At 65.7% G+C, this 57,286-nt stretch carries 50 protein-coding genes, 1 pseudogene and 2 riboswitches (2 of these 53 running past the window's edge); of the genes and pseudogenes, 13 read left to right on the forward strand and 38 right to left on the reverse strand.

Annotated features, from left to right (window positions below; genetic code table 11):
• Nucleotides 1-1,612, forward strand: partial view of a winged helix-turn-helix domain-containing protein gene (locus XH90_RS23050; protein ID WP_194476615.1) — the 3' portion only. The gene continues 1,232 nt to the left of window position 1, outside the view; the window shows 1,612 of its 2,844 coding nt (coding positions 1,233-2,844); its start codon lies off the left edge, out of view; its stop codon occupies nt 1,610-1,612.
• Between the two features lie 62 nt (nt 1,613-1,674).
• On the opposite strand, the gene XH90_RS23055 is transcribed toward XH90_RS23050, so the two are convergent.
• From XH90_RS23055 to XH90_RS23065, 3 genes and pseudogenes are all read right to left on the reverse strand, one after another.
• The gene (locus XH90_RS23055; protein WP_194482780.1) at nt 1,675-2,613 is read right to left on the reverse strand and encodes an aldo/keto reductase; all 939 of its coding nucleotides are present in this window, start codon (nt 2,611-2,613) and stop codon (nt 1,675-1,677) included.
• Between the two features lie 363 nt (nt 2,614-2,976).
• Nucleotides 2,977-4,203, reverse strand: a pseudogene (locus tag XH90_RS23060) (MFS transporter); the annotation flags it as partial.
• Complete coding sequence (locus tag XH90_RS23065; protein ID WP_246755567.1) at nt 4,200-5,225, reverse strand: HlyD family secretion protein; 1,026 nt, start codon at nt 5,223-5,225, stop codon at nt 4,200-4,202. The gene XH90_RS23065 and the pseudogene XH90_RS23060, both read right to left, overlap by 4 nt.
• 258 nt (nt 5,226-5,483) lie before the next feature.
• On the opposite strand from XH90_RS23065, the gene XH90_RS23070 reads away from it, so the two are divergent.
• The gene (locus XH90_RS23070) at nt 5,484-6,143 is read left to right on the forward strand and encodes a TetR/AcrR family transcriptional regulator (RefSeq protein ID WP_194476617.1); all 660 of its coding nucleotides are present in this window, start codon (nt 5,484-5,486) and stop codon (nt 6,141-6,143) included.
• 143 nt (nt 6,144-6,286) lie between these two features.
• On the opposite strand, the gene XH90_RS23075 is transcribed toward XH90_RS23070, so the two are convergent.
• The 6 genes from XH90_RS23075 to XH90_RS23100 form a co-directional block, all read right to left on the reverse strand.
• On the reverse strand, nt 6,287-6,580 hold the full coding sequence (locus XH90_RS23075) for a DUF1330 domain-containing protein (protein ID WP_194476618.1): 294 nt from the start codon (nt 6,578-6,580) through the stop codon (nt 6,287-6,289).
• 2 nt (nt 6,581-6,582) lie between these two features.
• On the reverse strand, nt 6,583-7,098 hold the full coding sequence (gene msrA, locus XH90_RS23080; protein ID WP_194476619.1) for a peptide-methionine (S)-S-oxide reductase MsrA: 516 nt from the start codon (nt 7,096-7,098) through the stop codon (nt 6,583-6,585).
• Nucleotides 7,099-7,203: 105 nt separating this feature from the next.
• On the reverse strand, nt 7,204-7,626 hold the full coding sequence (locus XH90_RS23085) for an OsmC family protein (protein WP_194476620.1): 423 nt from the start codon (nt 7,624-7,626) through the stop codon (nt 7,204-7,206).
• Between the two features lie 147 nt (nt 7,627-7,773).
• The gene (locus tag XH90_RS23090; RefSeq protein WP_194476621.1) at nt 7,774-9,087 is read right to left on the reverse strand and encodes an epoxide hydrolase family protein; all 1,314 of its coding nucleotides are present in this window, start codon (nt 9,085-9,087) and stop codon (nt 7,774-7,776) included.
• Nucleotides 9,088-9,342: 255 nt separating this feature from the next.
• Nucleotides 9,343-10,032 (reverse strand): VOC family protein, encoded by a 690-nt coding sequence (locus XH90_RS23095; RefSeq protein WP_194476622.1) that lies wholly within the window; start codon nt 10,030-10,032, stop codon nt 9,343-9,345.
• 47 nt (nt 10,033-10,079) lie between these two features.
• Nucleotides 10,080-10,751 (reverse strand): sensor histidine kinase, encoded by a 672-nt coding sequence (locus XH90_RS23100; RefSeq protein WP_194476623.1) that lies wholly within the window; start codon nt 10,749-10,751, stop codon nt 10,080-10,082.
• A 341-nt stretch (nt 10,752-11,092) separates the two neighbouring features.
• Between XH90_RS23100 and XH90_RS23105 the strand changes: the two genes are divergently transcribed.
• The 3 genes from XH90_RS23105 (at nt 11,093) to XH90_RS23115 (ending at nt 15,943) form a co-directional block, all read left to right on the forward strand.
• A complete protein-coding gene (locus XH90_RS23105) occupies nt 11,093-13,930 on the forward strand; it encodes a winged helix-turn-helix domain-containing protein (RefSeq protein ID WP_194476624.1) in 2,838 nt (945 codons plus the stop codon).
• A 118-nt stretch (nt 13,931-14,048) separates the two neighbouring features.
• On the forward strand, nt 14,049-14,756 hold the full coding sequence (locus XH90_RS23110) for a hypothetical protein (protein WP_194476625.1): 708 nt from the start codon (nt 14,049-14,051) through the stop codon (nt 14,754-14,756).
• 200 nt (nt 14,757-14,956) lie between these two features.
• Nucleotides 14,957-15,943, forward strand: a complete 987-nt coding sequence (locus XH90_RS23115; RefSeq protein WP_194476626.1) for a helix-turn-helix domain-containing protein — start codon at nt 14,957-14,959, stop codon at nt 15,941-15,943.
• Between the two features lie 212 nt (nt 15,944-16,155).
• Here XH90_RS23115 and XH90_RS23120 read toward each other — a convergent pair whose 3' ends face one another.
• The 7 genes from XH90_RS23120 to XH90_RS23150 all read right to left on the reverse strand — a co-directional run bounded on the left by XH90_RS23120 (nt 16,156) and on the right by XH90_RS23150 (nt 24,303).
• Nucleotides 16,156-17,139: an ABC transporter ATP-binding protein gene (locus XH90_RS23120; protein WP_194476627.1), complete on the reverse strand. Its 984-nt coding sequence runs from the start codon at nt 17,137-17,139 to the stop codon at nt 16,156-16,158.
• Nucleotides 17,136-18,125, reverse strand: a complete 990-nt coding sequence (locus XH90_RS23125; protein WP_194476628.1) for an ABC transporter ATP-binding protein — start codon at nt 18,123-18,125, stop codon at nt 17,136-17,138. Before XH90_RS23125 ends, XH90_RS23120 begins: the two co-directional genes overlap by 4 nt.
• Nucleotides 18,126-18,144: 19 nt before the next feature.
• Nucleotides 18,145-19,068, reverse strand: a complete 924-nt coding sequence (locus XH90_RS23130) for an ABC transporter permease (protein WP_194476629.1) — start codon at nt 19,066-19,068, stop codon at nt 18,145-18,147.
• Nucleotides 19,065-20,006 (reverse strand): ABC transporter permease, encoded by a 942-nt coding sequence (locus XH90_RS23135; RefSeq protein WP_194476630.1) that lies wholly within the window; start codon nt 20,004-20,006, stop codon nt 19,065-19,067. Before XH90_RS23135 ends, XH90_RS23130 begins: the two co-directional genes overlap by 4 nt.
• A gap of 17 nt (nt 20,007-20,023) precedes the next feature.
• On the reverse strand, nt 20,024-21,628 hold the full coding sequence (locus XH90_RS23140) for an ABC transporter substrate-binding protein (RefSeq protein WP_194476631.1): 1,605 nt from the start codon (nt 21,626-21,628) through the stop codon (nt 20,024-20,026).
• Nucleotides 21,629-21,861: 233 nt separating this feature from the next.
• Nucleotides 21,862-23,331 (reverse strand): dihydropyrimidinase, encoded by a 1,470-nt coding sequence (gene hydA / locus XH90_RS23145; protein WP_194476632.1) that lies wholly within the window; start codon nt 23,329-23,331, stop codon nt 21,862-21,864.
• Nucleotides 23,332-23,370: 39 nt separating this feature from the next.
• Nucleotides 23,371-24,303, reverse strand: coding sequence for an N-carbamoyl-D-amino-acid hydrolase (locus tag XH90_RS23150; protein WP_194476633.1), 933 nt, complete (start codon nt 24,301-24,303; stop codon nt 23,371-23,373).
• 1,258 nt (nt 24,304-25,561) lie between these two features.
• On the opposite strand from XH90_RS23150, the gene XH90_RS23155 reads away from it, so the two are divergent.
• A complete protein-coding gene (locus XH90_RS23155; protein WP_194476634.1) occupies nt 25,562-26,695 on the forward strand; it encodes an MFS transporter in 1,134 nt (377 codons plus the stop codon).
• A gap of 53 nt (nt 26,696-26,748) precedes the next feature.
• Here XH90_RS23155 and XH90_RS23160 read toward each other — a convergent pair whose 3' ends face one another.
• The 5 genes from XH90_RS23160 to XH90_RS23180 form a co-directional block, all read right to left on the reverse strand.
• The gene (locus XH90_RS23160; RefSeq protein ID WP_194476635.1) at nt 26,749-28,182 is read right to left on the reverse strand and encodes an NAD-dependent succinate-semialdehyde dehydrogenase; all 1,434 of its coding nucleotides are present in this window, start codon (nt 28,180-28,182) and stop codon (nt 26,749-26,751) included.
• Nucleotides 28,183-28,352: 170 nt separating this feature from the next.
• The gene (hydA, locus tag XH90_RS23165; RefSeq protein ID WP_194476636.1) at nt 28,353-29,762 is read right to left on the reverse strand and encodes a dihydropyrimidinase; all 1,410 of its coding nucleotides are present in this window, start codon (nt 29,760-29,762) and stop codon (nt 28,353-28,355) included.
• Between the two features lie 11 nt (nt 29,763-29,773).
• Nucleotides 29,774-30,514, reverse strand: a complete 741-nt coding sequence (locus XH90_RS23170; protein ID WP_194476637.1) for an aspartate/glutamate racemase family protein — start codon at nt 30,512-30,514, stop codon at nt 29,774-29,776.
• A 118-nt stretch (nt 30,515-30,632) separates the two neighbouring features.
• Entirely contained in the window at nt 30,633-32,054 is a 1,422-nt protein-coding gene (locus tag XH90_RS23175; RefSeq protein ID WP_194476638.1) for a PepSY domain-containing protein, read from the reverse strand.
• A 12-nt stretch (nt 32,055-32,066) separates the two neighbouring features.
• Nucleotides 32,067-34,415, reverse strand: a complete 2,349-nt coding sequence (locus XH90_RS23180) for a TonB-dependent siderophore receptor (RefSeq protein WP_194476639.1) — start codon at nt 34,413-34,415, stop codon at nt 32,067-32,069.
• Between the two features lie 115 nt (nt 34,416-34,530).
• A riboswitch (cobalamin riboswitch) is annotated at nt 34,531-34,733 on the reverse strand.
• A gap of 72 nt (nt 34,734-34,805) precedes the next feature.
• On the opposite strand from XH90_RS23180, the gene XH90_RS23185 reads away from it, so the two are divergent.
• The gene (locus XH90_RS23185; protein WP_194476640.1) at nt 34,806-35,378 is read left to right on the forward strand and encodes a histidine phosphatase family protein; all 573 of its coding nucleotides are present in this window, start codon (nt 34,806-34,808) and stop codon (nt 35,376-35,378) included.
• Here XH90_RS23185 and cobT read toward each other — a convergent pair whose 3' ends face one another.
• From cobT to cbiT, 7 genes are read right to left on the reverse strand one after another with little or no spacing between them, the layout of a single operon-like run.
• A complete protein-coding gene (gene cobT / locus XH90_RS23190) occupies nt 35,379-36,431 on the reverse strand; it encodes a nicotinate-nucleotide--dimethylbenzimidazole phosphoribosyltransferase (RefSeq protein ID WP_194476641.1) in 1,053 nt (350 codons plus the stop codon).
• Between the two features lie 10 nt (nt 36,432-36,441).
• Entirely contained in the window at nt 36,442-37,191 is a 750-nt protein-coding gene (cobF, locus tag XH90_RS23195; protein WP_194476642.1) for a precorrin-6A synthase (deacetylating), read from the reverse strand.
• Nucleotides 37,188-37,919, reverse strand: coding sequence for a uroporphyrinogen-III C-methyltransferase (gene cobA, locus XH90_RS23200; RefSeq protein ID WP_194476643.1), 732 nt, complete (start codon nt 37,917-37,919; stop codon nt 37,188-37,190). Before cobA ends, cobF begins: the two co-directional genes overlap by 4 nt.
• Nucleotides 37,916-39,226 (reverse strand): cobyrinate a,c-diamide synthase, encoded by a 1,311-nt coding sequence (locus tag XH90_RS23205; protein ID WP_194476644.1) that lies wholly within the window; start codon nt 39,224-39,226, stop codon nt 37,916-37,918. The genes cobA and XH90_RS23205 overlap by 4 nt, the downstream gene beginning before the upstream one ends.
• Entirely contained in the window at nt 39,226-40,008 is a 783-nt protein-coding gene (gene cobM / locus XH90_RS23210) for a precorrin-4 C(11)-methyltransferase (protein ID WP_194476645.1), read from the reverse strand. The genes XH90_RS23205 and cobM overlap by 1 nt, the downstream gene beginning before the upstream one ends.
• Nucleotides 40,005-40,373, reverse strand: coding sequence for a cobalamin biosynthesis protein (locus XH90_RS23215; protein WP_194476646.1), 369 nt, complete (start codon nt 40,371-40,373; stop codon nt 40,005-40,007). Before XH90_RS23215 ends, cobM begins: the two co-directional genes overlap by 4 nt.
• A complete protein-coding gene (cbiT, locus tag XH90_RS23220) occupies nt 40,370-41,551 on the reverse strand; it encodes a precorrin-6Y C5,15-methyltransferase (decarboxylating) subunit CbiT (RefSeq protein ID WP_194476647.1) in 1,182 nt (393 codons plus the stop codon). The genes XH90_RS23215 and cbiT overlap by 4 nt, the downstream gene beginning before the upstream one ends.
• On the opposite strand from cbiT, the gene XH90_RS23225 reads away from it, so the two are divergent.
• Complete coding sequence (locus XH90_RS23225; protein ID WP_194476648.1) at nt 41,550-42,296, forward strand: cobalt-precorrin-6A reductase; 747 nt, start codon at nt 41,550-41,552, stop codon at nt 42,294-42,296. The two genes, cbiT and XH90_RS23225, sit on opposite strands and share 2 nt — an antisense overlap.
• Here XH90_RS23225 and cobJ read toward each other — a convergent pair.
• The 7 genes from cobJ to XH90_RS23260 are packed head-to-tail and all read right to left on the reverse strand — an operon-like array spanning nt 42,272 to nt 50,176.
• Nucleotides 42,272-43,006 (reverse strand): precorrin-3B C(17)-methyltransferase, encoded by a 735-nt coding sequence (cobJ, locus tag XH90_RS23230; RefSeq protein WP_194476649.1) that lies wholly within the window; start codon nt 43,004-43,006, stop codon nt 42,272-42,274. The genes XH90_RS23225 and cobJ overlap by 25 nt on opposite strands.
• Nucleotides 43,003-43,734 (reverse strand): precorrin-2 C(20)-methyltransferase, encoded by a 732-nt coding sequence (locus XH90_RS23235; RefSeq protein WP_194476650.1) that lies wholly within the window; start codon nt 43,732-43,734, stop codon nt 43,003-43,005. Before XH90_RS23235 ends, cobJ begins: the two co-directional genes overlap by 4 nt.
• Before the next feature lie 2 nt (nt 43,735-43,736).
• A complete protein-coding gene (locus tag XH90_RS23240) occupies nt 43,737-44,366 on the reverse strand; it encodes a precorrin-8X methylmutase (RefSeq protein ID WP_194476651.1) in 630 nt (209 codons plus the stop codon).
• Entirely contained in the window at nt 44,366-45,526 is a 1,161-nt protein-coding gene (cobG, locus tag XH90_RS23245) for a precorrin-3B synthase (protein WP_194476652.1), read from the reverse strand. The genes XH90_RS23240 and cobG overlap by 1 nt, the downstream gene beginning before the upstream one ends.
• Nucleotides 45,523-48,771: a cobaltochelatase subunit CobN gene (cobN, locus tag XH90_RS23250; RefSeq protein WP_194476653.1), complete on the reverse strand. Its 3,249-nt coding sequence runs from the start codon at nt 48,769-48,771 to the stop codon at nt 45,523-45,525. Before cobN ends, cobG begins: the two co-directional genes overlap by 4 nt.
• Complete coding sequence (gene cobW / locus XH90_RS23255) at nt 48,771-49,805, reverse strand: cobalamin biosynthesis protein CobW (RefSeq protein WP_194476654.1); 1,035 nt, start codon at nt 49,803-49,805, stop codon at nt 48,771-48,773. The genes cobN and cobW overlap by 1 nt, the downstream gene beginning before the upstream one ends.
• The gene (locus XH90_RS23260) at nt 49,802-50,176 is read right to left on the reverse strand and encodes a DUF1636 domain-containing protein (RefSeq protein ID WP_194476655.1); all 375 of its coding nucleotides are present in this window, start codon (nt 50,174-50,176) and stop codon (nt 49,802-49,804) included. Before XH90_RS23260 ends, cobW begins: the two co-directional genes overlap by 4 nt.
• Before the next feature lie 95 nt (nt 50,177-50,271).
• A riboswitch (cobalamin riboswitch) is annotated at nt 50,272-50,495 on the reverse strand.
• A gap of 40 nt (nt 50,496-50,535) precedes the next feature.
• Here XH90_RS23260 and cobO point away from each other — a divergent pair.
• Nucleotides 50,536-51,183 carry a cob(I)yrinic acid a,c-diamide adenosyltransferase gene (gene cobO, locus XH90_RS23265; protein ID WP_194476656.1) on the forward strand — a complete coding sequence of 216 codons (648 nt, stop codon included), beginning with the start codon at nt 50,536-50,538 and terminating at the stop codon, nt 51,181-51,183.
• A 5-nt stretch (nt 51,184-51,188) separates the two neighbouring features.
• On the forward strand, nt 51,189-52,637 hold the full coding sequence (locus XH90_RS23270; protein ID WP_194476657.1) for a cobyric acid synthase: 1,449 nt from the start codon (nt 51,189-51,191) through the stop codon (nt 52,635-52,637).
• Here the strand turns inward: XH90_RS23270 and cobD are convergent.
• Entirely contained in the window at nt 52,626-53,591 is a 966-nt protein-coding gene (cobD, locus tag XH90_RS23275; protein ID WP_194476658.1) for a threonine-phosphate decarboxylase CobD, read from the reverse strand. The two genes, XH90_RS23270 and cobD, sit on opposite strands and share 12 nt — an antisense overlap.
• An 11-nt stretch (nt 53,592-53,602) precedes the next feature.
• Nucleotides 53,603-54,544 carry an adenosylcobinamide-phosphate synthase CbiB gene (gene cbiB / locus XH90_RS23280; protein WP_194476659.1) on the reverse strand — a complete coding sequence of 314 codons (942 nt, stop codon included), beginning with the start codon at nt 54,542-54,544 and terminating at the stop codon, nt 53,603-53,605.
• Nucleotides 54,545-54,665: 121 nt separating this feature from the next.
• Here cbiB and cobU point away from each other — a divergent pair, with 121 nt between their 5' ends.
• From cobU to bluB, 3 genes are read left to right on the forward strand one after another with little or no spacing between them, the layout of a single operon-like run.
• Complete coding sequence (gene cobU, locus XH90_RS23285; protein ID WP_194476660.1) at nt 54,666-55,169, forward strand: bifunctional adenosylcobinamide kinase/adenosylcobinamide-phosphate guanylyltransferase; 504 nt, start codon at nt 54,666-54,668, stop codon at nt 55,167-55,169.
• Nucleotides 55,166-55,951 carry an adenosylcobinamide-GDP ribazoletransferase gene (gene cobS / locus XH90_RS23290; protein WP_194476661.1) on the forward strand — a complete coding sequence of 262 codons (786 nt, stop codon included), beginning with the start codon at nt 55,166-55,168 and terminating at the stop codon, nt 55,949-55,951. The genes cobU and cobS overlap by 4 nt, the downstream gene beginning before the upstream one ends.
• A 4-nt stretch (nt 55,952-55,955) precedes the next feature.
• Nucleotides 55,956-56,588 carry a 5,6-dimethylbenzimidazole synthase gene (gene bluB, locus XH90_RS23295; protein WP_194476662.1) on the forward strand — a complete coding sequence of 211 codons (633 nt, stop codon included), beginning with the start codon at nt 55,956-55,958 and terminating at the stop codon, nt 56,586-56,588.
• Nucleotides 56,589-56,644: 56 nt separating this feature from the next.
• Here bluB and XH90_RS23300 read toward each other — a convergent pair whose 3' ends face one another.
• Nucleotides 56,645-57,286, reverse strand: the end of a protein-coding gene (locus tag XH90_RS23300) for a ShlB/FhaC/HecB family hemolysin secretion/activation protein (protein ID WP_194476663.1). Its footprint extends 1,053 nt past the window's final position; the window shows 642 of its 1,695 coding nt (coding positions 1,054-1,695); the start codon falls outside the window, past its right edge; it ends in the stop codon at nt 56,645-56,647.

Below are 57,286 nucleotides of genomic sequence, written 5' to 3' on the forward strand. Positions count from 1 at the left end.
CGCTGCCGCCGTCGCCTCGGGCGACGGGCTCAGCGCCGCAGCGACAATGGAGGCGATCGACAATCTCGTCACGAAGTCGCTGATCGCACCATCAGGCGCACGAACACTGCGCTATCGCCTGCTGGATACCACACGGACCTACGCGCTGGGCAAGCTGAACGAAGCCGGTGAAGGCAAGCGGATCGCGCGGCGGCATGCCGAATATTTCCGCGGCCTGTTCGAGCGCGCCGAGGCCGAGACCTCCTCTCCCTTGTCGGACTGGCTCGGCACCTACGGCGCTGAACTGGACAATCTGCGTGCCGCGCTGGACTGGGCCTTTTCGCCCGATGGCGATGCCCAGCTCGGCATCGCGCTGACCGCCGTGGCAGTCACGCTCTGGGTCCGTCTTTCGTTGTTCTCCGAATGTCGCGAGCGCGCCAGGACGGCGCTTGCCGCGCTCGGCGACCAAGGCGACGACCGGGTGCGCATGCAGCTCCTGGCGGCGCTCGGCTGGTCGCTGATGTATGGCGAAGGACGGGCGCGCGAAGCTCGCCCGATCCTCGAGGCCACGCTCGAGCTGGCCGACAGGTTCGATGACAAGGATTTCCGGTTGCGGGCCCTCTGGGGCTTGTCCATCGATCAGTTCAACAATGGAGCGTTCGGCAAGGCACGCGCGCTTGCCGACCGTTTCGCCGAAGCCGCGGCGAATTCACCTGACAAGACGGACCTCATGCTGGCCGACCGCCTCACCGCCGTCGTGCTGCATTATCTCGGAGACCAGCGCGAGGCGCGCCTTCGGATCGACCGGGTGAATGCGTCGCTGCATGTGCTGGCCGAGAAGCCGAAGATCTTCCCGCTCGATTTGCGGATTTCGACGCAGTATTTCCGCGCTCGCATCCTGTGGCTGCAGGGTCAGGCGGATCAGGCCCTCGCACTCGCCGAGCAGAACATTCACGAAGGCCGCGCCAACGGCCACGCGCTGACTTTCTGTAGCGTGCTCGGACAAGCCGCCTGCCCGATCGCTTTCCTGGCCGGTGACTACGATGCCGCCGAGCGCCATGGCACCGAGTTGCTGGAGCATACCGATCGCCATGCCATCAGGCTCTGGGGGCTGTGGGCCCGCGCGTTCAACGCGCTGGTCGCTGCGAAGCGCACGGACGTCGAGACGGGCCTGCCGCTGCTCCGCGACGAGCTCAATCGCGCCGGCGATGCGCGCTTCCTGCCGCGTTTCCTTCCCCTGCTCGGCGAACTCGCGGCGTGTTTCGGACAGGCCAACCAGGTCCACCAAGGCTTCGACACGATCGAGAGCGCCTTGGCGCGTTGCAACGACAGGCAGGAACGTTGGTATCTGCCCGAGCTGCTGCGCATCAAGGGTGAGCTCATGCTGCGAGACTCCCCGGAATCGGAAACCGCCGATGCCTGCTTTCGCGAGGCCATGGATCTGGCCACACAGCAAGGCGCGGACTTCTGGCAGCTGCGATGCGCCATCAGCATCGCGCAGCTCGGGATCGGACAAGGTCGGCGCGCAGACGCACTCGCCGTTCTGGAGAAGGTCTGCGGCACGCTGACCGAAGGATTCGACATCGCCGATATGCGGATCGCGCGGGGCCTGATCGCAGACCTGCGGACGTGACCCTCGCGCATCTTGCTGCGGTGGCTCTGACCCGAATGAAGCCGGCACTCACGTCCTTCAGTTCATACGGCTCTCGGAATAAAGCCGGGCACGCCGGTCTCGACCACCGAGTTGAACCTGATGTTCGTCGTGATCCGCTGCTGTATCTCCTGCATGGCCTCCTCAGGCAGGGCTGAGATATCGAGGTTTTCCCGGATGCGCCGCGGATTCGTCGAGGTGGTCAGGAATGCGGAGCCGCGTTGGACGGCCCATGCCAGTGCAATCTGAGCCGGCGTCTTGTGCAGGCGCTCAGCGATAGCTGTGATCACAGGATCGGCCAGGACGTTCGGCTTCATGGCGTGTCCAAGTGCCGCAAACGCTTGCAGCACAATTCCGTGCTCGCGGCAGAAGTCGAGTAATTCCCATTCCGGCAGATAGGGATGGGCTTCGACCTGCACCATGGCGGGCCTGATCCGCGCGACCGCAACGATCTCGCGCAGCTTCTCCAAAGTGATATCCGAAAGGCCGATCGACCTGCAGTGGCCCTCGTCGACGAGCCGCTCCAGTGCCTGCCATGTCTCTGCCAACGTCACTCCTGAATCATAGATGACCCGCCCACGCTCGTCCCTCGGGTCCTGCTCGTCGCCGGGTTGAAAGGCAAAGGGCGTATGGATGATGTAGCAGTCGATGTCGTCGAGTTTCAGCCGCCTGCGGCTCGCGTCGAAGGCGGGTTTCACCCTCTCCGGCCGATGGTTGGTGTTCCATAACTTCGTTGTAACGAACAGGTCCCGACGCTGAAGCGTCCCCGCCCCGAACGCCTCGTGAATCGCATCACCGACCGCCTCTTCGTTGCGGTAACGCTCTGCGCAATCGAGATGGCGAAATCCCGCCTCCAAGGCAGCCTTTGTGGCCTGCCTGGTCACGACCGAATCCGGAATGAGCGTGCCAAAGCCCACGGCGGGGATCGATCCGGAGCCATAGGTGGGAACTCTCGTGTAACGAAGGGAATCGGATGCAATCATGTCGAGACTCCTTTGCTTGTCCTTGGCTCCCGCACGATCGCAGGACCAAATGATCGAAACTGAAGATGCGATGTGATCTGCCCGCCGCCGCGATTTACCGGAGGGCCGTGGCCTGCGCAGAAAGAAGACGAGCGGCATCACGACGAGCATGGCGAACATCAGGATCTCGAACTGATCGATGACGGCAATGGTGGCCGCCTGGCGCGTGACCATGCCATTGAGGGCGGCAAGGCCCGGCTTGCCGATCGAACCCACCGTATTCGCCGCCACACGCAGCGGCGTAAGGTGCTTGGCGAGCGCGATGTGCATCGCCTGTGTGTTGGCATAGAAGAACAGCTGGACCACGGCGATTCCGATGGTGCTGCCATAGAGCCGCGACAGGCTGATCAGAGCGCTGCCTTCCGGGCGAAGCTTCGTATCCAGAGTTCCGAACGCGGCCCTGGCGAGCGTCGGCAGCAACATGCCGAGACCTGCACCCTGAAGGAAGCCAGCTTCGACGACCGGCCGCCAATCCATCGCCGGCGAATAGCCAAGCATCAGCCAATTGGCATAGACCACCAGCGCCATTCCCCCCAGGAGAAACGGCCGGTAATCGACCTGCGCCGGAACGAGACTCGTCAGCACCAGCGCTCCGACCAGCGCCATGCCGCGCGGGATCGTCATGTAACCGGTGGTGTCGACCGGGTAGTTGAGCAACTCCTCCAGCATTGGGGACGTCAGGGCCAACGTCGGCAGCAGGACGAAACCCAGCGCGAAGGAGATCACCGTCGAAAGGATGAGGTTGCGATCCCTGAACAGGACCGTGCGCAGGAAATGCTCTCTTGTCGTCATCACGTGCACGATGAAGAGATAGAATCCCAGGACAGAGGCGCCTGCTTCGACCCAACTCTCCGTAGAGGCGAACCATTCGAGGCGCTCTCCGCGATCCAGCAGCATCTGCAGTCCGATCATCCCGACGGAGAAAGTCACAAGGCCGAAGAAGTCGAAGGGCTTGCTTCGCTCTGCGCGCTTCTCGCTCAGCAGTGACCTCATCGTCGGAAAGATGAATGCCACCATCGGCAGGCTGAAATAGAAGATCGACGGCCAGCCATAATATTCGGCGAACCACCCGCCGATGGCGGGACCAGTGCTGATGCCAAGCAGGGAGCAAACGGTCCACGCCAGGCTCATGCGCGCATGCCGGGCGGCGGGTGTCACCTCGAGCAGGATCGCCAGCGACAGCGGTGCGAGCGGTCCGCTCGCTGCGCCCTGAACAATCCTGGCCAGCACTAACTGGATCGACGTTGTTGCCAGCGTGTCGAGCACGAGGCCGAGCGCGAAGATGGCGAGAGCAGTCTGATAGATGGTCCTTCTGCCATAGCGCGCCGCGAGCCATTGTGTGATCGACATGCTGACGGCGCTTGCCGCGATATAGGAGGAGAACACCCAGCCAACCTCGTCGTTCGCCATCGAGAGCGTCGCCTGGATGTGCGGCAGCGCGGCGTTCGGCACGGAAATGTTGACCGCTTGCATGTATGTCGCCAAAAGCGCCGCCGCGGTGATTGTGGGGTGACCGCCGACCGCAGCGCGCGATGGATGGAGCGTGCTCATTTGACCTCCATTGCGCGCGCGGGCTGGAGCAGATGCAGCGAGCTTTGGCGATGGCCCGTGTCGACACGCGCGGTCACGCTGATGCCCGAGAACAGTGGCCGGGTCGGATCGGGATCATCGAGTTCGAGGCGGACCGGCACCCTCTGGACGACCTTGACCCAATTGCCGGTCGCGTTCTCGGGCGGCAGCACCGAGAAGTCCGACCCAGTGCCGGGACTCATACTGACGATGTGAGCCTTGAACTTGCGGTCCGGATAAGCGTCGACGTCGATCACCGCTTCCTGGCCCGGACGCATGTGGGTCAGGCCTGTCTCACGGAAATTTGCTTCGATCCAGATGTCCCTGCTCGACATCAGCGAGAACGTGGGCGCCCCCGCGGCGACGAACGCGCCGACCTGCAGGTCATCGACCTTCGTTACCACGCCATCGTCGGGTGCCCTCACGGTGGCATAGGAGAGATCGAGGCGCGCGCGGTCGAATTGTGCCTTCGCCGCACGGACCGTCGGGTGACGATCGATGTCAATATCAGGATCGCCGTTGAGCGCGACGACCGTGTTGGCAATCTGCTGTTCGATCGAAGCCGTGCGCTGACGCGCGACCTTGAGATCGGTCTCAGCCCGCTCATAGACCGCGCGCGGCGTGAAGTCGGAGGCAACCAGCATTTTCTTGCGGTCGAACTCGCGCTCGTCGAAAGCAGCTGTATCCCTCGCCGATTGCAATTCGGCCTGCTGCTGGCGGTAAGTTGCCTTGAGGGATTCGATCTGGAGCCGCGCGCTGCCGAGCCGGGCTTCGGCCTGATCGACGGCAATCTGATAAGGCTCCGGATCTATTCGGAACAAAATCTGTCCTTGGCGAACGCGTTGATTGTCGCGCACGGCGATCTCAACCGCCTGGCCGGACACCCGTGCGTTGATGGTCACTTTCGCGGCTCGGACGAATGCGTCGTCGGTCGAAATATAGCGTCCCTGCGCAAGATACATGAAGGCGCCGAACAGGGCAGCCGCGGCCGGCAGGACCAACATCAAGGGGCGGCGCAGCCGCCTGGAAAGATCAGTCCCGGGAAACGTTGCGGAAACTTCGCGTCCGCGGAAGCTCCCGAGATCGCACAACCAGCCGGCGATTGGCGCAATGTTCAGACCCATCGTCCTCGTCCTTATATCTTTTAATAACGCTCGTTACAAATATTTCACCGTCACGCAGCGATCAAGACCGCCCTATTGATTTTTATAACGATCCATACAAATATATGTGTAGAGCGCTGGAACCAGGATCTTGGCGACATGGCACGGAAGAAGAACGAGACGGGCCCGGCGCGCCGCGGACGGCCGCCGGCCTACGACGCGGAGACGGCCCTCAAACGGGCCACGGAAACGTTCTGGAGGGCTGGCTATTCCGGCACATCTCTCGACAGGATCGCCGTCGCGACCGGCATGAGCCCACCAAGCCTGTACGCGGTGTTCGGCAACAAGCACGCGCTCTATCTCGAAGCGCTCGCGCGCTATTGGGAGACGAGTCTGGCCGCCACGCGGGAGGCCCTTGCAGGGAACCATCCCCTGGATGAAGCCTTGATGTTGGCCTATGAGGCAGCCCTTTCGATCTATTTTTCCGGGAAAGGAACCGCTCGTGGCTGCTTCGTGGTCGGAACTGCAGTGACCGAAGTCGCGGAAGATGCGGAGATCCGCAGCAGCGTAGCGGCCGGACTGCGCGCGATCGATGCCGATTTCGAAGCCCGCTTTCGCCGCGCACGGGACGAGGGAGAACTGAAATCGAACGCCGACCCCGCTGCGCTTGCGATCCTTGCCGCCGCCACAATGCAGACGATTGCCATTCGCGCACGTGCCGGCGCTCGTCGCGCCGAGTTGCGAGAGCTCGCCCGGAAGGCGGTTGACGTGATCTGCGGATGCCGGCCGGAAGCGCACCGGGACGCGACTCCCGTCTGAGATCGAAGGCTTCATCAGGCGAACCAGTTGGCAGCCAGCGCTGCCGGCAAAGCGACAAGGATGGCTTGCACATTTCCGCCCGCTCTCGTTAGAGTCTAGCGATCGCCTTCAAACCCGGGACCAGCGCATTTCGCCGCCGGCCCTCATTCCAATCCTTCGATGATCCGAACGTCACGCTCGCACGCATTGCCGAGCGCCCGAAGCGCCTCCGCATAGGCCGGGCTGTCGTGCGCGCCCACGGCGAGTGCGAGGTTGTCGAACTCGGTCACCGTCGCGCGCTGGTCAATGCCCTGCTCGTAGGTCTTCGCGGCAATGCCGCGAGCGAGGAAACGACCACCATGGGCGGTGATCGCCGGCCCCGCGAGCTTTGCGTATGCCGCGAGCGCCTCTGAATCTGAAATCGAGCGATAGAACGTGATCCAGTATCCTCTCGCCATCGCTAGCCTCCCGCAACAGTCGCACGTCGTGGCAGCTTCCAGTCCGGTCGAATGAAATGACAGGTGTAGCCGGCAGGATAGCGCTCGAGATAATCCTGATGCTCCAGCTCGGCCTCCCAGAACTCGCCGACTGGCGTGACTTCGGTCACCACCTTGCCGGGCCACAGACCCGATGCCTCGACATCGGCAACGGTGTCCTCGGCGATGCGCTTCTGCTCGTCCGACGTGTAGAAGATCGCCGAGCGATAGCTCGTCCCCAGATCATTGCCCTGGCGATTGAGCGTGGTGGGATCGTGGATCTGGAAGAAGAACTCCAGCATGGTCCGGAAGCTGGTCTTGGCGGGATCGAACATGATCTCGATTGCTTCGGCGTGACCTTCGTGATTGCGATAGGTCGCGTTCTTCACCCGGCCACCGGTATAGCCGACCCGCGTGGCGATCACGCCTGGCTGCTTGCGGATGAGATCCTGCATGCCCCAGAAGCACCCTCCAGCCAAAACCGCGCGCTCTGTCGTCATGTGATGTATCCCTTCTGCTCCGCCGTCTCGCCCAGGACTTTGCCTTCATCGGACTGATGCTGGCAAGTCCCGGGAATGAGCCTTGCAACAGCTCCCGGCGCCGGCTCAGATCAACTTGGCGTCGAGTGTGATCGTCGCGTTCAGCACCTTCGACACCGGGCAATTCTTCTCGGCTTCGCCCGCGATACGGGCAAAGCCGGCATCGTCGAGGTTCGGCACCTTGGCGCGCAAGGTCAGTGCGGACTTGCTGATCTTGAATCCCTTGCCTTCTGGATCGAGGCTCACTGCGGCCTCGGTGGTCAGCTCCGTCGGCGTGAAGCCCGCGAGTTGAAGACCGAAGGCCAGCGCCATCGTAAAGCAGCCCGCGTGGGCCGCTGCGATCAATTCCTCGGGATTGGTGCCCTTCTCATTCTCGAAGCGGGTCTTGAAGGAGTATGGCGTGTCGGAGAGCACGCCGGACTCACTCGATAGATGGCCTGTGCCGTCGCGGCCGGTGCCCTGCCAAACTGCTTTCGCCTTGCGGATCATGTTGTTTCTCCTTGCCTTGATTTGGAGTCGTCCAGCGGCGCTCCTGCCCACGATGGGAAGCGGCCCCGCTGGCGCTACCAGGGACGATCCAAGATTTGCGCCATTGAAGTGTCTTTTGAAGGGCGGGATGCGTCTGCCCCACCTGCCTCAGATCGACTGACGCAGCGGTCGGAACGCGGTGCGCATTTCCGCGCAGAACAATGCCGGCTGCTCCCAGGCCGCGAAGTGGCCGCCCTTTTCGAGTCGGTTGTAGTGAATCAGCTTGGGATAGGCCTTCTCGGCCCAACTGCGCGGCGCGGCATAGATCTCATCCGGGAAGACGCTGACAGCGACTGGGATATTCACGTGCTTGGGTGCAAAGAACACCAGCTTGTTCTCCCAGTACAGCCGCGCCGACGACACCGCCGTGTTGGTGAGCCAGTAGAGCGTGATGTTGTCGATGACGTCATCGCGCGACAGGCCTTCGGTCCTTCCGTCGAAAACCCGCGCCATCATCGCGGCGCTACGGGCGTCGTGATCGAGCATCCAGGACGCCAGGCCCGCCGGCGAATCCACCAGGCCATAAAGCGTCTGTGGCCGGTTCGACATTTCGATCGCGTAGCCGAGGCCGTGCTTGTAGAAATCGTCGAGCTGGTCGTAAGCGTAGTTCTCGTCGGCGGAGAGGCCTGAAGGCTTCGATCCGCCGGGCTGGAGCGCGTTGGCGATATCATCAGGGACGGTTGCAGGCATGTTGGTGTGGATGCCGAGCAGTTCCGGCGGCGCCAGCAGCGCCATCTGCTCCGTGACTGCATTGCCCCAATCCCCGCCCTGGGCGACGTAACGGGCGTAGCCGAGCCGTTTCATGAGCACGACCCAGGCCCGCGCGACACGCTGCGGATCCCAGCCGAGTTCCGTCGGCTTGCCGGAGAAGCCGTGGCCCGGAAGCGAGGGGATCACGAGGTCGAATGCATCCGCCGCCGTCGCGCCGTGCGCAGTCGGATCCGTCAGCGGACCCACGATCTTCATCTGCTCGATGATCGAGCCGGGCCAACCATGTGTGACGATCATCGGCAGCGCGTTGTCGTGTCCGGAACGCACGTGAATGAAGTGAATGTCGACACCGTCGATCTCGGTGACGAATTGCGGCAGCGCGTTCAGCCGCGCCTCCATCCTGCGCCAGTCGTAGTCGGACTGCCAATAGCGAACCAGCTGCTGGACCGTCGTGAGCTGCACGCCCTGCGACTGGTCGGCGACGGTCTCGCGATCCGGCCACCGCGTTGCCGCAAGTCGGCGGCGCAGATCGAGCAGATCTTCCTCTGCGACATTGACATGGAACGGGCGGATCGCGCCACTCGCGGCAGCTTTCACCTGATGCAGCGGCAACAGGCTCGCGACACCAGCGGCAACGGCGCCCATCGCGGCCTGATTCAACAATTGGCGGCGATCCGGGTTCAGGATGTCGGCTCGTGCTTGCATCGTCATCTGGATCTCCATCGTTCTGATTGGTGACCTCGACCGAATTCGAAATCGCCAGGATCGGTTCGTCCTGTGACGACCTTGGCCCAAGCATCCGCAATTTGCTCGTTATGGATTGTTAGACCGCGTTAGGCGTTGCGAGTCGCAGCCGCATTCAAGGCCAATGAGTGCCGAGGCACACGAGGTACGCAAATGCATCACGGCGCGCGATGAGTGCTCGCGCGCCGTGCGACTATCGGGCCTGGTAGATATTGCTGCGCATCAGGTCGGCAGCGGCTGGCCTAGCTGCTCGCGCACGATGTAGTCGGCATACCAATCCTGCCAGTTCTCATCGTGCGCGCCGGTCCGCTTCTCATGCTCACCATGCGCCACTGCCGCGCGCCGCAACGCGCGTGCAAGCTCGCTCGACGAGGAGAACGTGGCGTCCAGCGCGTCGATGCGGCCGGGCAGTCGCATGGTCACTTCCTGAAAGAACCATCCGTTGCCGTCGGGATCCCTGAAGGAGGCAAACGAACTGTAGCTGCCGCGTTCTGGATCAGCACCGCCGAGCCTGATGCGGCCGAACAGATACGGCTCGTCCGTTCCGGCGTGAACATCGCCGCCGCCGTGGAAAGGTTCGCTGACCTTGACGCCGCGCGTGAGCAGATCCTGTCGCGCAGCTTCAAGATCGGAGACGATCAGATACAGGCCCTGGGCAGACCCGGGCGCCGCCGATGTAACGTTCGTGCCGAAAATCACCGAACAGGTCGACCCCGGCGGTGTGAACTGGATGACACGCCAGCCATCGGCGGAAGCGAAATCGGCGTCCAGTCTCCAGCCGAGTTTTGCATAAAATGCCTTGGCTCGGTCGACATCCGATACGGAGATCACGACGACCTCGAGCTTGAGATCGGTTCGACGCGATTTCGACACTTCCGTTTCGACGTCGCGCTTTGTCTCAATGATGGTCATGTCGAACTCCCTGATTTGGCGTGCGGGTTCGAGAGTGAAGCGGGTGTCTAGGCTGGTTCAATCGGCATCGTGATGGATATGCGCGTGCCGCCCTGCCCCGCATCGCCGAACAAGCGAGCACCGAGGCTGCGCGCCAATCCTTCCAGAATCCGGCTGCCGGCCCCCTGAAGGGGTCTGGTCGCACCGACGCCGTTGTCGGCGACCGTGCAAAACCAACAGCCCTCGTGGTTCGCCATTTCGATGCGGATCACCGCGCCATTCTTGTTCGGAAAGGCATGCTTGGCAGCATTCGTGACCAGCTCCGTCAGCATCAGAGCGAGGCGGTGGCACTGCCATGCCGGCAGCGTGCCACTTTCGATCGCGGCCTCGCACCGGACGCACGCCGGCTCCAGCACCGCCGCGGAGAGCGCACTACACAGGTTCTCGAAAAAGGCCTCGACGGAGATCTCCGCAAGATCATCATTGTCGGACAGCAGCTGATAGAGCCTACCGAAGGCGACGATCCGCCGCTCCAGCCGGTCCACCGCAACCGACATGTCTCGGCCTCCGGCCCGCGTGAAGTCGCGACGGACTGACGCGCCCAGCAGCGTCAGCGTGTTCTTCATGCGATGGTGCGACTCCCGCAGCACGAGTTCCCAATCCCGCGAGACGTCATCCAGATTGGCGACGAGGTGAGCTCGAACGTCCCCGTCGTTCGACCGAGAGCTGATATCGGGCATCATAGTCTCCCCCGTTGGAAATAGGCCTAACTCGAGCGCTATACTGATGCAGACCCGCGCCGCGCGCTCGTTAGACGTTGCAAGATTTTGTTATGATCGAATGGGCGTGATGCTTGCGCGACGCGGCCGATGCATCCGTTCCGAGGCGCACTGCCGAACTTTCGCGCTTTCCGCACAAGCCATTCGGGTTTAAACAAAATTCGTCGCGTTTCGACCGTGCCCTTTGGACCCAATCGCATGCCCGCTGCGCGATTCCGCCGCTTTCGGCAGGTTTACTCACGGTCTCGTTCTGGTAGATCAAACAAGACAGCAGCACTTTCCTTTCGCTGGAATCATGGCGCGTGCCAGACAATAACGACCAGGACTCAGCCATTTCCTTCGGGGCCTTCCGGCTGTTTCCTCGGTCGCGGCTGCTTGAGAAGGACGGCGTGCCCCTTCACCTCGGCGGCCGCGCGCTCGATATCCTGATCTTTCTCGCGGAGCGAGCAGGCGAGGTCGTCGACAAGCGAGAGTTGGTCAAGCGGGTCTGGGCCGACGTGAACGTCGACGAGGGCAGCCTGCGCTTTCACATCACCTCGCTGCGCAAGGCCTTGGGCGATGCCGGCGAAGGCGCCCGCTATGTCGTCAACGTTCCTGGCCGCGGCTATTGCTTCACGGCACCGCTGCTCCGCGCCGCACCCGCGGAAGTCAGGACAAGCGCTGTTGCTCCCTCGCTTCAGTCGCTTCCCGCTCCGCTCGCCAGGATGATCGGACGAGATGACGCCGTCGAGAAGATCGCGGCCGAACTTTCCCTGCATAGGTTCGTCACGATCGTCGGGCCCGGCGGCATCGGCAAGACATCGGTCGCACTGGCCGTGGCGCATGGCCAGCAAGCGGGCTTCGAGGGCCAGGTCTGCTTCGTCGATTTTGGCGCGTTGACCGACCCGCGGCTCGTTTCCGGCACGATCGCGGCGGCTCTCGGCCTGACGATCAGTTCCGGCGATCCGATACCGGGACTGCTGCAGTCGCTGCGCAGCCGTCGGATGCTGCTGCTGTTCGACAGCTGCGAGCATATCATCGACGATCTCGCTCCGCTGGCAGAGCGCATGGTGCGGGAAGCCCCTGCGCTGCACGTTCTCGCCACCAGCCGCGAGTCTTTCCGCACCGAGGGCGAACGAGTGTACCGGCTGTTTCCGCTGGATTGTCCGCCGCAACGCGACGGACTGAGCATGGCCGACGTCCTCGCCTATCCGGCAAGCCAGCTTTTCGTCGAGCGGATCACGGAAAGCCTGAGCGAATTCGAACTCAGCGAGGAGGACGCACCTCTCGTCGCCGATATCTGCCGGCGCCTCGACGGGATTGCGCTCGCAATCGAGCTTGCCGCCGGACGAGTCAACGCTTATGGGATCGCCGGCACGGCCTCGCTACTCGACAGCCGTTTCTCGCTCTTGTGGCGGGGACGCCGTACCGCGATTCCCAGGCACCAGACACTCAGCGCGGCGCTGAGCTGGAGCTACGACCTCCTGCCCGCGGCCGAGAGTGCGACCTTGCGCGGCCTGTCGGTCTTCGTCGGGCCGTTCACGCTGGAAGCTGCGCTCGCCGTCGCCGCAAGTCAGGGCATCGACGAGGCGGAAGCGGTCGAAGCGATCTCGAACCTGCTGTCGAAATCCCTGATTGCGACGTCGCCTGCGGAACGAAGGCTGCGATACCGCCTGCTCGATACGACCCGCGCCTTTGTCGGCGACAAGCTCGTCGAGAGCGGCGAATCGGCCCGCGTCGCGCGCGCCCACGCTGATTATTTCCGCGACTTCCTGCACGACATCTCCGTCAAATCGACCGGCATGCAGAGCACGGGCGGCTTCCTGCCCTATGCCGATCATCTGCCGAATGTGCGGGCCGCGCTGACCTGGAGCTTTTCCGAGGCCGGCGACCGCGCGGTCGGCGTAGACCTTGCGGCGGCGGCCGCGCAGTTCTTCCTCGAGCTCACCTTGCTGACGGAATGCCATAGCTGGACCCAGCAGGCGCTTGCCTCCGCCGATGGGATCGACAGCCGAAAGGAAATGACCTTGCAGGCGGCTCTCGGCGTCTCCGTGATGTTCACGCAAGGCAATACGGAAGGGGTACGGTCGGCGTTCACGCGAAGCCTGCATCTGGCCGAGGGCCTCGACGACCTGCACTGGCAACTCTGGCTGTTGCGCGGGCTGCACATCTACCTCACCCGGGTCGGAGATTTTCACGGCGCGCTCGGCACCGGCGTACAGGGCGAAAGCGTCGCCAGGAAACTGAACGACCCGACCAGCACGCTGAACGTCGAGTGGATGCTCGGCGTCGCGCATCATCTGATCGGCAACCAGGACAAGGCCGTCCAGTTCTGCGAGAGCGCGATGGTGCACAATCCGGGCTCACAACGGCTCAATATCGGCCATCTCGGCTATGACGACCGCATCGTCGCGCTGGTCGCCCTGGCGCGCGGGCTCTGGCTCAGCGGCCGGCCCGATCGTGCCATCGAGGCGGCGAGATACACCGTGAGAGAGGCCGAGCAGCTCGAGCAACCTTTGACGCTCGGGATCGCCCTGATCTGGACGATCTACGTGTTTCTATGGGTCGGCGACTGGACCAGCGCAGAAAGCCTGATCGAGCGGCTGATCGACCACGCCGCACGGCACTTCCTCGGCCCCTATCACGCGGTCGGTATCGGCCAGAAGGGCGAGCTCCTGCTCCGCCGCGGGGACATCGCCGGCGGCATCGAGCATCTGCGCCGCAGCCAGGCGACCTTGTACGCCACTCGGCACAGAATCATGACGACCGTGTTTGCGACGGCGCTCGCGGAGGGGTTGGCGGCCCAGAACCAGGCCGGCGAGGCCTTGCGCACGATCGATGAAGCGATCGCCCAGATCGGCGACCACGGCGAATCCTTCGACATGCCGGAAATGCTGCGGGTCAAGGCCGACATCCTGGTCCAGTCCGCCAGGACGACCGAGGCAGAGACCTGGCTCCAGCAATCGCTGGCCTTGTCGCGCCGGCAAGGCGCGCGCGGCTGGGAGTTGCGGGGGGCGATGAGCCTCGTTCGCATCTGGCAGCAGGCCGGACGAAAGCGCGACGCGCAGGCCCTGCTCGCGCCACTGGTTGCGCAGTATCACGAAGGCCTGTCGAGCCGTGACCTGATCGCCGCGAAGGCACTGCTGAGCGTCCTGAATTAGGAGCATCTTCAACAGGATACCGCCCGATTGCGCTCTTGCAACTCCTAACAACTTCTAACACGCCAAGCCGCACCCGTCCCGCCATGGTGCAGACAATTCATGGTGGAAGCAGTGAGACATGGCACTTCTTGACGATGCGATCGACGCCTGCGGAGGCCTGGTCCGCTGGAACAGCTTGAGCCGGTTCACGCTGCATCTTTCCGTTGGGGGGGCCCTGTTTTCCGACGCGGGACATGCCAGGGAATTCAAGGACGTGACCGCGGAGGGATCGACGCGCACACAATCGGTCCGCTTCACCGGGATCACCGGCGGCGAGCAGTCCGGCGCGTTCGCGCCCGACGCGATCACGATCGAAAGCCTGGACGGACAGGTGCTTCGGACCTGGCGCAACCCGAGCCTCGCCTTTCCGACCAACGGCACGCACGCGCTCGCGGACGAACTGCATCTGGTGTTCTTCTGCGGCGTCCAGATCTGGAACTATCTCACCACCCCGTTCCTCCTCGCCCGTCCTGACGTCGTGGTGGAGGAGCTGCCGCCCTGGCAGGAGAACAATGAGACATGGCGCCGCCTTCGCGCGCAATTCCCGTCGAGCCTGATCAACCTTGCGTCCGAGCAAGTGTTCTACTTCGATGCTAGTGCTTTGCAGCGACGCACCGATCACGATCTCCTGGGCGCACGGGTCGCGCATTATTCGTGGGCCCACGATTTCTTCGGTGGCATCGTCGTTCCAACGCTTCGGCGCACCCTGACATTGCAGCCCGACGGCACCGTGATGGCCAAGCCCGTGCTGATCGACGTCGAGATCTTCGACGCCGTCTTCGAATAGCGGCATGTCCTTGAAATATTGGCTAAAGCCAAACCCGATGCGACCGGCCGCCGCACCCTGCGCACTCGCACAGAATCTAACAGATCCTAATCACCCCTAACGAGCTTCCAGACCTGCTTAGGCCTAACCTTTCAACATACCAAGATCGCGGGTTCGCAGCTCGCCAAAAGCACGACCGCGAAGCTGAGAGAGGATAAGCAATGTTGACCGAAGCGCAGACGGCCTACACTTGGATTGATTGTCCGGCCGGTTCGCGGGATCGGGAAATCCCTCACACGAGTCTGACGGTCGCCCGAGAAGTCGAATGGCGCCAGATTGCGTCGAGCTCGACGATTGAGGACATCACGATCTCGCGCTGGGAAGCTTCGCGGGACGCCAAGCGGCACGAAGCAACGACTCCCGATGGCCGGTATTTCGTCGGCATCGCACTGAAGACCACGCGGGCCAAACTGACCAGGGAACGCCAGATCATTTTCGACGGCACGATGCCGTCAGGCACGCTCTATGTCAGTGCGCCGTCGCGACGACTGAGCGCGCAATTCGAGGGACCGTGTGACTTCCTGCACTTCCATATATCCGCCGACCATTTCCCTGCGCGATGGTCGCCGGATGCAGCCGAGGAGCTCGACGACCTCGTTTTGCTGCGCGATCCGCTCGCTGCCGGACTGACCAGGGCTCTCGCCGAGCAGGGCGATGCCGCAGGCCACCAATTTGCCCGTTGCATCGGCGAGATTCTCGCGATGCATCTGGCCCGCCCCGAATTGCCGCGCGCCAAGGTCAATGCCCTGCCGAAATGGCGGCTGCGGCGCGTCGAGCACCATATTGCGGCCCATTTCGAACGCGGCATCAGCCTGTCCGAACTCGCCAATGTCGCCGGCCTCTCGAGAATGCATTTCGCCGCGCAATTCCGTGCAGCGACGGGCTATCGCCCCCGTGAATATCTGCTCAATCATCGCATCGAGCAGGCGAAGTCGATGCTGACGACGACCGAGAGACCATTGGCCGAAATCGCCCTTGCAGTCGGCTTCAGCACGCAGGCGCATTTTTCGACCGTGTTCAAGCGCATCAGCGGCGAGACCCCGGCGCGCTGGCGCGCGGCCTCCAAGGGCCACCGGCCTGACGTTGAAGTGCTCTCACGACGACGTCCATCATGGGATCGGGATCACATCGTGAGCACCGCCGCATGACAAGGCTGGCGACAACCTTCTTGGCGTAAGTGCCCTGCGGCTTGCGCCGGCTCGCGCCCTTCTCTTCCCTGGGGCTACGAGCCTCTCGGGGCCGCCCTGCTCCCCACAAGGCGGCCCCTTTTTCGGCCGCCTATTCTGTCCATCCGTTCGCCTACGCGCCCGGTTCTGCCGCGATCCGGCGGCCATTGAGCAACATCAGCTGACGCCGCCCTCTACCCCGCCGGCAGCGCATCGAGGTGGCAGGCCACCCATTGCTCGCCGTCCACCGAACGAAGCTGCGGCTCTTCCGTCCGGCAACGGTCGAACGCATACGGGCAGCGGGTGTGGAAGCGGCAGCCCTTCGGCGGATTGATTGGGCTCGGCACGTCGCCACTCAGGACGACCGGATTGCGCTTGGCCCCGGGCTCCGGCAGCGGCACCGCCGAGAGCAGCGCCTTGGTGTAGGGATGTCTTGGCGCGGCAAAGATCTGCCGCCGCGGCGCCACCTCGACGATCTTGCCGAGATACATCACCGCGACGCGATGGGTCATGTGCTCGACGATCGCAAGATCATGGCTGATGAACAGCAGCGCCAGTCCATACTCGCGCTGGAGATCCTGCAGCAAATTGACGATCTGCGCCTTGACGGAGACGTCGAGCGCGGAGACCGCCTCGTCGCAGACGATCAGCTCGGGCTCGGCCGCGAGCGCCCGCGCGATGCCGATGCGCTGGCGCTGGCCGCCGGAGAATTCGTGCGGCCGGCGGTTCAGCGCCTCGCGCGGCAGGCGCACCGTATCCATCAGCTCCGTCACGCGCGTCTCGAGATCGGCCGCGGACTTGGCGAGGCCGAAATTGCGGATCGGCTCGGCCAGGATGTCGCGCACGCGCATGCGCGGATTGAGGCTCGAGAACGGATCCTGAAACACCACCTGCACACGTCGCCGCATCTGGCGCATCGTGCTCGGATGCGCGTCATCGATGCGCTGGCCGTCGAGGATCACCTGGCCCGACGTCACGTCGAACAGCCGCAGGATCGCGCGGCCGACCGTGGACTTACCGCAGCCGGACTCGCCGACCAGCGACAGCGTCTCGCCGCGCGCGATCTCGAACGACACGCCGTCCACCGCATAGACGAATTCGGTCTTCCGTCCGAATAGGCCCTTGTTGACCGGAAAATGCTTCTTGAGGTCGTTGACCTGGAGCAGCGGGGTACTCATGCCGCGATGGCTCCCTTGGCGGCGTAGTGGCAGGCGGCGATGTGGCGGGGGCCCTTCTCTTCGAGCCCCGGCGCGTACTGCCGGCACAGATCGGTCGCCTGCGCGCAACGGCTGGCAAAAACGCAGCCGGTGATCGGCTTGCGCAGGTCCGGAACCTGTCCCGGAATTTCGGCAAGCCGCGTCGCGGTGCCGGCGAGCGACGAGCCCAGCCTCGGCACCGCGCCGAGCAATCCTTGCGTATAGGGATGGCGCGGCGAGCGGAACAGCTCGGCCACTGGCGCCTCCTCGACCTTGCGGCCCGCATACATCACCATGACGCGCTCGGCGATCTCGGCGACGACGCCGAGATCGTGAGTGATCAGGATGATCGCCGCGCCGACGCGGCGCTTCAGGTCCAGCATCAGCTTCAGGATCTGCGCCTGGATGGTGACGTCGAGCGCCGTGGTCGGCTCGTCCGCGATCAGGAGCTTCGGGTTGCACGCGAGCGCAATCGCGATCATCACGCGCTGGCGCATGCCGCCCGAGAGCTGGTGCGGAAATTCACGCACGCGCCGCTTCGGCTCGGGAATGCCGACCAGTGTCAGCATCTCGATGGCGTGGGTCTCGGCTGCCTGCTTGTCGAGCCCCTGATGAATCATCAGCGTCTCGCGGATCTGGCGGCCGACGGTCAGGACCGGATTGAGGCTCGTCATCGGCTCCTGAAAGATCATCGAAATGTCGTTGCCGCGGATGGCGCGCATCTCCCGGTCTGACAGCTGCAAGAGGTCCCTGCCTGCGAAGCGGATGGCGCCCGCAATCCTGCCCGGCGGCTCCGGGATAAGCCGCATCAGGGACATCGAGGTCACCGACTTGCCGCAGCCGGACTCGCCGACGATGGCGAGTGTCTCGCCTTCGTTGACGTGGAAGGACACGCCGTCCACCGCGCGGTTGATGCCGCTGGGGGTGCGGAAGTGGGCTTGGAGATTTTCGACTTCGAGCAATGCCATCGCGATCAGCCTCTGGACACTAGAGACGCTTGGCCATGCGCGGATCGAGCGCATCGCGAAGGCCGTCGCCGAGCAGGTTCACGGCAAGCACGGTGACCGAGAGGAAAGCCGCTGGAAAGAAGACAATGTAGGGCTTGACCTGCCACAGCGCGCGGCCTTCGGCCATGATGTTGCCCCAGGACGGAATGGTCGGCGGCGTGCCGGCGCCGATGAAGGACAGGATCGCTTCCGTGATCATGGCGCTGGCGCAGATATAGGTCGCCTGCACCAGCATCGGCGCCAGCGTGTTCGGCAGGATATGGCGCAGGATGATCATCGGCGTCCGCGTGCCGCAGGCCACCGCGGCATCGACATAGGGCTGCTCGCGCAGCGACAGCACCACGCTGCGAACGAGCCGCGAGACGCGCGGGATTTCGGCGATGGTGATGGCAAGGATGACGTTGCCGACACTGCCGCGCGTCAGGGCCATCAGCGCGATCGCGAGCAAAATCGGCGGGATCGACATCAACCCGTCCATGAAACGCATCAGGATGCCGTCGGCCCAGCGGATGAAGCCGGAGACGACACCGATGGCGAGCCCGGCGGCGGAGGCCAGCGCGGCGACCGAGAGGCCGACCGTCAGCGAGACCCGCGCGCCAAAGAGCACGCGCGAATAGATGTCGCGGCCGAGCACGTCGGAACCGAACCAGAAATCGGCCGAGGGCGCACGCGTGCGTTTTGCCGGTGCGAGCGCCGTCGGATCGACCGTTCCGAGATAGGGCGCAAAGACCGCGATCAGAACCAGCGCCAGCAGCAGCGCACCGCCGATCGCGACCGTGGGATGGCCGCGCAACAGCCCGATGAAACCGCGCCGGATCGCGACCGGCCGGAGGATGTCGGGCAGTTGCGGCGCAAGGACGAGGCCGGCCGGAAGCGACTGCGGGTTGACGGTGGCATCGGTCAATAGCGGATCCTCGGGTCAACGAGCGTGTAGGTGACGTCGATCATCAGGTTGACGAGGACGTAGACGAAGCTGAACAGCAGCACGATGCCCTGGATGACGGGATAGTCGCGGCGCAGGATCGCATCGATCGTGAGACGGCCGAGGCCTGGAATCGCGAACACACTTTCGGTCACGACCGCGCCGCCGATCAGGAGCGCGATGCCGATCCCGATCACGGTCACGATCGGCACCGCCGCGTTCTTCAGCGCGTGAATGAACAGGATGCCGCCCTGCCCGAGACCCTTGGCCTTCGCGGTGCGGATGTAGTCCTGCTGCAATACCTCGAGCATGGCAGCGCGCGTGATGCGCGCGACCAGCGCGATGTAGACGCAGCCGAGCGCAACGGCCGGCAGGATCAGGTTCTCCAGCCAGGGCCAGAAGCCTTCGGTGAGCGGCGTATAGCCCTGCACCGGAAGCCATTCGAGCCGGAGCGCGAAGATGTAGGCCAGCATGTAACCGACCACGAAGACCGGCAGCGAGAAGCCGAACACCGCGAAGCCCATGATGGCCCGATCGATGAAGCTGCCGGCCTTCCATGCCGCAATCACGCCGAGCGGCACCGCGACGACGATCGTGAGCAGGAGCGTCACGATCATCAGCGACAGCGTCGGCCCGAGACGCTGTCCGATCATGGTCGACACCGGAAGATTGGTGAAGATCGAGGTGCCGAGATCGCCGTGCAGGATGCGCCAGACCCAGCTTCCGAACTGGATCAGGAACGGCCGGTCGAGGCCGAGGCTCTGGCGGATGCGCTCCACATCCTCCGGGCTCGCCTGGTCGCCCGCGATCACCACGGCGGGATCGCCCGGCGCGATGTAGAGCAGGCTGAACACGAACAGCGCGACGATCGCCATCACTGGCAGGGTCGCGACCAGGCGACGGAGGATGTAGGAGAGCATCTGGCTTCAGCGCGCGATCATGCGGACTTCGACACGCCCCAGAACAAGGGCACGGGTCCCTTGGCAACGCCGGAGACGTTCTTGCGCCACGCCGTGTAGCTCAGGAAGAAGCCGGTCGGTGCGTAGACGACGTCGTCCATCGCAGCCTTGTTGAGGCGGCCGATGGCGGCCTTCTCCTCATCGAGATTCTTGGCCTCGAACCAGGACGTGACCTCCTTTTCAGTGGCCTCGCTGGTGGGCCAGCCGAACCAGGCCTTGTCGCCGTTGGCGCGAATGGCGGTGTAGGGAGCCGGATTGACGCAATCCGCGCCCGCATGCCAGGTATGGAACATGTTCCAGCCGCCCTGTCCCGGCGGGGTTTTCAGTGCGCGCCGCGCGCCGACCGTGCCCCAGTCGGTCGCCACGAAGTCGACGTTCATGCCGAGCTTCTTCAAAAGGTCCGCGGTCACATCGCCCATGGCCTTGGTGATCGGCTGGTCTTGCGCGACGAGGCATGTCACCGGCTCGCCCGAATAGCCGCTCTCGGCGAGCAGCTTCTTGGCGGCATTCAGATCGCGCTTGCCCTTCAGGATATCGCCGCCCAATTCCGTGTAGAGCGGCGTGTCCGGCGTGAAGAAGCTGGGCAGCGCCTTCCACAGCGAATTGTCGTCGCCGACGATCGAGCGCATGTAGTCTTCCTGGCTGAGCGCCATCAGCACCGCACGCCGCGCCTTGACGTTGTTGAACGGCGGATAGAGGAAGTTCATGCGGAACGAGCCGATATTGCCGAGGGGATCGCCGATATCGACGCTGATGTTCTTGTTGTTCTTCAGAACCGGAACGAGATCCGCGATCGGATTTTCCCACCAATCGACCTCACCGTTCTGCAGCGCGGCCGCCGCCGTGGCCGGGTCCGGCATGATCACCCACTCGACGCGATCGATCATCACCTGCTTGCCGCCGGCGAGCCAGGACGGCTTCTCCTGCCGCGGCACGTAGTCGGTAAATTTCTCGAACACGGCCTTCGCGCCGGGGACCCACTCGCCCTTGACGAATTTCAGCGGACCGGAGCCGACATAATCCGAGATCTGCTTGAACGGATCCGTCTGCGCGATGCGCTCCGGCATGATGAAGGCGCAAGGCGAGTTGTTCTTGCCCAGCGCGAACAGCATTTTCGGGTAAGGCTGTTTCAGCACCCATTTGAAGGTGCGGTCGTCGACCGCAGTCAACTCCTGCTGGATCGCCTTGAGCATCAGGCCCATCGGATCGCGCGCCGCCCAGCGGTTGAGGCTCGCGACAACGTCCTTGCTCCGCACCGGCTCGCCATCATGGAATTTGAGGCCCGGGCGCAGCTTGAATGTCCAGGTCGTGCCGTCATCGGTCACTTCCTCGGACTCGACCATCTGCCGCTGCGGCTGGAACGAGGAATCGATGCCGTAGAGCGTGTCCCAGACCATCGCGGCCGCATTGCGCACGACGTATTGCGTGCCCCAGATCGGGTCGAAATTGGCGAGATTGGCCTGCGGCACAAAGCGCAAGGTGCGGGCGGCGGCGCCTTGCGCGATCGCGGGGGCCGAGAGGCCGCCGGTCAATGCCAGACCGCTCGCTCCGGCCAGTCCCTTCAATACGCTCCTGCGATCCATAATGTCCTCCCAGTCATGCCGTGATGCCGGCCGTTCATTGGCCAAAGGCAGGTGAAACAGAGCCCATTAGCGTGCAAATGGTATGCCACTGGTCGCACCTTCGCCAGCAGGTTCTCCTAGACTTTAGGACCCGTCGTTGCGCAGCAGCATGAACGCGTCCGTGCCGAGCCGCTGGGAGCCGTTCTGTTCGAGGAGCCTCCCGGACGATGGTCTTCACCGCACGCGATGCAGGATCACAGCAGCCTCGCCCCAAAATTCCGCTCCGGATCCACGTCGGCGACGAGCCGACCGGTCGGCTTCGCTGCCGCGCCGCCGCTGCGCGCCAAAAATTGTCCGCTGCCGGCGCTCGCAAGACATTTGCCGCCGTCGATGATCACACGGCCACGTGACAATACCGACACCGGCCACCCCTTCAGCTTGCGGCCTGCGAACGGCGTGTAGCCGGCGAGGTCGTGCATCATGCCGTCCGCGATCGTGGTCTCCCGATTGGGATCCCAGATCGCGATGTCGGCGTCGGCACCAACGGCGATCGAACCCTTGCGCGGATGCAGATTGTAGATTTTCGCCGGCGCCGTCGCGGTCAGTTCGACGAACTTTTCGAGGCCCAGCCTGCCCTTCGAGACCATCGCGTCGAACAGCAGCGGCAACCGCAGTTCGAGTCCCGGCAGGCCGTTCGCGACCTGCTTGAAGTTCGGATTGGGGCCGGCGCGCAGCTTGCCGGTCTCGTCATAGCGATACGGCGCGTGGTCAGACGAGATGGTCTGGAGATCGCCGAGCGACAGTGCCTGCCACAGCGCTTCCTGATCGGCATGCGTGCGCGGCGGAGGGCTGCACATCCACTTGGCACCTTCCGTGCCGGGCTTGTCGAGATCGTTGGCGGTAAGGAAGAGATATTGCGGACAGGTCTCAGCAAAGACCTTCAGCCCCTGCCCGCGCGAGTCACGGATCACCTTCGCGCCCTCGGCGGTCGAGACATGAAAGATCATGATCGGCTGGTCGATCAATGCCGCCATGCCGATCAGCCGGGTGAAGGCTTCGGCTTCCGACACGCGCGCGTGGCTGACGGCATGGTATTTCGGCATGGTGTAGCCGCGCGCGAGCAGGCGTTTCACCATCCAGGCGATGATGCCGTGGTTCTCTGCGTGGGCACACAGCATCGCGCCGGACTGGCGAGCCGCGAGGAGAATGTCGAGCAGCGGCTCGTCATCGACCTTGAGGCGGTCGTACGTCATGAAGATCTTGATCGACGCATGGCCCTGCTTCACCAGCGCCGGAATGTGCTCCTCGACCGTCTCCCTGGTCGCGTCCGCGACGATCATGTGGAAGGCGTAGTCGATGATGGCGCCCTTCCTCGCGAGCGCGTGATAATCCGCGACCACCTGCGGCAGATTCATGCCGACATGCTGGGCCGCAAACGGAATCACCGTGGTGGTGCCGCCAAAGGCCGCCGACACAGTCGCACTCTCAAACGTGTCGGCATTCATGATACCGGCGGCAGAGAGCTGCTCGATATGCGCGTGGCTATCGACGCCACCCGGCAGCACCAGCTTGCCGCGCGCGTCGATCTCGCGCCTGGCTGGAGGCAGCCCACGGCCGATGGCCGCGATGGTCTCGCCGGAGATCGCAACGTCGGCCTCGAACACGTCGGTGGTGGTGGCGACGCGACCGCCGCGGATGATGAGGTCGTAGGTGGGGTCTGTCATGAGGCACTCCATGAACGATCGCCGGAAGGTCGACCGGCGTCACTTCTCCGGCGGCGGCACCGCGCCGGTGCGGCTGGTGATCAGGCCGTAATGCTCGATACGGCGGTGCTGCGAGAAATTGAAGATCGTGGTCTTGCCGAACATGGTCGCATCGAGATCGCAGGCATGGACCAGAAGCTCGTCTTCCTCCGTTTTCGCCTCGGCGACGATCTCGCCGTTGGGATCGACGATCAGGCTCCCGCCAAACAATGCGTGGCCGTCCTCGACGCCGGCCTTGGCGACCGCGACCACCCAGGTCGCATTCTGGTAGGCGCCGGCCTGCACGGAAAGGCGGTTGTGGAACAGGCGCTTCTCGAGGCCCTCCTCGCCCCGCTCCGCATTCACCGAGGGCGTGTTATAGCCGATCAGCACCATCTCGACGCCCTGCAAGCCCATGACGCGATAGGTCTCGGGCCAGCGCCGATCGTTGCAGATGGCCATGCCGATGATGCCGCCGAGTTCCCGCCAGACGTTGAAGCCGAGATCGCCCGGCTCGAAATAGCGCTTCTCCAGATGCTGATGCGACCGATGGGTCTCGTATTCCACGTGGCCCGGCAAATGGACCTTGCGATATTTGCCGACGATCTTGCCCGACTTGTCGGTGAGAACGGCGGTGTTGAAGTGGTGGCCGTCGGACGTGAGCTCGGCGTAGCCGAAATTCATCGCCATCCGATGCTGCGCCGCGCGTTCGAACAGCGGCCTGGTCGCCGCGTTCGGCATTTCGCGCTCGAACCAGCCGTCGAACTCGGCGCGGTCTTCCACGTACCAGCGCGGGAAAAACGTCGTCAGCGCCAATTCGGGATAGACGATCAGGTCGGCGCCTCTTGCTTTCGCCTCGTCCATCAGCGCGATCATGCGCTTGACCACGGCCTCGCGGCTGTCGGCCTTCTGAATCGGGCCCATCTGGGCGGCGGCAACTGTGACGATACGCATCAGCGATGTCCTGACTTCTTGACGACTTTTTTTGGCGAGGCTGGCGATCGCAGCTTCAAGGGCGGGTCGGCGGGCGCAGCATAACGCAGCCGCGCGCCGTTTTTCCACCAAGCAGCTTTCATGCCGTCTGCCTTCCATTCGGCACCTCGCGACCCCGGCACGCCAAACCCTCGGGCGCAGAGATGATGCCACACGCCCGGACGGTGCGGTTCGCGCCCCTATCTCGAGGGGTCACGTGCCTGCGGAGTGAGCAAACGAGTTGGCGGATCGCTCACCGCAGAAGCGTGCAGCGCACCACGGATTTCACAGGGGGAATCGCGACGTTCGCTGCGCTGCGTCCGGAGCACCTCAAACCGTCTGGCTAATTTGCAGGCTTTGGAATGGAGATACGAGGGCATTGGATGCCCATGAGCTATGCACAGCCGTCAGCTCAGCTTCTCCCGGCGCGCGGCCCAATCCCGGGCTGCTGCAGGCACGCCTTCGCCTTCCCGCGGCGCATTTCGCCCCGGGGTTTGCTGTTCGCGTCACGCCCTCAAAACAAAGGGCGCAGGGAAGGCCGGGTGCCGGCCGGCACCCACGGTCCGCTGTGCGCATGTAGCGCAAAAAGAACTGCACAGCGGCATACAGGTGTGGCCGAACACACGGCCTTCCCTGCGCGATGGTTGGACGGCTTATGCCGTGCTCTCCCGGGAGCCGAATTCCTTCTGGCCTCCCTCGCCCGACGGAAGTCACCGGCACCGCGCCGGTTGGCGCGATGCCGCATCCGCAAGGCTTGACCGTAGCGACGACGGCCGGGACCACACGGTTTTGCCGTACGCAAGCGACCCTGCTTCGCCAAGAGGCTTCGCAGAGCATCGAGCGCCGTTCGTACAACGCGGCTTGCAAGACGCTCACGGGGTTCGGCTCAATCCATCGCCCCGCCCTGCGGCCCGCATCCGCGACGGCGCTGCCCGCGTCCACCGCGACCCGATCCGCGGCTCGTGACGACGTACGACCGCCCCTTTTCGCCGGATCAGGATGGGCGACACATACGACAAAACCGAATTTCGGTAAAGCGGAATATTTTGGATGGCGCCGGTTGACCCAGGGTTTGCATGTTTTGCCTGTCAGGCAACGCAAGGGATTGTGGCTGACATCGCAATGATACAATTCGTCAACTCACAGCGCCGGCGGAACCCTGGCGTTCACTCCTGGTTGATGATCTAAGCACACGCCCCCGCGATCACGCGCGCTTCGTTTCCCTCCCGGAGTTTTACCGATGAGTTCAGCCGACAGGCCGGCGACGCGGCTCGCCACGCGCCTTTCGTTCCTGGTCGCCGGCTTCGGCCTCGCCTGCTGGGCGCCGCTGGTGCCGTTCGCGAAGGAGCGGCTCGCGGTCGGCGACGCCGTCCTCGGCCTGCTGCTGCTCAGCCTCGGTATCGGCTCGGTCGCCGCAATGCTCGCGACCGGCGCCTTGAGCGCTCGTCACGGCACCAGGCCGATCATCATCGCCGGCGGGATCGGCCTCGCCGTGGTCCTGCCGTTGCTGGCCATCGCCGAATCTCCGGCCACATTGGCTATTGCCTTGCTCGCATTCGGCGCTGCGCTCGGCTCGATCGATGTCGCCATGAACATCCACGCTGTCGAGGTCGAACGCGCGGCAGGGATTCCGCTGATGTCGGGCTTTCATGCGCTGTTCAGCATCGGTGGATTCGCGGGATCCGCGGTGATGACGGCCCTGCTGTCGTTTCATCTCGGACCGCTCGCATGCGCATTGATCTGCTCGGTGCTGATGCTGATCGCGATGGCGCTCGCCTCGCCGCGCCTGTTGCGCTCGGCACAGGCGCAGGAAGGACCGCTGTTCGTGCTGCCGCATGGCGTCGTGCTGCTGTTGGCGCTGCTGGCGGCCATCACCTTCCTGATCGAGGGCGCAATGCTCGACTGGGGCGCGCTGCTCGTCATCGGCACCGGGCTCGTCCGCGAAGCGCAAGGCGGGATCGGCTACATCGTGTTCTCGATCGCGATGACCGTCGGCCGGCTCGGTGGCGACGCCGTCGTGGCGCGTGTCGGCGATCGCGCAACGCTGGTCGGAGGAAGCCTGCTTGCGATCGCAGGACTTGCGGTGCTGCTGCTGGCACCGAGCGCGGCCGTTGCCATCGCCGGCTTCCTGCTCATCGGCCTCGGCGCCTCGAACCTCGTGCCGGTGCTGTTCCGTGGCGCGGCCGGGCAGACCGCGATGCCCACGGGGCTAGCGGTGGCGTCGATCACCACCGCCGGCTATGCCGGTGTTCTGGTTGGCCCCGCCGGCATCGGATTTGTCGCGCACGCGGTCGGCTTGCCCACGGCATTCTGGATGCTCGCCGCGATGATGTTTCTCGTCACGCTGTCCGCACGTGCCGTGACCAGAAAATAGAAAGGCGCGCCACGGTCTGCCGTGACGCGCCTGCGATGGACGTGGCGCGAGCCCTACGCGCTGGCCTGCGTCACGAACTTCGTATTCAGGTAGCCCTCGATCGCCTCGAGACCGCCTTCGGAGCCGTAGCCGGAATCCTTGATGCCGCCGAACGGCACTTCCGGCAGCGCAAGGCCATGATGGTTGATCGAGACCATGCCGCTCTCGACGTCGGCGCCGATCGCCTGCATCGTCTTGGTCGAGGTGGTGTAAGCATAAGCCGCAAGCCCGTAAGGCAGACGGTTGGCCTCGTCCACCACTTCGTCATAGCTGCGAAACGACGTGATAGGCGCCAGCGGGCCGAACGGCTCCTCGTTCATGATGCGGGCATCGCGCGGCACGTCGGTGATGACGGTCGGCTCGAAGAAGAAGCCCTCATTGCCGATGCGCTTGCCGCCGGCCTGGATCTTGGCGCCGCGCTGGACAGCATCCGAGACGAAGCCTTCCATGGCGTCGACACGGCGCGGATTGGCGAGCGGACCCATGCGGGTGTCCTTGTCGAGGCCGTTGCCGACCTTGAGGCCCTTGGCCGCCGCGACGAACTTGTCGACGAAAGGCTGGTAGACGCTTTCATGCACCAGGAAGCGGGTCGGCGAGACGCAGACCTGGCCGGCATTGCGGAACTTGTTGGCCGAGAGAATCTTCGCGGCGTTGTCGAGGTCGGCATCCGCGAACACGATCGCCGGCGCGTGGCCGCCGAGCTCCATGGTGACGCGCTTCATGTGCAAGCCGGCAAGCGCGGCCAGATGCTTGCCGACTGCGGTCGAGCCGGTAAAACTGATCTTGCGGATGATCGGATGCGGAATGAGATATTCCGACACTTCCGACGGCACGCCGAATACCAGCTGGACGACGCCGGCGGGAATGCCCGCGTCGGCATAGGCGCGCACCAGCTCCATGCAGCTTGCGGGCGTCTCTTCGGGGCCCTTGACGATGATCGAGCAGCCGGCAGCGAGCGCAGCCGAGATCTTGCGGACGGCCTGGTTGATCGGGAAATTCCAGGGCGTGAAGGCTGCGACCGGGCCGACCGGCTCCTTGGTCACGAGCTGCGAGACATTGCCCATCCGCGGCGGCACGATGCGGCCATAGGCGCGGCGGGCTTCCTCCGAGAACCAGTCGATGAGGTCGCCGGCCAGCATGGTCTCGCCCTGGGCTTCCACCACCGGCTTGCCCTGTTCCATGGTCATGACAGGCGCGATCTCGGCGGCGCGCGAGCGAATGATGTCGGCGGCCTTGCGCATCAGCTTGTAGCGGTCGAACGGCGAGGTCTTGCGCCAGATTTCGAAGCCGGCCCTGGAGGCTTCCAGCGCACGGTCGAGATCGGCCTTCGAGGCGTGGGGGGTCTTGCCGATCGGCTGGCCGGTGGCGGGATTGAGGATGTCCTCCGACTTGCCGGAAGTGCCGTCGGTCCACTGGCCGGCGATGAACATTTGAACTTTCGGGTACATCCTTAGGTCTCCTCGCATGATTTCGGCGGCCCGACTTTCGGCCGCCGCTTGGGTGGGCGCAGAGCTACACTGAAAGGCGGCCGGCGGAAAGGGATCAAAGCTGCCGCAGCCACGCGCGGAAGCCATGCACAAGCGGCGATACGGCCTCGCCGCGGCGCATCATCTTCCCTTCACACCAGGCTGGACTTGCCGCGGCTGAGCACCTCGCCCGCACCCTTGTCGCCGACGATCTTGCCCTGCTCGTACACGACGCGCCCCCGCGCGATCGTCGTGACCGGCCAGCCGGTGACGTCAAAGGCTTCCCAAGGCGTGTAATCGGAGCCGTGGTGCAGGTCGGCCTGCCGGATCGATTTCTGCAGCTTGGGATCCCACAGCGCGATATCGGCATCGAAGCCGACCCCGATCGAGCCCTTGCGCGGATAGAGGCCGTAGATGCGAGCATGATTGGTCGCGGTCAGCTCGACGAATTTTTGCAAGGTGATGCGGCCTTTCGAAACGCCCTCGGAGAACAGGATCGGCAGCCGCGTCTCGATGCCGGGGATGCCGTTCGGCACCCAGCGGAACGAGGTCCGCGCATTCGGCGTCAGCTTGCCCTTGGGATCGTCGTAGCGGAACGGGCAATGGTCGGACGAGAAGGTCTGGAACACGCCTGACGTCAGACCTTCCCAGATCGCCTGCTGGCTCTCGACATCGCGCGGCGGCGGCGAGCAGACATATTTCGCGCCCGTGATGTCCATGTTCAGGCCCTTCATGTCGTCGGCCGTCAGCGTGATGTATTGCGGGCAGGTCTCCGCATGCACGGGCAGACCGCGCTGCTGGGCCCAGCGTACCTGCTCCATCGCCTCGCGCCCGGAGACATGGACGATCATGATGGGAACGCCGACCACCTCGGCATGGCTGATGGCGCGGTGCGTCGCCTCGCGTTCGACAGCCTGCGGCCGCGAGCTGCCGTGATAATAGGGCGCGATGTGGCCTTCACGCTCGAGCTTGGTGGTGAGGAAGCGGATCGCGTCGTAGCCCTCGCAATGGACCATCACCAGCGCCTCCTCGCGGCGCGCCACCTCGAACACCTCGAGCAGCTGCTTGTCGCTGAGCACGAGGTCGTCATAGGTCATGAACACCTTGAACGAGGTGTAGCCGTCCTTGACCAGCGCCGGCAGCTCCTGTCCGAGCACGACCGCGGTCGGGTCGGAGATGATGAGGTGGAACGCCGTGTCGATGTAGCATTCGCCTTCCGCAAGCTTGCGGTAGTTCTCGACGCAGGTGCGCAGCGACGTCCCCTTCTCCTGGAGCGCGAAGGGCAGCACCATGGTGTTGCCCCCGGCCGCCGCCGCGCGCGTCGCCGAGGCGAAATCGTCAGCCATCACGACATCAGGTCCGGACGGCTGAGATATGTGGACGTGGCTGTCGATGCCGCCCGGCAGCGCCAGCAGTCCGGTCGCATCGATCTCGCGCGCCGCGCCTTTGATGCTGTCCGCGATAGCGACGATGCGACCGTCGCGAATGCCGATATCGGCGCGAAACTCGTCGCTGGCCGTCACGATGGTGCCGCCGCGAATGGCGAGATCGAGCTGGGTCACTGGTGTCTCCGTCACTTCATCACGGCTGATGTCTGGAATATCCGTCCCCACGATGCCAGCGCGGTGACGTCGGCGCCGGCGAGGCTGAGGGTTCGCCACAGCGTCACGGCGACGGAATCGAGCACGGCGATCTCGAGCTCTCGTTCGAGCGGCGCGGCAAGCGCGGCGCCGTCGAGATTGGTACAGAGGATGACGACAGCGTCGGCCCCCTCCGCCGCCACCGCGCGAATCATGTCGGCGATTGTGGCGGGTGCGACCTCGCCGAAGGAAAAATTGTCGCGCAGGCCGAGATGTCGCTCGGCATGCGGTGCGATGCCCTCCCCGGCCCAGACGTCGCCGATCCGCCGTTGCACGTCGTCGATGTAAGGCGAGACGAGCGCGACACGTTCGGCTCGCAGCGCGCGGGCGGCGTCGATGCAGGCCAGCGTCGAGGTCGTCGCCGGCACGCCGGTTCGCGCCGTGATCGCCTCGCAAAGGCTCCTGTCCCTGCCGATGCCGAGCCAGCTTGCGGAGGTACCGTTCCACGCGATGGCATCGACCCTGGCATCGGCCAGCAGGTCCGCCGCCGGCAACATCACGGAAGCGTCGAACTGATTCAGCGCCGCGGCATCAAGCGCGATTTCGGTGACGCAAAAGCGCGAGAAATGCGCGGTGACATCATTGACGCCATGCAGCATGGCGCAGGTCACGGGCTCCAGCACCGAGTTGGAGGACGGCGTGATCATGCCGAGACGCTTGCGCAGGATTGACATCGATCACGATTGCTCCGTTGCGAACGCGCGCGATGGCGCCTTCCGGAGGATCATCCTCGCCCGTCGGGATCCGCGCAACCCGCAAATTTGCAGGCGGCACATCATTTGCCGCGTGCATTCAGGTTGCGAAGGTCGCCCGCAAGCGTCGCCAGCCGATCACGATGCCGGTCACGGAAAACACCAGGCCAAGCGCGCAGAGCCCGACGATCAGGATATCGCGCAGGCGCGGATGCGCCTTGAGGACAGGAAAATCCAGCGTGTGCAACGCGCTGTAAGCCCAGCGATAGGCTCGCCGCGACGAATCCAGCCGCTGCAGCACGCTGCCGTCGGCGCCGTCGATGTCGAACCAGAGATCACCGCAACGCACGCGGTAGACGGGCGCGCCGGGAACGATGGACTGCGCGGGATAATCGTCGTTCTCGGCCAGAACGGACGCCGCGCCGCAGCCGACCGCAAGGCGGCTCGTCAGGCCGAGCACATCCTCCGGACTGAGAGCCGCCGACTGCTTACCGTTTGGCCACATCAGGGCCTGCTTGCCGAGCCCTCCCCGCTCGCGTCGATAGACATGGCCGCCGAAGGCAAACCATTCGACTTCACGGAGCGGGGACGATAACGGCTGCTGAACCAGGGATGGCGCCGCGCGCCAGTCCGGCACGGCGTTGATCACGCCGGCCTCGGCCGCTGTCAATTGGCCGCGCGAGAACAGCCGGCCGTGATCCATGGAGAGCCAGCCGCTGAAGATCCAGGTCAGCACGAAGACCGTCGATGCGAGTCCGACGATGTGATGCAGCGCGTGCCAGCCGCGATAGGATGACGAGATCCGGCGGCTCCGGATTCTGATCCTGATCACACCCAGAACCGCGCCTAGCACCGCGGCAATCAAGGCCAGCAGCGAAAGATTCGAAACCACCTGGTCCCAGAGCGCCCAGTTGCGCCTGAGAACCGTCGGATAGATCCAGTGCAGGACGCTGCCGACCCAGTTCCAGCCACGCTCGTTGCGGGTGGTATCCAGCACGATCTCGCCGGTGCGCGACGAGACATAAATCTCTGTTCCGGCGGCGTCGCCGAGAGCTACGCGGAACAGCGGTCGATGGCGGTCAAATCCGTTCGGCACGCTCCATTGATCGCAATCCGCGCGCGCGACGATTGCCGCGTGTGTGGCATCGAGTCCGCGTCGCCGAGCATGATCTTGCGCAATGGCAAGTGCGACATCGGCAGATCCGACCGATGCCTCGGCCCCGCCTGAGGCATCGACCGCCCATACGCGTATCGGACCCGACACGACATAGACTGACCCGTCACTCCGCTGGATCAGTCGAACGCGCGTGGCGTCGGTGATCCCGCTCGCAGCCACCGCGTCGGCAACCGGCATGATCGGCGCTCCGCGCGCGAGCGGCAGCAGCCCGGCAAACCGTTCCGCTTCCGTCAGCGACGGAAACGGAACGAAGTGCATCACGATCCCGCTCGCGAACCACATCGCGAACGGAAGGCAGAACGCGATCCCGAGCCAGCGATGTAGCAGGGCGACCGCGCCCATCATTGGATCAGCGCCCTACCATTTGAACGCCGCGGAAATCTCGTAGGTCCGCGGCGCGCCCAACAGGATCTGGTCGGGATAGAACGGGTCGCCCCAGATCGCGTAGCGCTTGTCGGTGAAGTTGCGGACGCGGAAGGTCAGTCGCGCCAGGTCGACGGCATTGAAGACCGCCTTGGGAATGTCGACGAAGGCGTAGAGATCGCCGATCGTGTAGGCATTCATCGTCACGGTGTTGGCGTCGGTGTTGTAGCGGTCACCGACATGGCGGCCGGTGATGCCGACCTCGACCGGCCACGGCGTGAAGAATCGCCAGGACGCGCCGGCATTGGCGACGACGCGCGGCACGTTCGGCGGCACGTTGCCCGAAAACGAGCCGCCAACGAAATCGTAGTCGGCATAGCGCGCATCGACATAGGCGATGTTGCCCCACAGACGCAGAGGCCCGATCGGGCGGATCGATCCGGCGACCTCGACGCCCTTCGATTCCTGCCGTCCTGCGATGTTGAGCGTCTGGCCGCCGGCTGCCGCATAGACGTTCCTGCGCACGATGTCGTAGGCCGAGAACGACCACTCTGCCCTGTTGTCCCAAAGCACGTGCTTGACGCCGGTCTCGTAGGTGCGCGCGGTGGTCAGGTCGAGCGGCTGGGCCGGTGCGAGCAGGAAGATGTTGTTGGCCGAGACGTCGGCGCCGGTGGCGTACTGGCTGAAGAAGGTCAGGCCCGGAACGGCCTCCCAGGTGTAGCCGATGCGTCCCGTCACCGGCGCCCAGTCCTTCGTGAACGGAAAGCCTGCTTTCACAAGCCCGGCCGGATCGGTCGAATTGCGGTCGAGCCCGATATGCTCGACGCGCAGGCCACCGATCAGCGAGAACGTTCGTGTGAGTTTCAGCCGGTCCTCGAACGACAGCGCTTCGTTGTCGATGCGTGCGGTCTGCTGCTGCGTCGTCAGCGGGCCGTAGAAGCCGCGATCGGGATCGACCAGCGAGACAAAGTCGTTCGGGAAGTTTGCAGCACCCGGCCGGACGAAATCGAGGTAACTCGACGACAGCGTCGCAACCATGCGGTTGTCGAAGCCCGCGACATTGGCGTCCCAGACCAGATCGGTGATATTGCCGACGAGGCGCTGGCTGTGCGCGACATAGAAGCGCTCGCGATAGACCTGGTTGTTCGTGGCATCGAACGCCTCGATCTCGTTGTTGAACCAGCTGCGCTCGGCGCCATAACCATAGGCCTGGCTCTTCAGCGTCAGGTCGGGCGCCAGCTTCAGCTCGAAACCGCCGCGCAGCCACACTTCCTGGGCGACGTTGCGGTTGTCGAGAACGTTGTAGTTGGTGTTGAAGGTGCGGTCGTCGATCGTAACGGCACCGAGGTCGGTCCTGTTGAAGTAACTGCCGGAGACGATGCCCGCCGTCGCGTGCGATCCGCTGAAGGCCACCGGCACCAGCGGCGCGCCCCAATAGGCCTTCGAGCGGTCCTCCCGATATTCGATCGCGCCCCAGACCTTGAGACTGTCGGAGACGCGATAGTCGAGCTGGCCGGAGAGGTCGAGTGTCCTGGTGTTGGTGTCCTCGGCAAAGCCGTTGAGCGAGGAACGGCTGACGTCGAAGCGATAGTCCAGGCCCTGCACATTGGTGCTGCCACCGGAGCCAAAATGCGCGCGGAGGGAGTTCAGCGAGTCCCAGGAAAAGTCCGCTTCGTTCCGGATCGGCCCGGTGTGCGGCCGCTTGGTGACGAGATTGATTGCGCCGCCGGCGGCACCCTCGCCCGAGATCAGCGAGGCGGGCCCTTTCAGGATCTCCACGGCTTCGAGATTGGCCGTGTCCATGATCCGCGAGGTCATGTTCTGCGGACCGATCTTGATGCCGTTGTAGAGCGTGTTGATCTGGCTGTTGGTGAAGCCGCGCATGGAGAAGGCCGAGGGCTCGGCCGGATTATCGCCGGCGGTGACGCCGACCGCGCCTTGTGCGACGTCGGAAACGGTGCGGTAGCCCTGCTCGCGCATGGTCTCGGCGGAGATGACTTCGACAGTTGCAGGAGTCTGCCGCACCGTCAGGCCGAGGCGCGAGGCGCTCGCGGCGACGGCGTTGCTGTTGAGCGGCGTCGGTGGCGCAATGTCAAACGCGACCGGCTTTGGCGCGACCGCTGCGGTCACGGACCGCCGTGTCGCCGCACGGCGGGTGCTCGCTGCGTCCCGGCCGGCTGGTTTGGCCTGCTTGCGGGATTGCGGCGGCGACACCTCGACGGGCGGCAAGAGCTCGCCGGCCTGCTGCGCCAAGGCGGCCGTCATGTCGATCGCGGCAAAAAGTGCGAGAGCGGCGGACGCCGGCAGAATGCGGCGTAGTCGTACGAGACGGATGGAAGACACGGTTCTGGACCTCGGTGTGACGTCAGTGGCACGTCACCGCGAACCAAGGTCCCATCATCAGGCCGTCAGCCTTCCGATGAAGCCGAATGTCTGTACTCCCCGACCGACATCTTCGCGTGTGACCACGGCTGACGGCAGGTCTCCTGGCTCGCGGGTCGTGACCGCTTCGTCGCCTTCCCGGGACCGAGGACCCAGTGGCTCGTGACGAAGGATTCACCGCTTACAGTTGCGGGGGCAGCTACGGCATTGGGGACAACGTCCCCGCACCGCATTCCCTTTTCATCCCCTCGCGGGGAAACCGTCAAATCCATCTAGGATTACGGCGAAGACAGAGTCAATGTGCCTGATGCGGCGACATTGCCGCAGTGACCAACTTCTTTGGAGACGAGCATGGAAGGCGCGGCCTTCCTCTGGCTGATACGGCATGCACCGGTCGACGGTGTCGCGGGAACCATTCATGCGGATGACGCGCCGGCCGATCTGCGCGATCACGCGCAGCTCGCCGCGCTGCGCCAAAGTCTGCCTCGCGACGCGACGAGCCATGCGAGCCCGGCGCGCCGCACGGTTGAGACGGCCCGAGCGCTGGGGCTGGAGCCCAAATTGGTGGCCGAATTCGGCGAGCAGGATTTTGGCGCGTGGACCGGCTGGAGGCATGACCAACTCGCAGCTGATGGCGGCGAGACCTATGCGCAGTTCTGGAGCGATCCCGCGCGCAGACGGCCGCCCGGTGGAGAGAGCTTCGAGGAACAGGTCGCGCGCGTCCGGCGGGGACTCGCGCGGATCGGCCCCGGCCCCGCAACCCTCGTCGTGCATTCCGGCACCATTCGCGCCGCGCTCTGCATCGCGCTCGACCTGACCCCGCAAGCAGCGTTGCGCTTCGTGATCGATCCGTTGTCACTGACCCGGATCGACCGACTCGCCAGCGGCTGGCGCGTGGTGTCGGTCAATCAGCGGATGGTTTGATCAGCCAGGCCGATCCGGCACGCTGGCCTGTGCGAAGGTCGCCATGTCATTGTGAAGCGCGCAGGCCGATCGCACCAGCGGCAGCGCGATCGCGGCGCCAGATCCCTCGCCAAGCCGGAGATCGAGGCTGATCAGCGGCTGCACGTTCAGCGCGCGCAGCACCAGCCGATGACCCTGTTCCGCCGATTGATGCGACGGCAGCAGGAAGGGCTGGCACGACGGGTTCAGCCGCGCCGCCGCGAGCGCCGCAACCGAGACGATGAAACCGTCGATCAGCACGGGGATGCGCGCCTGCGCAGCCGCGATGATCGCGCCTGATATCGCCGCGATCTCGAGGCCGCCAACGGCGCACAATATTTTCTCGGGCGCGGCGCCGGCCACGCCATGACGTGCGATCGCTGCATCGATCACGCGCGCCTTGTAGGTACGGCCCGCCGCATCGACGCCGGTGCCGCGACCCGCCATTTCCTCGGCACCGATGCCGAGCAGGCCCGCGGCGATAGCCGCCGAGGTCGTGGTGTTGCCGATGCCCATCTCGCCGAAAATCAGGATATCAGGCTGACTGGCCTTCGTCCGCGCCACCGCGCGCTGGCCGGCCTCGAAGGCGAATGCCAGCTCCGCCGGCGTGAGCGCCGGCTCACTGCTGAAATCGCGCGTGCCGTGGCGCGGCTTGTCCGTAACCACGCCGGGCATGGCGTCCGCCGCCAGCGTTCCGGCGTCGACGACCTCGAGGCTCGAACCGAGCTCGCGCGCCAACACCGAGATCGCGGCGCCGCCGGCGGCAAAGTTCGCCATCATCGCGACGGTGACGGCCTGCGGATAGGCCGATACGCCCTGTGCGACGATGCCATGATCGCCGGCGAAGATGATGATCGGCACGCGCGCGGCACGCGGGCGTTCGGTCGCCTGCAAGCCCGCAAGCTCGATCGCGAGTTGCTCGAGCCGGCCGAGCGCGCCGGTCGGCTTCGTCAGTTGCGCCTGTCGCGCGATCGCGGCGTCGCGATGGACGACGGAGATCTCGGGACATTTCCGGGTGACCCAATCAGGGATCATGCTGCCTCGCTTACGGCCTGCGCTTGAGAATGTAACTGTCCATGATCCAGCCGTGACGCGCGCGCGCGTCCTGTCGCGCGGCGACGATGCGCGGGCCGACCTCGGTCAGCGCGCCTGACAGAATGATCTGGTCGGCCAGGCCGAGATAGGCGCCCCACCAGATGTGAAGGCCATTTGGATCGAGCGACTGGAATGCCGTGCCGCCGTCGAGCATCACCACCACGGTATCAACGCCTTGCGGCCAGCCGCCTTCGCGCAGGCGGCGTCCCGTCGTCACCAGAAACGGCTCGCCGATGTCGTTGAGCGGCAGCGCATGCGCCGCGCACAGCGCCTGGATCGAGGTGATGCCGGGCACGACCTCGATTCTGGGCAAGGGGTTGAGCCGTCGCGCGATGCGCAGCGAGGAATCGTAGAGCGAGGGATCGCCCCAGATCAGCAGTGCGGCCTTGCCGTCACCGCCGAGATGTTCTTCGATCGTCCGCGACCAGGCCGCGGCGACCGCATCGTGCCAATCGTCGACGCCCTTGCGGTAATCGGCTTCAGCGGCGTCGCGCACGGGAAGATCGAACTCGGCGATGCGCGTTGTGGCATTGGTGAGCACGTCGGCGCAGATCGCCCGCCTGAGATCGGCGAGATCTGTCTTTGCCGTTCCCTTGCGCGGGATCAGCACGAGATCGGCGGCGTTGATCGCGCCAATCGCAGCGCGCGTGAGTTGCCCGGGATCGCCGCAGCCGATGCCGATCAGGGAGAGCGTCATCATGACGATCCGCCCTCCGCCAGCGCGCCGAACATGATGACAGCGGCCGTGGAAGCCGCACCGCCGCGCGCGAGTTGCTCGGCAAGCTCGGCGATCGTGGTGCGCACCAGTCGCTCGTCGGGGCGTCCGAGGGATTCGGCGAACAGCGCCGGCGTGCTCGATGAAAGACCGTGCTCGATCAGTTTTGCGGCCAGCACCGGAAAGGTGCGCCGGCCCATATAGACCACCGTCGTCGCATCAGGATCGGCCAGCGCCGCCCAGTTCAGATCTGGCGGCAGCTCACCGGTGACGTCGGCGCCGGTCACGAACTGCACCCGGCGCGAGGTGTGGCGGCGCGTCAGCGGAATGCCGGCCTGTGCGGCCGCGACGCAGGCCGAGGTGACGCCGGGAACGATCTCGAAGCCGATGCCGGCCTCGCGCAGCGTCTCCAGCTCCTCCTCGAGCCGGCCAAAGATGCCGGCATCGCCCGACTTCAGCCGCACGACCCGCACGCCCGTCGCGGCATAGTCGACCAGCAGGCGATTGACGTGATGCTGCTTTGTCGACGGCCGCCCTGCCCGTTTCCCGACCGCGACGAGATTCGCGCCTGGCCGTGCGAGATCGAGGATCGCGCCCGAGGCGAGATCGTCATAGAGCACGACGTCAGCCTCGCGCAGCCGCGCGGCGCCCTTGAGCGTGAGAAGCTCGGGGTCGCCGGGGCCGGCGGAGACGAAGGAGACAAAACCGCTCACCGGTCCTCCGCGATCAGATGGAAGAACGTGCCCGAGGCGTGCCCGCGCCGCGAGCCGGTCTCGGCGATGACGCTGCCAGTTGCGTCGTGCACGACTGCCAGTGGCGCATCGGGCTGGGCGATGATCGTCGAATAGTGAAACTCGTGGCCGCGCAGCCGCGCGCCGGCCTTGTGCCCCGGCATCGGCATTGCGAGCGAGGCGAGACGATAGCCCAGATGCATGCGCCGCTTGGCAAAACTCGTCTCCAGGCCGAGCAGGCCCGTCATCTCGTGACGGATACCGTCGGCGTCGGTCAAAGCTGTCCCCAGCACCATATACCCACCGCATTCGCCGTGCACTGGTCGCGTCTCGGCGAAGGCGCGCAGACCGTTGCGGAAGCGTGCATTGGCGGCGATCTTGCCGGCATGAAGTTCGGGATAGCCACCGGGCAGCCAGCAGACGTCTGCGCCTGCATCGGGCGCTTCGTCGGCAAGCGGAGAGAACGTTGAAATCTCCGCACCTGCCGCCCGCCAGGCTTCCAGCATGTGCGGATAGACGAAGGAAAACGCGGCATCGCGCGCAAGCGCAATGCGCTGCCCGGGCGGTGTCACGTTGAGGCCGTTCGCGGCCGGTTGCGGCGACCAGCTAGCGGCCGATTGCATCACCGCATCGAGATCGACGTGCTCCGAGACAAAGCGCGCGGCCTCGTCGATCAGTTTTCCGATCTCGGCCTGCTCCTCGGCTTGCACGAGGCCGAGATGCCGCTTCGGCAGGCTGATCTCGGCATGACGCGGCAGCGCGCCGAACACGGCGATGCCGGCGTCGTCGAGCGCACGCCGCACGAGGTCTTCGTGACGCGGGCTGGCGACCCGGTTGAGCATCACGCCCGCAAGGCGCACGCCGGCACGATAATCGCGCAGGCCTGCGGCGATCGCCGCCGCGGTCTGCGCCTGACCGGAGGGGTCGATCACCAGAACCACCGGCCAACCCAGCATTTCCGCGATGTCGGCGGTAGCACCGGTGCCGGAGACGCCGCGCGCGGCGACGCCGTCGAACAGGCCCATCGAGCCCTCGGCAAGCACGATATCGGCATCGCTCCCCCGGCTGACGAGATGCGCGATCGTCGAACGGTCCATCGCCCAGCTATCGACATTGACGGAGGGGCGGCCTGTGGCTGCTGCGTGAAAAGCTGGATCGATGTAATCAGGGCCGCTCTTGAAGCACTGCACTTTCAAGCCACGATTGCGCCAGGCGCGCGCGAGCGCCAGCGTCAGCGTGGTCTTGCCGACGCCCGAGGCCGGCGCGGAGATGACGAGGCCTGCCGCCATCACGATGCCTCCGGAAAACGCGGCTCGGCGCCAACGGGACGATAGCGACGATCGTAATCCGCGGCATAGAGCCGGCTCTCGTCGAAATCCGCCGCACCCAGCGTCTTGCCGACCAGTATCAGCGCGGTGCGCTCCATCTCGGTCGCGACGGCGGCATCGAGCGTCGCCAGCGTCGCGCGGACGATGCGCTGGTCGGGCCAGCTCGCGCGCCAGACGATCGCCACCGGACAGTCCGCGCCGCAATGCGGGGTGAGTTCGGCAACCACCTCGTCGAGCAGATGAATCGACAGATGGATCGCGAGTACCGCGCCGGTCGCGGCGAAGGCCGCAAGCCTCTCGCCCTCGGGCATCGCGCTGGCGCGGCCCGGCGTGCGGGTCAGCACCACCGTCTGAGTGAGGCCGGGCAGCGTCAGCTCGGCTTCCAGCGCGGCGGCGGCGGCGGAAAAGGACGGCACGCCCGGTGTGACGGTGAATGGAATGCCGAGCGCGCGCAGGCGGCGAAGCTGCTCGCCCATCGCCGACCAGATCGAGAGATCGCCGGAATGCAGCCGCGCGACGTCCTTGCCCTCCGCATGCGCGGCGGAGATCTCCGCGATGATCCCGTCGAGCGACAGGGGCGCGGTGTTGACGATGCGCGCTCCGCTCGGGCAATGCGCCAGCACGCCCTCCGGCACCAGCGAACCCGCATAGAGACAGACCGGACAGGCCGCGATCAAATCGCGCCCACGCAAGGTGAGAAGATCGGCGGCGCCCGGCCCGGCGCCGATGAAGTGCACCGTCATGGGCCGTCTCCTTCTGCGATCGCCGCAGTCGCGGTGCGATCCTGCGAGACCGCGCGCGTCGCGATGAGCCGCGCGCGCGGACCAGCGGCGGCCAGCGCTGCTGCCTCGGCGACCGATCCCGTGCCGAACCTTCCGGCGATCCGCTGCGACTGCGTCGGCGTATCGACACGCGCAAGCACATCGGCCGGGACAGCCTTGATCGGCACGCCGCATTCACGCGCGAGCTGCTTCAACACGTCAGCGTCGGCCTTGTCGCTGACAGTAGCCATGGCCGCGAGGCCATCGGGGCCGCCGGCCGCTGCAAGCGCTTCGCGCAAAGAGGCCAGCGTCACATCCTTCTTGAATCCGAGCCCGGCAACCTTCATCGGACCACACTCCACTGCAGCACCGGCCGCGCCGCCTCCCAGGAGCGATAGCGGCCAAGCGGAGCGGCGTAGGCGATCTCGACCCGCATCAACTCGCCGCCATGCTGCTGATGCAGTTCGCCGAGCAGCGCTTCCGTCTCCAGCGTGACGGAATGTGCAACCAACCGCGCCCCTGGCGCAAGCCGCAACCAGATCGCGTCGAACATCGCACGATCGAGGCCGCCACCCACGAAGACGGCATCCGGCGCATCCAGCGAGGCAAGCGCTTCCGGCGCCTGTCCCGTAACTACCGTGATCCGATGCGTCAGTCCAAACGCCGCCGCATTGGCCCGAATGTTCGCGGCGCGATCCTCGCGCGTCTCGATCGCAATCGCCGTCCCGTCACACAGCGCCCACTCAACCGAAATCGAGCCCGAGCCGGCGCCGATGTCCCACAAGCGTTCACCGGGACGCGGGGCCAGCGCCGACAGCGCCAGCGCGCGGACCGGCCGCTTGGTGATCTGGCCGTCATGGGCGAAGAGATCGTCCGAAAGTCCTGAGCTGCGGGGAATGCCCTTCCCGCCCTTCGCCGCGACGGCGACTGCAACCAGGTTTCCAGCGAGGTCGCCGGCAAAGCTGTCGGCACGATGCTCCGCAATGGCCTCGCGCGGGCCGCCAAGTGCGGCGAGAGTCCAGAATGCCGAGCCACCCCACCCGCGTTCCGTCAGCCATCGCGCGAGGTCGCCAGCGGCCTTGCCGTCTCGCACGAGACAAATGATCCGCGCGCCCGGCGCGAGATAGGGTACGAGACGCTCGAACGGCGCGGCATGAAGCCCGAGGCAGGCGATGGATTCGAGCCGCCAGCCCAGCCGCGCGGCGGCGAGCGAGAAGGTCGAGGGCGCCGAATGCGCGATCCACTCGCTCGGGTCGAGCCTCTCGGCAAGGCCTGCGCCGGCGCCATGCCAGAACGGATCGCCGGAGGCCAGCACGGCCGTGGGCCTTCCACGGCAGCTCAGCACGATGTCTGCGTTGAAAGGCACCGGCCATGCGCGGCCGCGGCTTCCGACGTCTGCAAGCGCGAGATGACGCTCGCCGCCGAACACGGTTTCCGCGCTGGCGAGCGCCTTTCGACTTGCGTCCGACAGCCCCGCGAGGCCATCTTCGCCGATACCGATGATGGTCAGCCAGGGATCAGCCATGACGCGCGCCCTTGTTCTGGGCGGAATTGCCGACGCGAGCCTGCTCGCCGCGGAGATCGCGCGCGCAGGCATTGACGCCGTATATTCCTACGGCGGCCGCACCCGGGCGCCTGCCGATCAGCCGCTGCCGACCCGCATCGGTGGTTTTGGCGGCGCGAGCGGGCTGGCCGACTACGTCAGGCGCGAAGGCATCACGCATGTGATCGACGCCACGCATCCCTTTGCCGCCGAGATGAGCCGTCATGCGGTCGACGCTTGCGAGGAGACCGGCACGCCGCTGATCGCGCTCGAGCGCGCGCCCTGGAGCAGAACGCCCGAAGACATCTGGACCGAGGTCACCGACGTCACCGCCGCCGTCGCCGCGCTGCCGGAGGCGCCGGCAAGAATGTTCCTCGCCATCGGCCGCCAGCACATCGCTCCGTTCGCGGCGAAGCCGCAGCATGCCTACACGCTGCGGTTCGTCGATCCGCCGGAAACGCCTCTGCCATTCGCCGCCGATGTCATCGTGTCGCGCGGGCCGTTCACGCTTGACGGCGAGCTCGACATGATGCGCACGCGCGGCATCGCATGGATCGTCGCCCGCAATTCCGGCGGCGACGGCGCGCGCGCCAAGATCGACGCGGCCCGCCGGCTCGGCCTGCCCGTGATCATGATCTCGCGGCCGGCGCTGCCCGAGCGCAAGAAAGTCGAGAGCGTCACGGAGGTGATGCAATGGCTCGGTCATCGGGCCCGCCTCGGCGCATAGATCCAGCGGCCGACGCGGCGCGTCTGCGAATTGCCGACGATCACCAGCGTTCGCATGTCCGCCATCTCGGGCGTCGCGTCGTCCAGTGGCACGATCACGATCTTTTCGTCAGGCGCGCTGACGGCGCGCGCGAAAATCACGAGGCGCTCGCCACAGCCGGTTTCCTTCAACACCGCGAGCGCGCGGCCAAATCCCTCCGGCCGGCTCGCCGAGCGCGGATTGTACATTGCAATCGAAAAATCCGCTTCGGCCGCGAGCCGCAGACGCTTCTCGATCACCGTCCAGGGCTTCAGGTTGTCGGAGAGATTGATCGCGCAGAAATCGTGGCCGAGCGGCGCGCCGGCGCGCGCAGCCGCCGCCAGCATCGCGGTGATGCCGGGCAGGACGCGGATCGGCAGGTCCTGATGTTGCGGCGCCTGTTCCAACGCCTCGAACACCGCGGATGCCATCGCGAACACGCCGGGATCGCCGGAGGAGACGACGACCACCTGCCGGCCTTCGGCCGCAAGCTGCAAGGCTTCTGCTGCCCGCTGAAGCTCCTCGCGGTTGTCGGAGGGATGGAGCTTGAGGCCGGGCCGCGGCGGCACGCGCGCGACATAGGGGGCGTACCCAAGGATGTCGGTCGCGGCGGCAAGCGCTGCAGTGACCTCCGGCGTCACCAGCGCATCGCTGCCCGGGCCGAGGCCCGCGATGGTCAGCGTGCCCGTCATTCGGCGGAGTCCGGAAGCCGGCCCTTGCCGTGCACGAGCACGATCGCGAAGTAGGGACACTCAGCGGCGCCGATCTCGGCGAGCCGCGCGATGCGCTCGCCCGGCATGGTGCCGCGCTCCACCAGCCAGGCGTCATCGAGGCGGCCGGTGGACGCGAGTGCGCGCCGCACTTTTGCGAGGTTGCGCCCGGTCTTCATGATCACCAGCGCATCGGAATCGCGCATGCGGCGTTCAAGCTCGGATTCGGGAAGCGTTCCCATCAGCACCGTCGTCACGTCGTCGCCCAGCGCAATCGGCTGGCCGACACCATTCCAGCAGCCGACCATGCCGGGAATGCCGGCGATCACCTCGATCTCGACGCGGCCTTGCAGCCGCGCGTGCAGATGCATGAAGGACCCGTAGAAATAGGGATCGCCCTCGCAGAGCACGACGACGTCGACCGCGCGCGAAAGCCGCGCCAGACGCTCGGCCCATTCGTCGTAGAAGCCGGCAAGCAATTGCACGTAGTTCGGGCTATCGAACGCGATCTCCGTCGTGACAGGATATTCCATGGGATATTCGGTGACGTCGGCCGCGAGCATCCCCTCGACGATACGCCGCGCCTGACCGGGACGGCCCTTCTTGCGGAAAAAGGCGACGTGCTGCGCGCCGCGCACGGTCCGGTCCGCGCGCACACTCATCAGATCGGGATCGCCGGGGCCGAGACCGCAGCAGATGATGCGTCCCATGACTATTCGCTCCGGCTCGCCAGCGCGTTCACGGCAGCGACCGTGATTGCAGAGCCGCCGAGGCGACCCTCGACCGTCAGCGCCGGCACCGGTGGATCGGCCATCAACGCGGCCTTGGATTCGGCTGCGCCAACGAAGCCAACGGGACAGCCGATAATCGCCGCGGGCCGTGGGCAGCTGCGATCTTCCAGCATATTGAGCAGATGGAACAGCGCGGTGGGCGCGTTGCCGATCGCGACGATCGCGCCATCGAGATGCGGTCGCCACAGCTCCAGCGCCGCGGCCGAGCGTGTGTTGCGCATGGATTGCGCCAGCGCGGGAACGGTCTCGTCGCCAAGCGTGCAGATCACGGCGTTGGCCGCAGGCAATCGCGCGCGCGTAATTCCTTCCGACACCATGCGGGCGTCGCACAGGATCGGTGCGCCCTTCTGCAAGGCTGCGCGAGCCGCGGTCGCCATGCCCGATGTGAAGCGGATATGAGCTTCGAGGCCGACCATGCCCGCCGCATGGATCATCCGCACCACGACCTGCTCCTCATCAGGCGTGAAGCGGGCCAGATCGGCCTCGGCCCGGATGGTCGCAAAGGATTGACGATAGATCGCCGCGCCGTCGGTCTCGTAAGCATGTGGCATCAGTTCCCTCCCAACAGGATGGAGGGATCGCGAACGATATCGTCGCGGTCAAGCCCGCGCAGGACCGGCTCGTCGCGGGTCGAGCCGTCGCGCACGAGATCAAACCCGGCAGCCGTCGCGACCAGCGTGATCGCGACCGCGCCGGAATGGGCGCAGCCCTTTGCGCAGCCAGAGACGTGAAGCCGCGCGGCCCCGCCGATGTTCGGCGCGAGCGTTGCGGCCAGCCCGCGGGTGTCGGCATGGGCCTCGCGGCAGCGCGGCGCGCCGCTGCAGGCGATGACGCGCAACGCCGGATCGCAGGCTTCGGTGATCAGGCCTGGGGCTGATGGCATCGTTAGCTTGCCTTCGCTCAAAACCATCCGCCACGGCGTCATCCGCAGCGCATGCCCGAGGCCCGAGAGCTGATTGAGCGTCGCATGCGGCATCTGTCCGAAGGCGATCCCGACCATGGCGCCTTGCGGATAAAGCCCGGGACGCACTGCTGCCATGATCGGCGCGGGCTCCGCCTCGCCGCGCAGCGCCTGAGGCAATGTTGCGCCGGCGGCAACATGCGTTGCCATCCGTCCTCGCCCATCCCGGACGCCTGATGTGACGAACCAGCGCGCGACGGCAAGTGCGGCGGTCACCGCCTCGCCGCGCGCTACGCTGCGGCCGAGCGTGGCGCCATCGGCGCGCACCATGAGACCACCTGAAGCGTCACGCTCGATCCGGACGTCGGCGGAATCTCCAGCAAGCACGCGTGATTTGCCGTCATCGACGGCGAAGCCGAATTTCGTGGGAAGCTCGAGCGCAGAGTCCGCCAGCGCCTCTTCGAGCTCGGCGGCGAGCGCCTGGGTCTCGTCGCCATCGCGCCAGAACGGCGTGACCAGGATGTTGCGGCGGGATTCAGTGTCGGCATCAGGGTCGAGCAACTTCAATTGCGCGAGCCCGTCAAGCAGCAGCCGGTGGCTGGTCTCGCTGACGCCTCTGATCTGGAGATTGGCGCGGCTCGTCACGTCGATCAGGCCATTACCATGGCGCTCGGCAAGATGCGCAAGGCCAGCGGTCTGGGCCGCATCGAGCCGGCCACCGAACGGGCGCACGCGGACCACGAGCCCGTCGCCCGATTGCATCGGCCGCAGCGCCCCAGGACACCAGCCCTTCACCGAAGCCGCGCTCATGACGCCTCCTTCAGCGCGGCCGCGATCGAATTGCGGCGCGTTCGCCAGAGCGAGGCCTCGTGCAGGCGCTTGAAGCACGTTTCCATCGCGGCAAGCGCCGCCGGGTTTTCGCGCGCCATGAAAGCGCGCACATCGGCATCGCCGAGCGTCGCGTCATAATAGAGATCGAACAGATGCGGCGGCACGGCGCCGGCCAGATGCGCGAAGGCGGCCATGTGCTCCAGCGTCGCGGAGATCTCGGCCGCGCCGCGGAAGCCGTGGCGCATCATGCCGGCGATCCAGGCAGGATTGGCCGCGCGGGCACGGACGACGCGGGAGATTTCTTCGGTTAGCGTGCGCGCGTGCGGCTGCTCGGGACGCGTCGTGTCGAGGTGATAGAGCGATGGCCCTGATACACCGAGATGCGCTGCCGCCGCGGCGACGCCGGCTTCGTGCGCGGCATAGTCGGCAGCGAGCAGGAGATCGGTCTCCGGCAGGTCCTGGGCATGGACGAACGCATCTGCGGATGCAAGCCGCTGTTCGATACCCTCGCGATCGGGCTTGATCTCGCCATCGGCGGAGAACGCCCAGGACGAAGCCGACAGCCAAGCCTCGCCAGCCGCATCGCGCGTCTCCGGCGTGAAAACATCGGGGATTGCCGAAAGGCCGACGCCGTATTGTCCGGGGCGCGGCGCGAACACGCGCGAGGTGCGGCGGCGATAGGGATTCTCGTCGCCCTCGTCCTCGCGCGATGCGAGCGCTTCGGCCGCGGCCTCGAACAATTGCGCAAGGCCCGCAAAGACGTCGCGGAACAGGCCTGACACCCGCAGCGTGACGTCGATGCGGGGGCGGCCGAGTTCGGCCGGCGCGATGATGTCGTAGCCGGTGACGCGGCCGGAGGCGTGGTCCCAGCGCGGCGCGAGGCCGGCCAGATGCAGCGCCATCGCAAACTCTTCGCCGGCGGTGCGCATGGTCGCGGAACCCCAGAGATCGACGACGAGGCCCTTCGGCCAGTCGCCGTGATCCTGCAAATGCCGCCGCAGCAGTTCTTCGGCGAGCTTGATCCCCTGCGCATGCGCCGACGGCGTCGGCACCGCGCGCGGATCGACGGCGAAGAGATTGCGCCCCGTCGGCAGCACGTCCTGGCGCCCACGATACGGCGAGCCCGACGGGCCCGGCGCAACACGCTGACCGGCAAGCGCAGCGCGCAGCGCGTCCCGCTCCGCATCACCGCACGCGCCGCGGCCGAACACGTGCAGGCCGTCGCCGAACTGGCTCTCCTTGAGGTCGCAGACGAAGCGATCGATGCGCGGAATGGCTTCGGCCGGCGCGGCGGATACATCGAGGCCGAGATCGTCTTCGAGCCCTGCCGTGCGCGCCTCGTCCCGGATCGCGGCGATCAGGCGCTGGCGGCGGGCGGGGTCGAGACCGTCGGCGGTCGAATATTCGTCGAGCAGGCGTTCCAGCCGACGCAGCCCTTCCGGGACCGCGGATTGCTCGAGCGGCGGCGGCAGATGACCGATGGTGACGGCGCCAATGCGCCGCTTGGCCTGCGCGGCCTCGCCGGGATCGTTGACGATGAAGGGATAGATGACGGGGAGATCGCCGATCAGCGCTTCGGGCCAGCAGGCGGACGACAACGCCACGGATTTTCCGGGCAGCCATTCCAGCGTGCCATGCGCGCCCATGTGCACGACGGCATCAATCCCCTGCGCGCGGAGCCAGAGATGGAACGCGACATAGGCATGGCGCGGCGTGCGGGCGAGATCGTGATAGTCGACATCGCGCGTGGTCGTATCGCCGCGCTCTGGCTGGACCGCGATGATCGATCGGCCGCATGGGATCGCAGCGAAGTGGAACGCGCCGCCGCGGCAGCTCGGATCGCTCTCCGGCGCGCTCCAGGCCTGCGCGAGATCGTCCTGCAAATTCTGCGGAAGATGCGAGAGCGCCGCGCGGTACTCGGCAACGCTCCAGGTCAATTTCTGCCTGAGCAGCGCCTCACCGAGCTCCTGAACTGGCGCAACATTGAAGCCAGTCTCGGAGAGATCGGACACCAACGCCTCGACAGAAGCGAGCGCATCGAGACCCACCGCATGCGCGATCTGATGCGGGCGGCCCGGATAGTTCGACAGCACGATCGCCAGCCGCTTCTCGGCGGCCGGCGTCTCCGCGAGGCGGCGCCAGGCCGCAACGCGCGCTGCGACAGCCTTCACGCGCTCTTCATCCGGCCGGTGGGCGAGATGTGAAAACTGCAAATCGGGATCGCGCTCTGCGGCCGACTTGAAACTCACGACGCCTGAGAACAGGCGGCCGTCGACCTCGGGCAGCACGACATGCATCGCGAGATCACCCGGCGACAGGCCACGCAGCGATTCCGCCCAGTCCTCACGCCGCGCCGATGACAGCGCGACCTGAAACACCGGACACGATGCGGCATCGAACGGCGTCGTACCGTCGTCACCCAGCGCCGAGAACGCCGTCGCGTTGACGATCGCGGCGGGTGGATTCCTGGCGAGATGCGCGCGCAGCCAATCCGCGACGCCGGCAGCCTTCAGCGAGGCGACGAACGCGCCATGTGCGTCAAAGCCCTTCTCGCGCAGCGCCGCGATCAACGTATCGACAGGCCCTGTGTCCGCGGCAGTGAGATAGGAGCGATAGAACGTCACCAGCGCGGACGATTTGCCCTCGCGCGCCACCGGCGCGGCGATCACCCCGCGTGCGGGATCGTAAAAGCCCATCTCGGGCACGGCCATCTCGCCGACGACCGGGCCTGCATAGAGACCCGAGGCCAGCGCAAGCTGCGCGATCGCCGCTTGCGTCGCGACGGGCCCACCGGTATCGCAGAGCACCTTGAGCCGGCGTAGCGTCGAGACCGGCAAGGTGGAGTACGCGTCCAGCCTGATGTCGTCACGGCCATCGGCCGGGAGCACGGCCAGCGCGATGTTGCGATCCTTTGCCAGCTGCTGGAGCGCCGCAAGACCATACGACCAGTAGGATTCACCACCGATCAACCGCACCAGAATGCCGCGCGCCTGCGACAGCGTCCGCTCGATATAGGTGTCGATCGAGAGCGGATGACGGAGCTCCGCGAGGTTGGCGAGCCGCAGCGACGGCAGGCCCTCGCGGCCACGTCGCCAGCCGGCCGCAAACGCCGCCAGATCGGAATCCGAGAACGAGAGCGCCACGAGATCGGCCGGGTCCTGGCCGATGTCCCTCGGCGTCGCGGTCTCCTCGAGACCACGGCTCTCGCGGAAGACGACGTGCATCAGATCCCTAGCCCTGACCTGATCGCGGTTTCGTCGATATCGCCGTGCTCGCCGATCACGACGAGCTTCGACTGCCTGAGCCCTGCGCCCCAGGGCTTGTCGAACTGGTGGCGCACGCGCTCGCCGACCGCCTGCAGCAGCAGGCGCATGGGCTTGCCCGCGACCGCGATATAGCCCTTGGCGCGCAGCACGTTCTGCTCGCGCGCCAGCTTCTGTACGGACGCGACCAGCGCATCGACGTCGGCGACCTCAGGGAGATCGATCACGACGGAAGCGAAATCGTCATGCTCGTGCTCCTCCTCGCCGTCATGGTGCGAGGGGCGCGCGGCGAGATCGTTCTCGGCAGCGGCGCCGAGGCCGAGAATGACGCGCGCATCGATCGCGCCGTCGGTAATGGGAAGCATCGGCACGCGGCGCGGCATCTCGGCAGTGATCAGCGCCTTGGCGGCCTCGATGCCCGCAGCACCCGCGAGGTCCGCCTTGGTCAGCAGCACGATGTCGGCGCAGGCGATCTGGTCCTCGAAAACTTCCGAGAGCGGCGTCTCATGATCGAGATTATCGTCCGCCGCGCGCTGGGCTTCGACCGCATCCGGATCCGGCGCGAAACGACCGGCGGCGACCGCCTCGGCATCGGCGAGCGCAATGACGCCGTCGACCGTGATGCGCGAGCGGATCTCCGGCCAGTCGAACGCCTTGAGCAGCGGCTTCGGCAGCGCCAGCCCCGAGGTCTCGATCAGGATGTGATCGGGCCTGACAGGGCGCGCCAGCAGCTGCTCCATGGTCGGAATGAAATCGTCGGCAACGGTGCAGCAGATGCAGCCATTGGCGAGCTCGACGATGTTTTCTTCCGGGCAGTTCGCATCGGCGCAGGACTTCAGAATCTCGCCGTCGACACCCTCGCTGCCAAACTCGTTGACGAGCACGGCGAGCTTCTTGCCGCCCGCATTGCTGAGCAGATGCTGGATCAGCGTCGTCTTGCCGGAGCCGAGGAAGCCGGTGACAACAGTCACCGGGACTTTTGCGAGCGAGTTCATTCGGCGGCCTCCGGCAACACGGCAATGGGGGGAATGCGGGCAAGCGACTGCTTGCGGAAGATTTCGGGCCTGCTGCGCCAGGGCACCAGGCCGTCGGGCGCGGCAGCATAGGCGGCGGCGCCCGCGACCACGTCGTGCGCATTGGCATCCGAGAGGCGGCCATAGACATACGACCAGCGGCCGGGCGCGCTGAGCGCGACCGAGCAACCCTGGCTGCATGCAGACAGGCATTCGACGGGAACCACGGTGACGCCTTCGGGCACGCCAGCCTCGAGGATCGCGCCGTGCAGGCGCTTGCCGGGCGCGACCTCGCCCTCGCCCAGCGTCTGGCCGGCGCGGCAGGTGATGCAGACATGCAGTGTGACGGTCATCGCCTCTTCCAGAAGTATCGGCGGGAGGCGAAGAGGCCCACGAACCGTTCTTGCGAAGGCCCGTTTCCCCGTCGCGGAACACCCCGTCCGCCGGTCCAAAAATCGTCCGCGCTGGCAGGTCTCCCGGCTTGCGGAGCAGGGCTTTTGGCCCTTCGATCCCCGCCTTCCCGATCCCCCGAGGGGATCAGTGGCTTCGGGCATCTCTCCGGTCACGGTCGCGGGGGCGGCTGCATTTTGGACCCAAATCTTGCCGATTCGGACCCTATCGCATTCCCTCTTCGCCTGTCATAGGACAGGAACCAACGCCGGACCACCATTTGCCCCCGGCCGCCTCTTGTCAAGCCGAAGGACCGGATACCATGACGCCTGAACCGGAGACCCAGACGGCCGACGAAACCGACGCCAAGACTGACGCCAAGCACGCCGCGAAAATGGCGAAGATCAAGGTCGCCCGCGACAAGATCATGGCGACCAAGAGCGGCGAAAAAGGCCTCATCATCGTCCACACCGGCGCCGGCAAGGGCAAGTCCTCCTCCGCCTTCGGCATGATCGTGCGTTGCGTTGCCCACGGCCTGCCCTGCGCGGTCGTGCAGTTCATCAAGGGCGCTTGGGACACCGGCGAGCGGCGCCTGCTCACCGGCCATTTCGGCGAGCTCTGCCAGTTCCACGCCATGGGCGAGGGCTTTACCTGGGAGACGCAGGACCGCGCTCGCGACATCGCGGCCGCCCGCGCCGGCTGGGAAAAAGCGAAGGCGCTGATATCCGATCAACGGCTGCGCATGGTCGTGCTCGACGAAATCAACATCGCGCTGCGCTACGACTATCTCGACATCGCAGAGGTCGTCGATTTCCTGAAAACCTCGAAGCCGCCGATGACGCATGTCGTGCTCACCGGCCGCAATGCCAAGGACGAGCTGATCGAGATCGCCGATCTCGTCACCGAGATGACGCTGGTGAAGCATCCGTTCCGCTCCGGCATCAAGGCGCAGGCCGGCGTCGAGTTCTGAATTCGATGGCACGCGCATTGATGATCCAGGGGGCCGGCTCGGACGTGGGCAAATCGCTCATCGTCGCCGGCCTTGCTCGCGCTTTCACGCGACGGGCCATGCGCGTGCTCCCGTTCAAGCCGCAGAACATGTCGAACAACGCGGCCGTCACCGTCGATGGCGGCGAGATCGGTCGCGCACAGGCGCTGCAGGCGCTTGCAGCGGGTGTCGAACCGCACACCGACATGAACCCGGTGCTGCTCAAGCCGGAGACCGATGTCGGCGCGCAGGTGATCGTGCATGGCAAGCGCATCGCGACTGCGCGCGCGCGTGAATACGCGGCGATGAAGCCCTCGCTGATGGGCGCGGTGCTGGAGAGTTTTGGGCGGCTCAAGGCGCGCTCTGACCTGGTGCTGGTCGAAGGCGCCGGCAGCCCGGCCGAGGTGAACCTTCGCAAGGCCGACATCGCCAATATGGGCTTTGCCCGCAAGGCCGATGTCCCCGTCGTGCTGGTCGGAGATATCGACCGTGGCGGCGTCATCGCCCAGCTCGTCGGCATCAAGACGGTGATCGACCCTGACGATGCCGCCTTGATCCACGGTTTTGTCATCAACAAGTTCCGCGGCGATCCCACGCTGTTCGACGACGGCTACAAGCTGATCGAACAAAAGACCGCATGGCGCGGCCTCGGCGTGCTGCCCTGGTTCGCGCGCGCCGGCGAGCTGCCGGCGGAGGATGCGCTGGGCCTGAGCGACGCGCGCAAGCCCGGCCAGTGCAAGATCGCCTGCCTCGCGCTGTCGCGGATCGCCAATTTCGACGATCTCGATCCGCTCAAGCTCGAGCCCGGGGTCGATCTCGTCATGGTGCGTCCGGGCGAAGCGATCCCCGGCGACGTCAGGCTCGTCGTCATCCCCGGTTCGAAGTCCACGCGCGGCGATCTCGCCTTTTTGCGCGCGCAGGGCTGGGACATCGATCTGCTCGCACATCATCGCAGAGGCGGTCACGTGCTAGGCCTCTGCGGCGGCTATCAGATGCTCGGACACAGCGTCGCGGATCCTGACGGCATCGAGGGGCCCGCGGGCGACACGCCGGGCCTTGGACTGCTGGACGTGGAAACGGTGATGAGCCCGCAGAAGACTCTGACGCGTGTTGCGGCCGTGCATGCGGCGACGGCCCAGCCGATCCAGGCTTACGAGATCCACATCGGCCGCACCGACGGGCCGGATCGCGTACGGCCGTTCGCAAAACTGAATGGCGAGCCGGAAGGCGCGATTTCCGGCGATGGGCGCGTACAGGGCAGCTATCTTCACGGCCTGTTCACGTCGGATGATTTCCGCAAGGCGTATCTGGCGAAGCTCGACATCCCCACAGGCGAGGAGCCCTATCACGCCAGGGTCGAGAGCGCGCTCGATGCCCTGGCCGATCACATCGAACGGCATCTCGACGTCGAAGGCCTGCTCGCGCTAGCACGCTAGGATCTTTGCGAGGCGCAGCCATTCGGCTTCGCTGCCGGGAAGACCCAGGCGCAGCCATGCCGGATTCTGCGCGAAGACTCGCGACCAGATCTGGCCGCGCGCGAGTTTTTCCTGAGCGGCAAGCGCATCAGGCGTCTCGTAGAGACGAAACAGCGGTGCGCCGCCGACGAGCCGCCAGCCTTGCGACCGCACCATGTCGTCGAGGCGAGCGCAATCCCGCACGAGGCGCGCCGACGTTGCCCCGGCCCAGGTATCATCGCGCAAGGCGCGGCAGCCGATCGCGATCGCCGCCCCCGACAGCGGCCACGGACCTGATGCCGCCGCGAGCTTCGCAATGTCGGCTGCATGGCCGATCGCGAAGCCAAGCCGAAGGCCGGCCAGGCCGTAGAACTTTCCGAAGGAGCGCAGGATCAGCAGTCCCGGCCGATCTGCTTCCGAAGCGAGGGAGAGCTCGGGAATGGCATCAACAAAACTCTCGTCGATGACGAGGCGACCGACACGCGGCAACAACGAGAGCAGGTCCTTCGGCGCATGACGGCGCCCGTCGGGATTGTTGGGATTGACGACAATGGCGAGCTCGGCGCCCGCGAGCGCACCTGGCTCCCTCACCTCCTCGACCTCCCATCCCGCGGCCGACAGAACCGGAACATATTCGTTGTAGGTCGGCGCAAGGATGCAGGCACGGCCGCGCGGCGCGAGTTGCGGCAACAATTGAATGGCGGCCTGCGCGCCGCCCATCGCGACAACAGGCGCTGAGGTGCGATAGGCGTGTCGCGCCGCCTGATGCAGCGCCTCGATCTCGGATCGCGACGGCAGCGCCTGCCAATGATGCGCTGATATCTCGCCAACGGGATAAGGCAGCCGGTTGATCCCCGTCGACAGATCGATCCAGTCGTCCGCGCGCCCGCCGAAACGCTGCTGGGCCAGATCGAGATTTCCACCGTGCTCGCGCATGCCCTGTTCTTTCACGCGAAGGCCAGGATCGCAAGGATGGCTGCGAGCAGCAGCATGGCGCGGCGGTAGACGGCCAGCGCCTCATTGATGTCCACGGCAAGCGGATCGCGCGCGCCTTCGTTGAGCCAGGGCTCGTTCGTTAAGCTGCCGTGATAGATGCGGGGCCCGCTGAGCCGGACGCCAAGCGCGCCGGCCATTGCGGCTTCCGGCCAGCCCGCGTTGGGCGAGCGGTGGCGGCGCGCGTCCCGCGTCATGCATGACAGTGCCTGGGATCGCCGCGGCGCGAGCAGTACGAACAGAAAGCCGGTGAGCCGGGCTGGAATGAAATTGGCGACATCGTCGATGCGCGCAGCCGCCCAGCCGAAAGCCTCGTAGCGTTCGCTGCGATGGCCGATCATGGAATCCAGCGTGTTGATTGCCTTGTAGCCCAAAATGCCCGGCAGGCCGAACAGCGCGCCCCAGAACACCGGCGCGACGATGCCGTCCGAGGCGTTTTCCGCGAGGCTTTCGATCGCGGCGCGTGCGATGCCCGCTTCATCGAGCGCGGCGGGATCGCGGCCGACGATGCGCGAGACCGCCTCGCGCGCGGCGGCGATATCGCCGCCCGGCAGAGGCTCGGCAACGGCGGCGACGTGATCGTGCAGCGAGCGCAGCGCGACCAATGGCCAGGCGATGATGCCGACCAGCGCGATCTGGACCCAGCCCGCGGCAAGCAGGGACTGCAGCACCCAGCCGATCGCGACGGAGAGCGCGATCACGACAAGCGCTCCAGCGATACCGGCAGCGCGGCGGAGCGCCGGCGCGACGGACTCGCGATTCCAGCCGGCATCGATGGCGCCGATCAGCCGGCCGAGCCAGGTCACGGGGTGGCCGATTCGTGCGAACAACGGTGACGGCCAGCCCGTGAGGGCATCCACCGCCATCGCCACCACCATCGCGCCCGCAAAGCCCAATCCTGCCTCCTGTCCCGCCCCTGTTGCGCAAAGCGAGGGTCGAGCGCAAGCCCCCGAGCGCCTGATTTCGGCTTTGTCTTTGGCCGCGTTTGGTGATTAGTCAGGCCAACGGGAGACCTTCATGGCCGTCATCTTGATCACGGGCGGAGCACGATCGGGCAAGAGCACGCGTGCGGAAACGCGCACGCGCGCCTTTCCGGGGCAGCCCGTCTATGTCGCGACGGCCGAGGCCTTCGATGCCGAAATGGACGCGCGCATCGCAAGACACCGCGCGCGTCGCGGAACCGACTGGATCGAACGCGAGGTGCCGCTCGATCTCGTGCCCGCGCTCATCGCAAGCGATGGCGGCGGCGCAAGGTTGGTGGATTGCCTGACCATGTGGCTCTCGAACCTGATGCATGCCGAGCGCGACTGGGAGCACGAGGTGAACGCGCTTGCCGCAACTCTGCGCAATCTCGAGAGCCCGGTCGTGCTCGTCACCAACGAGGTCGGCCTTGGCATCGTGCCCGACAACGCGCTGGCGCGCAGCTTTCGCGACGCCGCCGGAATCATGAATCAGACGATTGCCGATGTCGCCGACGAGGTCGAGTTCATCGTCGCCGGCCTTCCGATGAAGCTGAAATGACGCCGCGCGCCGACTTTCTGAACAACGTCGTCGCCGATCTCAGGATCGCGGCGTCCTTCGTCACGATCGTGCCGGTAGGCTCGTCGAAGCCTGCCGACAACGGCGCCATCGCGCGGGCGACCTGGGCGCTGCCGGTCGCGGGATTGCTGGTGGGACTTGCAGGCGGAGCATCCCACGCGCTCGCGAGCAGACTGGGACTGGCGCCAGGCATGGCCGCCCTGCTCGCGCTTGCAACGACCGCCCTCATCACCGGCGCGCTGCACGAGGACGGGCTTGCCGATACCGCCGACGGGCTCGGCGGCGGCCGCACGCGCGAGCGCAAGCTCGAGATCATGCGCGACAGCCGGATCGGCAGCTATGGCGTCTGCGCGCTGATCCTGTCGTTCGGCCTGCGCTGGAGCGCGCTGGCCGCGATCGGCAATCCCTGGGCTGTGATGTTGGCGATGTGCGCCGCGCACGCCGCGGCCCGCGCGGGCTTGCCGGCCTTCATGTCACTGGTCCCCCCGGCGCGACGCGACGGACTCGCGGCAAGCGCTGGATCACCGCCGGGCCGCAGCGTGGCCACAGCCTTCGCTATCGGAACACTCGCGCTTGCCCTGGCGCTCGGGCCGGCCAAGGCGCTGGTCGGGCTGGTGCTGTTGTCGCTGGCCGGGCTGATCCTGGCGCGGCTCGCCATCCGCCAGATCGGCGGACAGACCGGCGACATCCTCGGCGCGTTCGAGCAGATCGGCGAGATCCTGATCCTGCTTGTCGCCGCGGCCTTCCTTCAGGCAGGAAGCTAAAGTCATGGTCGAGTTCGACGACGCCTTCCGCCGGCAATTGCGCGAGCTGTTTGTGTGGCGGCGCGATGTGCGCCGCTTTCGCACCGATCCATTGCCGGACGGCGCCGTGGAGCGGCTGATCGACACGGCTTGCCTATCGCCCTCGGTCGGCCTGAGCCAGCCGTGGCGCTTCGTCATCGTCGACGATGCCTCGCGGCGCCGCGCCGTGATCGACGATTTCAAGGCGTGCAACGCCGACGCGCTGGCCTGCTATTCCGGCGAGCGCGCGGCGCGCTATGCCGCGCTCAAACTGTCGGGCCTCGAGCAGGCGCCCGGCCACCTCGCCGTGTTCGCCGACAAGGCCAGCGACATCGGCCATGGCCTCGGCCGCGCGACGATGCCGGAGACGACGGAATACTCCGTGGTCGGGGCGATCACCGCGATGTGGCTGGCCGCGCGCGCCGACGGCATCGGGCTCGGCTGGGTCTCGATCCTCAATCCGCAGCGCATCCATGACGTACTCGACGTGCCTGCCTCCTGGAAATTCATCGCCTATCTCTGCATCGGTTATCCCGAGGCGGAGTGCGACCAGCCGGAGCTCGAACGGGCGAAGTGGGAGCATCGGCGCGACGCGAGCGAGTTCACGCTGCGGCGGTAGCAAGGTCGCACGCACCATCCCCCGTCATTGCCTACGGTGAGAGAAGGCGCGAAAGTTTACGACCTGCTCTTGTCGGCGACGGCCGCCACCGGGACCGCGCTCTGCGGCTTCTCGAACATCAGCAGCGGGCGGAAGACGACGCGGCCGTAGGCCTCGTAGTGACGCTGGGTCGAGACCGCATTCTTCAGCGGCGTCGCATAGTTCGCCTCGAACGTCATGAACGGAGCATAGGTCCAGGAGAAGCCGACGCCGACTGAGGACATTTCCGTGATGCCGGGGGCCGTCGAATACACCGCGCCCCAGTCGGTGAAGACGTAGGTGTCAAATCCCCTGAGCCATTGCGACCAGTTGTAGTGCAGCTCGGCGTTGAAATAGTAGCCGCTGTCACCGGACGCCGCGCTGGTCGGATAGCCGCGCACGGTGGTGGGACCGCCGATCGTGAATATCTGGTCGCCCGGCAGCAGCTTCTCCTGGGTATACTGCCAGCCCGCCAGCACGTTGGCGCTGAAATTGGGCGGGCCGGCTGCGCTGGTCGCGATCAGCGAGCCGGTATAGGTGTTGAACGTGCGGTTGTTGCCGAGCACATGGTCTTGCCATTCGATGTAGTTCACGGCGGGCGAGACTGTGATCGAATAGGTGTTACCGGAATTGGTCACGGAGACACCGGCCGTGGCCTTGTCGTAGTGGTCGTCGGTCAC

The organism is Bradyrhizobium sp. CCBAU 53338, assembly GCF_015291665.1.
Taxonomy (GTDB): domain Bacteria; phylum Pseudomonadota; class Alphaproteobacteria; order Rhizobiales; family Xanthobacteraceae; genus Bradyrhizobium.

Bases quoted from the DNA above. Each gene is read 5' to 3' on its own strand.
- XH90_RS23055 (WP_194482780.1), bottom strand. From the start codon at position 2,613: ATGATTGCATCCGATTCCCTTCGTTACACGAGAGTTCCCACCTATGGC.
- XH90_RS23065 (WP_246755567.1), bottom strand. From the start codon at position 5,225: ATGTTGGTCCTGCCGGCCGCGGCTGCCCTGTTCGGCGCCTTCATGTAT.
- XH90_RS23070 (WP_194476617.1), top strand. From the start codon at position 5,484: ATGGCACGGAAGAAGAACGAGACGGGCCCGGCGCGCCGCGGACGGCCG.
- XH90_RS23075 (WP_194476618.1), bottom strand. From the start codon at position 6,580: ATGGCGAGAGGATACTGGATCACGTTCTATCGCTCGATTTCAGATTCA.
- msrA (WP_194476619.1), bottom strand. From the start codon at position 7,098: ATGACGACAGAGCGCGCGGTTTTGGCTGGAGGGTGCTTCTGGGGCATG.
- XH90_RS23085 (WP_194476620.1), bottom strand. From the start codon at position 7,626: ATGATCCGCAAGGCGAAAGCAGTTTGGCAGGGCACCGGCCGCGACGGC.
- XH90_RS23090 (WP_194476621.1), bottom strand. From the start codon at position 9,087: ATGACGATGCAAGCACGAGCCGACATCCTGAACCCGGATCGCCGCCAA.
- XH90_RS23095 (WP_194476622.1), bottom strand. From the start codon at position 10,032: ATGACCATCATTGAGACAAAGCGCGACGTCGAAACGGAAGTGTCGAAA.
- XH90_RS23100 (WP_194476623.1), bottom strand. From the start codon at position 10,751: ATGCCCGATATCAGCTCTCGGTCGAACGACGGGGACGTTCGAGCTCAC.
- XH90_RS23110 (WP_194476625.1), top strand. From the start codon at position 14,049: ATGGCACTTCTTGACGATGCGATCGACGCCTGCGGAGGCCTGGTCCGC.
- XH90_RS23115 (WP_194476626.1), top strand. From the start codon at position 14,957: ATGTTGACCGAAGCGCAGACGGCCTACACTTGGATTGATTGTCCGGCC.
- XH90_RS23120 (WP_194476627.1), bottom strand. From the start codon at position 17,139: ATGAGTACCCCGCTGCTCCAGGTCAACGACCTCAAGAAGCATTTTCCG.
- XH90_RS23125 (WP_194476628.1), bottom strand. From the start codon at position 18,125: ATGGCATTGCTCGAAGTCGAAAATCTCCAAGCCCACTTCCGCACCCCC.
- XH90_RS23135 (WP_194476630.1), bottom strand. From the start codon at position 20,006: ATGCTCTCCTACATCCTCCGTCGCCTGGTCGCGACCCTGCCAGTGATG.
- XH90_RS23140 (WP_194476631.1), bottom strand. From the start codon at position 21,628: ATGGATCGCAGGAGCGTATTGAAGGGACTGGCCGGAGCGAGCGGTCTG.
- hydA (WP_194476632.1), bottom strand. From the start codon at position 23,331: ATGACAGACCCCACCTACGACCTCATCATCCGCGGCGGTCGCGTCGCC.
- XH90_RS23150 (WP_194476633.1), bottom strand. From the start codon at position 24,303: ATGCGTATCGTCACAGTTGCCGCCGCCCAGATGGGCCCGATTCAGAAG.
- XH90_RS23155 (WP_194476634.1), top strand. From the start codon at position 25,562: ATGAGTTCAGCCGACAGGCCGGCGACGCGGCTCGCCACGCGCCTTTCG.
- XH90_RS23160 (WP_194476635.1), bottom strand. From the start codon at position 28,182: ATGTACCCGAAAGTTCAAATGTTCATCGCCGGCCAGTGGACCGACGGC.
- XH90_RS23170 (WP_194476637.1), bottom strand. From the start codon at position 30,514: ATGTCAATCCTGCGCAAGCGTCTCGGCATGATCACGCCGTCCTCCAAC.
- XH90_RS23175 (WP_194476638.1), bottom strand. From the start codon at position 32,054: ATGATGGGCGCGGTCGCCCTGCTACATCGCTGGCTCGGGATCGCGTTC.
- XH90_RS23185 (WP_194476640.1), top strand. From the start codon at position 34,806: ATGGAAGGCGCGGCCTTCCTCTGGCTGATACGGCATGCACCGGTCGAC.
- cobT (WP_194476641.1), bottom strand. From the start codon at position 36,431: ATGATCCCTGATTGGGTCACCCGGAAATGTCCCGAGATCTCCGTCGTC.
- cobF (WP_194476642.1), bottom strand. From the start codon at position 37,191: ATGATGACGCTCTCCCTGATCGGCATCGGCTGCGGCGATCCCGGGCAA.
- XH90_RS23205 (WP_194476644.1), bottom strand. From the start codon at position 39,226: ATGGCGGCAGGCCTCGTCATCTCCGCGCCGGCCTCGGGCGTCGGCAAG.
- cobM (WP_194476645.1), bottom strand. From the start codon at position 40,008: ATGACGGTGCACTTCATCGGCGCCGGGCCGGGCGCCGCCGATCTTCTC.
- XH90_RS23215 (WP_194476646.1), bottom strand. From the start codon at position 40,373: ATGAAGGTTGCCGGGCTCGGATTCAAGAAGGATGTGACGCTGGCCTCT.
- XH90_RS23225 (WP_194476648.1), top strand. From the start codon at position 41,550: ATGACGCGCGCCCTTGTTCTGGGCGGAATTGCCGACGCGAGCCTGCTC.
- cbiT (WP_194476647.1), bottom strand. From the start codon at position 41,551: ATGGCTGATCCCTGGCTGACCATCATCGGTATCGGCGAAGATGGCCTC.
- cobJ (WP_194476649.1), bottom strand. From the start codon at position 43,006: ATGACGGGCACGCTGACCATCGCGGGCCTCGGCCCGGGCAGCGATGCG.
- XH90_RS23235 (WP_194476650.1), bottom strand. From the start codon at position 43,734: ATGGGACGCATCATCTGCTGCGGTCTCGGCCCCGGCGATCCCGATCTG.
- XH90_RS23240 (WP_194476651.1), bottom strand. From the start codon at position 44,366: ATGCCACATGCTTACGAGACCGACGGCGCGGCGATCTATCGTCAATCC.
- cobG (WP_194476652.1), bottom strand. From the start codon at position 45,526: ATGAGCGCGGCTTCGGTGAAGGGCTGGTGTCCTGGGGCGCTGCGGCCG.
- cobN (WP_194476653.1), bottom strand. From the start codon at position 48,771: ATGCACGTCGTCTTCCGCGAGAGCCGTGGTCTCGAGGAGACCGCGACG.
- cobW (WP_194476654.1), bottom strand. From the start codon at position 49,805: ATGAACTCGCTCGCAAAAGTCCCGGTGACTGTTGTCACCGGCTTCCTC.
- XH90_RS23260 (WP_194476655.1), bottom strand. From the start codon at position 50,176: ATGACCGTCACACTGCATGTCTGCATCACCTGCCGCGCCGGCCAGACG.
- cobO (WP_194476656.1), top strand. From the start codon at position 50,536: ATGACGCCTGAACCGGAGACCCAGACGGCCGACGAAACCGACGCCAAG.
- XH90_RS23270 (WP_194476657.1), top strand. From the start codon at position 51,189: ATGGCACGCGCATTGATGATCCAGGGGGCCGGCTCGGACGTGGGCAAA.
- cobD (WP_194476658.1), bottom strand. From the start codon at position 53,591: ATGCGCGAGCACGGTGGAAATCTCGATCTGGCCCAGCAGCGTTTCGGC.
- cobU (WP_194476660.1), top strand. From the start codon at position 54,666: ATGGCCGTCATCTTGATCACGGGCGGAGCACGATCGGGCAAGAGCACG.
- cobS (WP_194476661.1), top strand. From the start codon at position 55,166: ATGACGCCGCGCGCCGACTTTCTGAACAACGTCGTCGCCGATCTCAGG.
- bluB (WP_194476662.1), top strand. From the start codon at position 55,956: ATGGTCGAGTTCGACGACGCCTTCCGCCGGCAATTGCGCGAGCTGTTT.